Below are 57,671 nucleotides of genomic sequence, written 5' to 3'. Positions count from 1 at the left end.
TGATGGTCAGAATAATGCCTTAATTACTACCTTCTTCAATGGTTCTCAATCACAAATCAAACTCAATAACATTAATCCCAACCTACTACAAGCTAGTGATTTCATCTTCAACACTAACACTGTTAACAACAACGAAACTATCGAGGGTACTAACTTCGCAGATCAGTTATTCGGTGGTTTAGGTAATGATACCCTCAGAGGATTTAATGGTAATGATGTCTTGTTTGGTGAACAGGGTGACGACCGTTTTGAGGGTGGTGCTGGTAATGATACATTCTACGGTGGGGCTGGTAATGATATCGCTGTTTATTTAGGTACTCGTTCTCAATATCAAGTAACTAGTAGTGGGGGTGTTTTTACAGTTACCGATACAGTGGCTAATCGTGATGGCGTAGATACATTACGTGAAGTTGAACAAATACAATTTTCAGATCAAACTATAACCATTGGTAATACCTCACCAACTATCACCCTAGCTGTATCTCCCGCTAGCGTTACCGAAGACGGAACCCCCAATCTAATCTATACCTTTACCCGCACTGGCAGCACAACCAACGCTTTAACTGTTAACTATAACGTTGCTGGGACAGCTACCCTCAACACCGACTACGCTCAAACTGGTGCTGCTAGTTTCACTGCTACCACAGGTACAATTACCTTTGCTGCGGGTGCGAGTACAGCCATCTTAACGATTAATCCCACCGCAGACACCACCGTCGAAAGTAACGAAACCGTTGCTTTAACTTTAGCAAGCGGCACAGGTTATACAGTCGGTACAACAACAGCCGTCACTGGAACCATTACTAATGATGATACCTCACCTACTGGCATTACTATCAATCTCAGTGGTAGCCAAACCATAGTCGAAGGTAATAGCAGTCCTCAAAACGTTACATATACCGTTACTCTTTCCCAAGCCAGCAGTCAAATTATCACCGTCCAATATGCCACCGCTAATGGTACAGCTACAGCAGGTTCGGACTATACAAGCACAACAGGAACTCTGACTTTCAATCCAGGGGAAACCAGTAAAGTCATCAATATCCCTATTCTCAATGATTCAGTTAATGAGGCAAATGAAACCTTTACACTCAGGCTGACTTCTCCCACCAATGCTACTCTTGGGACAACCAATACTGTTACCACAACTATTACCGATACCCTCAGTGCTTCTGTGACTACCACTTTGACAACCAATGTGGAAAACCTCACCCTCACAGGAACAGCAGCAATTAACGGTACAGGTAATGCGGGAAATAATATCCTCACAGGTAATAGTGGCAATAATATTCTTTCTGGTGGCGCGGGAAATGATACTTATGCCTTTGTAGCTAATGCTGCCTTGGGAACGGACACGATTACAGAAACCGCTACAGGTGGTATTGATACTATTGACTTCAGTGGTAGTACGGCTACTGTCAGGGTGAATCTGGGCGTGAATACATCACAAACAGTGAATAGCAACCTCAAACTGATTCTCTCTGCTAATAACGTCATCGAAAATGCTACAGGTGGTACAGGTAATGACAGGCTCACTGGTAATGCTTTAAATAATATCCTAAGTGGTGGTAACGGAAACGACCAACTGCAAGGATTAGCTGGAAATGATACCCTCTGGGGTGGATTGGGGGATGATATTTTGACTGGTGGCACGGGTCAGGATAAATATCTATTCCAAAGTAGTGGTGTTTTTAGTTCCAGCTTAGGGGTTGATTACATTAGCCAGTTTGATGTGGGACAAGACCAAATTGTGTTGAGTAAAGCTACATTTAATGCTGTTACTAATAGCGCAGGACAGGCTTTAACTGATTTTGCCGTTGTCAGTGATGATGAATTTGTTAACGCTAGTAGTGCGCGGATTGTCTATAGCCAAGGTAGTGGTAGCTTATTCTACAATCGAGACGGTAATGTTTTGGGTACGGGTACAGTGTTTGAGTTTGCTCGTTTAGGTAATCCTGATATTACTTTAAGTAGCAGCGATTTTAGTTTAATTGCCTAGCCATCATAGATACCCGACTTTTCAAAAAAGTCGGGTATCTTGTTTTTCATTAAGAAAAGGCGATCGCTCCCATCATCCAAGTAAGATTCTATTGTGCAGGTTTAGCAATATCGCCTACTTTGAATTTACCGCCAGTGGTGATTTTCCCAACGCTAGATGTAGCATCCACGTCAACTAGTTGAATCATGCCTAATGGTTGAGTAACACTGCGGATAACTTTACCTGTGGTCGGGTCTTTCACTTGTTTTGTCACTCGCTCAATGGAAAGTTTCATCCCGACTCGATAACCGTCTGATTTACCTTTGTTTAAAATCACAGTATTTCCTGTGACATCGGCTACAGTGGCGTTAACACTGGGTAAGGCTTTTGGTAAAGCGGCTAAATTGGTGGATTTTGTATTCAATTCAGTGATGACTTGATCGATCGCTTTTTCCGTGGCTTTGGTGAGTAATTTGCCTTCGTTGCTGGTAGAGGAACCTCCACCAATACCCAATACACTGACTTGAGTATCGGACTGGCTCTCATTCCCATTACCTTCAGCGACAAATAATATTTCGGCTGTAGTTGTATTGACTACACGAATATTCAACTTGACCAAAGCATCCGTATCGGTACTCGCTGCACCAAATCCTAAAAAGCCACCTCCAGAGCGCCGTTGTTGAACGTCAAATTGAGTCACTGAGCCGATGACAACCGCCTCAACGCCTAAAATGCGGCCAATTTTTGCTGCTGTACTAGCATCAACTCGTCCAGAATCACCTAAATCTTGTTCTTTTAAAATAGCTTCTAATTGGCTACGTTCTACGACAACAAAATTACCGCTTTTCACTAACCGATTGACGAGGATGTCACTGACACCCTTACTACCTGCGGGAAAAAGTGATAAGTAACTGGGATTACTGACGCTACTAAAATCAAAATCAAGAACGGCAATTCTGACTTTTTCTGATGGGGAACTGCTTTGTTGTGCTAGTTGGAAAGATTGTGTTTCTTTGGCATTAGCTGATTGTAGAGAAAAGGTTCCTGTATTTAGGGTGAAATATGCAGCGATCGCAGGTAAACATAAGCCCAAAATTATAGGCTTATTTTGACATAATTTGCTTTGATTCATCTGTTGAGCCTAATTAAGTAAATGTTATGCTATTCCGCTTTTCTGTTTGAAATTACTTGCATAAATAGGGAACAAAAAAAGTCTCGTCTATTTGGAATTTTTCAGCGTCAACACAGACTACGCCAGTAAAAATCCAATAGGAGTTGTATATATGCGGAAAGATGAAAAATTCTAATATGTGAATTTTTCATGAAGTTGATTATCTTTATCGCTACAGCACCCAAACACATATTATAAATTATCATTAATCATGATTTTGCACTTTTATGCCAATATTTTGGCATTGTTAGCAACTATCTTGATGATCAATATTCCTAAACTAAAAACTGGCAACTGACACGCACAGCACCATAAAAAAAGGGTAGGCATCATGCCTACCCAATGATTAATGTAAGAGAATATTCTGTTGCTATTAACCCAACAATTGTTTAGCTTTAGCTAATACATTATCAACGCTAAAACCAAATTTCTCCAAACAAACGCCGCCAGGAGCAGAAGCACCGAAGCGATCGATAGTTACAGCATCACCTTCACTACCAATATATTTGTGCCAGCCGAAGCTGCTAGCCGCTTCTACGGCTAAACGCTTGGTGACAGCTTTTGGTAGCACTGATTCTTTGTAAGCTGCATCTTGTGCATCAAACAAATCCCAAGCAGCCAAGGAGACTACACGAACTTTCTTGCCTTCAGCTTTGAGTTTCTCGGCTGCGGTGACACAGAGGCTCAATTCTGAACCTGTACCAATCAGGATTAAATCTGGTGTGCCATCGGTATCTACAACTATGTATCCGCCCTTAGCTACGTTATCAATCGATGTACCTGCCAAGTTGGGAACATTTTGACGAGTAAACGCCAACAAAGTGGGAGCGTTGTTCTTAGCTCTCTCAATTGCTACTTTGTAAGCGCCGGAGGTTTCATTACCGTCGGCGGGACGAATTACTGTCAGGTTAGGAATAGCACGGAGTGAGGCCAGAGTTTCAATTGGTTGGTGGGTGGGGCCGTCTTCACCTTGACCGATAGAGTCGTGGGTCATGACCCAAATTGCACCGGCTTGAGACAGGGCAGATAAACGGATGGGAGCGCGCATATAATCACTGAAGATTAAGAAGGTAGCGCCGTAGGGAATTAATCCCGAACCATGCAGGGCAATACCGTTACAGATTGCGCCCATACCATGCTCCCGGACACCAAAGTGGATGTTGGGGTTTTGGTATTGTCCTTTTTGGAAGTCGCCTTTGCCCTTGATTTCGGTGAGGTTGGAATGGGTCAAGTCAGCCGAACCACCAATGAGTTCAGGTAGAACCGCCGCCAACTTGTTGAGGCAGGTTTCTGAATGCTTACGAGTGGGAAGTCCTTTATCTTCGGGGGTGTAGGATGGTAGTACCTTATCCCAACCATCAGCCAGTTTGCCGCTTAAGTAACGCTCAAATTCAGCCGCTTCTTGGGGATATTTAGCTTTGTAATCTGCGTAGGTTTTGTTCCAGTCAGATTCGTAGCCTGCACCGCGCTCTACTGCTTTACGGGTATAGTTGAGGACATCTTCGGGAACAACAAATGGGTCGTGTGGCCAACCCAGATTTTGACGAGTTAAGGCTACTTCGTCTCCACCCAATGCTGCACCGTGAACCCCCGCAGTATTAGATTTGTTAGGGGAACCGTAACCGATAATGGTTGTCACCTTAATCATGGTGGGCTTATCGGTGACAGCTTTTGCCTCTTCAATAGCTTTGTGAATTGCTTCTAAATCGGTGTTGCCATCTTTAACATGGATGACGTGCCAGCCATAGGATTCAAAACGCTTGGAAACATCTTCGGTAAAGGCTACATCTGTAGAACCATCGATGGAAATGTGGTTGTCGTCGTACAGGGCGATCAGTTTACCTAATCCCAAGTGTCCAGCAAAAGAGGCTGCTTCACCAGAAACGCCTTCCATGTTGCAACCATCGCCTAAAATTACATAGGTATAATGGTCAACAATTTTGGCATCAGGTTTGTTGAACTTAGCTGCGAGGTGAGCTTCTGCGATCGCTAAACCAACACCATTGGCAATACCTTGGCCTAGTGGCCCGGTGGTGACTTCTACCCCTGCGGTCATGAAGTTTTCTGGGTGTCCGGGGGTTTTGGATTCCCACTGGCGGAATTGCTTGATATCTTCGATGCTGACGCTATCGTAGCCTGTCAGGTAGAGCAGGGCATACTGCAACATGGAACCATGACCAGCAGACAAAACAAAGCGATCGCGGTTAAACCATTTGGGATTTTTCGGGTTGTACCGCATAAAGCGGTTCCACAGCACAAAAGCCATTGGAGCCGCGCCCATCGGTAGTCCGGGGTGTCCCGATTTTGCCTTTTCTATGGCATCAACAGCCAAGAAACGAATCGCATTAATAGAAAGTTCTTCGAGGGATTGGGTTGCAACAGCCATAATCTCTTGTTCTTAACGACGGGTTAGCACTCTTCAAGCTACTTTTACTGGGGTTATTTTTCTCAGCTAGCAGTTAACAGTTAACAGTTATCAAGATAGGATTTACTACTGATGACTGATACTGAATAAATGACAACTGATTTTCATTCCCCTACGTTATCCTCATCATCCCATTCCCGATTGTCGATGGACAAGCGGGATCTCCTGAGGTTGTGGTAATTTATCAAGCCAAGAATCCGGTCACGCTGAACCCTTGGCTGGGTCGGGAATGATATCTATGATACTTTTAGCTGGTTGATTTCAGGAGAGCCGACAAGTGGTAAGCGGGTTGTGCTGAGTAGTGAGCAGTGAGTACTAAGTAAGAATTGTCTCCCCCTGCTCCCTGCCTTCTTCACACGTACTTTTTGAAAGCTAATGTGACATTATGACCACCAAATCCAAAAGAATTAGACAATGCCACCTGGACTTTGTGAGCGCGACTAGAGTCAGGCACGTAATCTAAGTCACAATCTGGGTCAAGGTTTTCAATATTAATTGTAGGTGGAATTTGGTCATGAGCAGTTGCCAACACTGTGGCTACAGCTTCAATACCTCCAGAACCTCCCAAAAGATGACCTGTCATCGATTTGGTGGAGCTGACTGCTATTTTATAAGCATGGTCTCCTAGCGCTCGTTTAATCGCTGCGGTTTCAGTGGTATCGTTTGCTGAGGTGCTGGTACCGTGAGCATTAATGTAGCTAACTTGTTCTGGGGTGATGTTTGCGTCTTTGAGTGCCAGTTGGATGGCTCTGGAGGCTCCTTCGCCGCCAGGAACTGGGGATGTCATGTGGTAGGCATCACAGGTCATACCATAACCAACGATTTCGGCATAAATGCGAGCGCCGCGACTTATGGCGTGTTGCAGCTCTTCCAGAATCAGAACTCCCGCACCTTCACCCATGACAAATCCATCGCGATCGCGGTCAAAGGGACGGCAAGCATGAGCCGGGTCATCATTACGAGTTGATAACGCCCGTGCAGCAGCAAACCCAGCCACACCTAAGGGTGTAATTGCTGCCTCAGCCCCACCGCAAATCATGGCTTGGGCATAACCGCTTTGAACTAGGCGGAAAGCATCGCCGATCGCATTAGAGCCTGCGGCGCAAGCAGTGACGGTACAGTTATTTGGCCCTTTGGCACCAGTGTGAATTGCCGTCAGTCCAGCCGCCATGTTGGCGATCATCATGGGAATCATGAACGGACTACAGCGATCAGGGCCACGGTTGAGATAGATGGTTTGCTGGTCTTCCATAACCTTGAGTCCGCCTACCCCAGAACCAATAATAACCCCCACCTGTTCGGCGTTCAGTTCATTAATGACTAACTGGGAATCCACAAGTGCTTGTTTGGCTGCTGCAACTGCAAATTGGGAAAACCGATCCATGCGCTTGGCTTCTTTGCGCTCCAAGTACTCATGGGGGTCGAAGTTTTTCACTTCACCAGCAATCCGACAATCATGGCTAGACGCATCAAAGTGGGTGATGTAGTCAATGCCATTGCGTCCGCTTAACAATCCTTCCCAATATTCAGAGGCTGTGTTACCAATAGGTGTAATCGCGCCAACACCCGTGACAACAACGCGTTTACGATTATAATCTGTCATGACTCAGTTAAAGGTGGCGAGAAAGCTGCAAAAATTAGGGACTAAAGACTAGGGATGAGGAAGAGGCAGGGGGCAGAAGGCAGGGGGGCAGGGAGCAGGAGGCAGGGGGCAGGGGGCAGAGGAAGGAGAAAGAAATCTTGACTTCCCAATACCCAGTCCCCAGTCCCCAATGCCCAGTCCCCAGTCCCCAATGCCCAGTCCCCAGTCCCCAATGCCCAATGCCCAATCCCCAATAGCTGCTTAAGCTGATGCGGCAACTTGGTTACTGATGTAATCCACCGCTTCTTGGACGGTGGTGATTTTCTCTGCGGCTTCATCGGGAATTTCGATGTCAAACTCTTCTTCCAAAGCCATTACTAGTTCTACTGTATCGAGGGAGTCAGCCTGTAAATCGTTGGCAAAACTAGCTTGTGGAGTTACTATTTCAGGGTCTTCCACGCTTAGTTGTTCGACAACAATGCTTTTGACTTTTTCAAAAATTTCTGATTGGCTCATAGATAAACGTCCTTAACCAGTTGCTATTGTCCGCGCTTTGTGGGCAACATTTTGAGCATATACATCTTATCGGAAAGCGCGATCGTCCGCATAGCGTCCCAGTTCCAAATATAGAATAGGGTGGGAGCAGTGCTGAGTTTCTAGTTCTAAGTGCTGAGTCAGGGTTTTGACCCAGCCCCTTTTTCTTGCTACTTAGCTCTATTGATATAAGCTCGTGCTATGAGCGATTTTTTTACTAGTCCAGATAAGACGTTGTGCTTTGGGTTTTGACCGAGAATCGGTCATCACGCCTAAGTTCTTTAAATGCTGTTGCTTACCAATTTTTACTAAATTTTTGGCAAATGTCCAAAAAAAATTACCATTCCTCTTAAGTATGGCCTGTGAGGGCTGATAGAAAAGTTATCATCGGGGCAGTTGCCCTAATATAAACCTACTTTTATGCTATCTCAGACACTAAAATATGCTTACTTTCCTGGTTGTGTTGCCCAAGGTGCTTGTCGGGAGCTGTATCAGTCTACTCAAGCTCTTACCCAAGCTTTAGGTATTCAATTAATTGAATTGAAAAAAGCTGCCTGCTGTGGTTCTGGCACATTTAAGGAAGACTCTCAACTGCTAGAAGATACAGTCAATGCTCGCAATATTGCCTTAGCAGAAGAATTAAATCTACCTTTGCTAACTCATTGCAGTACTTGTCAGGGTGTGATTGGTCATGTTAATGAGCGTTTGCAAGAATCTCAGACAAGTAACCCTGCTTATCTAGAACAGGTGAATGGTCTATTACACAAAGAAGGTTGTTCACCTTATCAGGGTACTACCGACGTGAAACACCTGCTTTATGCTTTAGTCACAGACTACGGTTTAGAGGAAATTACCAAACGTGTGACCCGTAAGCTATCCGGTTTGAAGTGTGCGGCTTTTTATGGCTGTTATCTACTCCGCGCCCAAAAGTTGATGCCTTACGATGATCCTTACAACCCACAAGCAATGGAAAATGTTTTTCAATCTGTGGGGGCAGAGCCAATTTATTATCGTGGACGGACACAATGTTGTGGTTGGCCTCTGGCTAGTTATGCCACCACCGAATCTTTTAAGATGGCGGGGATGCACATTCAAGATGCTTTAACCGCAGGGGCTGATTGTTTAGTTACCCCTTGTCCTTTATGTCATCTCAATTTAGATTCTCGTCAGCCAGAGGTGGAAAAAGTTATCGGTCGGAAACTGGGTTTACCAGTACTACACCTACCACAGTTAATTGCTTTGGCACTAGGCGTTAGTCCCGAAGAATTAGGATTAGACCGCCACATTGTTTCGACAAAGCCAGTGTTAGAGAAATTAGGTTTTTAATTGCGCTGTGGGTGTCAGTTGTCAGTAGGGGCGGATTTATGAAGATCATCGTTCAAGAGTGAGGATATCTGTAAACCCGCCCGTACAGTTGTCAGTTGTTAAAGAAAATACCACTGACTACTGGCATAATCTACCAAGAATTATACCTATCTGGATGCTGATGACTCCGAAGATGGCACTCCCAACCCAGTAAAATGCTGCGGCTGCTAAATTACGAGTTCCCAAAAGAGTAAATGTGTCTAAGGCATAAGTAGAAAATGTGGTGTATGCACCGAGAAAGCCAACTGCTACAAGTAGTCGGATTTCGGGAGAAATTAGGGATACTCGTTCTAAAGCTAGGGCATAAAAGAAACCCATAGCTAAACAGCCGGTAATGTTAATAAATAATGTGCCGTAGGGAAAACTAATGCCGAAGCGTTGGGCAAACCACAAACTGAGATAATAGCGACTGAGTGCGCCGGCGATCGCACCTAAACTTACAGCGATGGGATGACGAATTGTCGGTTGTTGCAAAATTTCTGGTATCCATCTGGGTACAACAGTTAACAATCGGATACTCTGCTCAATCAAAGTCTTGAATTCAAATCCCATCCTTACACCCAGGTTTGTATGACTCGACCTCGTAATTCTTGCCCTAACCAAGATGTGTTACTAGAAAGTGTGTGCAGATTGTTCTTCTCAACTTTCCAGGTTTTGTGAGGGTCAAATAAAGTTAGTTCTGCTTGGTGATGGGGGGCAAAAGCACTCACTTTTTGTTGAATACATTGGGCTGGACGAGTACTCAAGGCTTGCCACAATTCTAACGCTGTCAATTCTCCAGTTTCTACCAAATTTTGCCAAAGTAGGGGTAATGCTAACTCGAAACCGATCGCCCCTGGTGGCGCTTCGGCGAAGGCTTGGACTTTTTCTTCGTAGGTGTATGGCGCATGATCAATGGCGATCGCATCTATTACCCCTGTACGCACTCCTTGACGCAAGGCTTTGACATCACTAGCATTACCTAAAGGCGGGTCTAAATGCAGGCTGGTATTATAACCTTTAACTGCTTTGGTGTCTAGTAACAAATGTAGCCAAGTGGTGCTGGCGGTGATGGGTAAACCCTTGGCTTTGGCGGCGGCAATTAGTTCTACACTACGGGCGGTGGAAACCCGCATAATGTGTACTTGAGTATTACCAGTAGCGGCAACCAACTCTAATAAGGATGCGATCGCTGTTGTTTCTGCACTGGCTGGTATGGGAGGTAAACCAAAGCGGAGGGCATCTGCACCTTCCCGCATCACTCCATTAGCCGAGAGTTGGCGATCGCACGGCCAAAATGCTACAGGTTTCCCCAATGGTTGAACATATTCCAGCAAGCGCCTCACCAGGCTCAAATTGTCTAAAGGCAACCCATCAGTAAAACCAACCACCCCCGCCGCCGCTAAATCAGCCAATTCTGTCATCTGCTTCCCAGCCACATCCAGAGTCATAGCACCCCAAAGATGGAGTAGGGGTGCAGGGGTGCAGGGGTGCAGGGGTGCAGAATTGCTTCCCTGCTCCCTGCCCCCTGCCCCCTGCCTCCTCTTCTGCAACTGTGCCACCAGTGCGGGGTTATCAATAGCCGGAGATGTATCGGGTAAAATACTGACTTTGGTAAAACCACCAGCCGCCGCCGCTTGTAAGAAAGATGCCAGCGTTTCCCGTTCTTCAAATCCTGGTTCTCCAGAGTGGCTGTATAAATCCACTAAACCAGGGCCAAGAACTAATCCTCGACAATCTCTAATTTGAGTATCAGGACTAGTATTAGGAATATTTGGGGCAATGGCTTGAATTACACCATCAGCAATTAACACATCTGTGATATTGTCAATACCCGAAACCGGGTCGATTACCCTTACTTGTTGCAGAAGTTCAGTTGTCATGTAACCTATCAGTGCTGGGACTGCTTGTCTATTGTGATCTATATTTTGCCTATAATGCTCCAGCTGCGGTTTTATCTAATACACCACCCAAATGAGTAGTAATATTCATGGCTTGCAGTACTGGTACACCATTTAATCCAGAGGGGTAATCAATTACACTAACAGCACCATTACCTTGGCGAAAATTCCAGAAATTGTCTGTGGGTAAACCGAGAATATGACACAGTAAGGTTTTATTTGTGGCATCGTGAGCCACGATTAACCCTGTTTGGCGTTGATTATCTAAGGCTGTTTGCACAATATTTTGCCAGGCTTCCGTGCTACGTTCCCACACTTGCTGTAAATTCTCACCTTCCGGCATTTGTACCTGGCCTGGTATAGTCCGCCAACGCTCTAATTCACCAGGAAATTCCTCTTCTATTTCGGCTTCTAGTTTTCCTTCCCAAAGTCCGTGACTGATTTCTCTTAAACCGTCTTGCAACTCCAAATTGATACTTGGATGGTGGCGCAAGATAATCTCGGCTGTTTCTTTGGGACGCAGCATAGAACTACTTACAGCAAAGTCAATTGCTACATTTTGCAGAAACACCCCGGCTTTTTGCGCTTGTTGCCTACCGTTATCGTTGAGGGGAACGTCAATTTGCCCCTGAAACCTAGTTTGGCGATTCCATTCAGTTTCGCCGTGACGCACCAATAACAATCTCACTCCCTGATGACCAGGACGCAAAGAAGGTAGAGTCTCGCCTGTGTGTTGGGTTTGATTCATCGACTCTAGTTGCACTGGGTCACCCAGCCCCCCAGCAAAATTTAATACACTGATTCCACAGTTAGATTGCTGTATGGAGTGGTAACGGCTGGGGTGAATGCCCAAGGCTGTGCTGATGAGGGCGCGATTAATGCCGTTGTGTCCAACGATGAGAATGGTTTCACCGCGATGATTGGGCAAAATTTCTTGCCAAAACTGCCGTGCCTGTTCGTATAAAGATGGAACTGGAAAATGTTCTCTTGTCACCCCATTGTCGTTCACTAACATTTGTAGTTCCTGGGGGTTTTCGTGCCAAATGCGGTAATCTTCGGGAAACTTTTCCTTGACCTCGGATGTCAGCAGTTTTTCCCACAAAGGCAAGTCTATTTCTCTTAACAATTCAGAAATCTGCACATCAGCAGACTGAACTGCCTCATTTGCTAGTTCACCATGAATAATCTCTGCTGTTTGTTTTGCTCTCTGGAGCGGGCTGCTGTAAATTGCATTAAAGGAAATGTTAGTGAGGGCTTTGCCTACCTTACTAGCATCACTACGACCTCGATCCGTTAATCTTGATACGTCAGCACGTCCTTGAATGCGCCGTTCGATATTATAAGTACTTTGGCCGTGACGCACAATAATGACACGAGTCATCCGTCTTGCCCTCCTCTATCTAAAGGACTAATTTTACTGCAAACTGCTTGCAGAATTATTCTTTAGATTGGTTTTTGGCAATTTAATTAAGGGTTTAGGGGTACAAGGGTGTAGAGGTGTAGGGGTGTAAGAGAGAATTGCTATTGACTATTGACTACTAACTATTGACTACTAACTGTTGACAACTAACAATTTTTCACTGATTTCCTAAATCTAACTGTACCTGCACTCCATCATTACCACTAACTGACTCTTGTGCTGGCTGTAATAAAACTGGAGTATCTAATGAGGTTGATCGATTCGACCTCCATCCAGTAACGTTCTGATTATCTTTTTTACCATTAGTGGGAATACTGGTGTTAAAGAATTGTGAGAAGTCATCCTGTGCTGATCTATTACCAATCCCTTCTAGAGAGTCACCAGTTAACTTATAGTCTTGGGTATTTGGAATTTGGCGTTGCTGGGGTCTGGGCGCGAACCGGGCTTTCTAAGCTGGCAATAGATAGGGCGATCGCCAAAACAGCAATAATTCTAGCTTTCATTAGTTTGTTCCCCATTCTTGGTTATTGCTCGTAGCTATTTTTTCAAAAAATTACCTTTCTAACTTCTGCTATCAGTTAGATTTGACAAACAAAGATTTGCATCAAAACTAACATTGAGAAAAGTAATATTTTCGTCAAATAAACCGGATGGTATGTTATTTCAAGTGATTACCTAGTAATTTTAAGGATTGCTTCATATTTTCGAGAAAAATCAATGAATGGATGTAAAGGCGATCGCCTACCCTAGCATTCTGAATCAAAGAACAACCACATATCTCATACCATTTCACTAAAATTCTGATACAAATCCGAACCCAGAAACCTTTGCAAAATATAGGTTTCTTAATTTTGAATTTTGAATTTTGAATTGGTATCACTAGTCGCCCCCTACCTTCTTGAGCAATGCCTCTAATTCTGACTTGATGGATAGAGGTTGATAACCTAAGGCAAACGCCTGAGAACTATCTAAGGAAACATCTGCTGGTCTGGGTGCTGCCATCTTTACATCTTGTTGAAGACAGGCTTTAATTCCTGATGTTGGTAATTGAAAGACTGCGGCTAATATATGTCCAAAATCATAACGGGAAATCCGTTCTTTGCCTCCTAAATGAATTAGTCCTTTAACTTTTCCTAATGCTAATAAAATTCCTTTAGCTGCCGTTTTACCACTGACAGGAGTACGAAACTCATCTATAAATAAATTTAATTCTTTACCAGATTGTAAGGTTTGAATAAATGGCTGAATAAAGCTTTTAGCTGTAGGTGTAGCATTACCAAACATCAAAGGCATTCGACACACTGTTGCTATGGGATAACGTTCTAATATACCCACTTCAGCCAAGACTTTTTGCTCACCATAAATATTTACAGGACATACGGTGTCAGTTTCTTTATAAGGAGAATTTACGCCATCAAAAACTAGTTCGCTGGATGTAAACGCATAAGGGATAGAAGATTCTGCACAAAGTTCGGCAAGATTACAAGAGGCAGTGACGTTAATTGCGTATGATTCATCAGGATGGATTTGACAAAAATTTGGTTGTGATTGTGCAGCTGTATGTATGACTGCATCTGGTTTAATTTCATTAAATATTTGTTTAAGTTCTAAAAAATCTGTTAAATTGACATTGAGTAATTTTATACCGGGAATATATAAAGCATGAGAATAATAAGTTCCATAAACTTCCCATTCTTGTTGGGCTACTTGGCAAAGGTGCCATCCTAAAAAACCGCTAGCACCAGTAATTAAAAGCTTCTTCATATCGAATCTAGTACGTATATTGAGATGATGGACGCAAAAATTATACTCTTAATGGTTTCAACAACTTGAATATTTTTAATTACTGAATCATTACTTCTTGAGGCTATAAATAAATGTACTCACAAGCTAGGTATAAAAATTTTATCCAGCGAATAGCAATAGTATCTTACCAAAGGCTAATGCAGGTATTTCCTTCTATATTTGGCATTTGTATTTTTTTGATATCCTGGCATTTTTTAAGCTTGCGTCCTGATACATCTTTGCCGTCGCCGCTTGCAGTTATCAACAATACTTGGGATTTGATTAAAGACCCGTTTTTTTATAAAGGTGGTAATAATAAAGGTTTTTTCTGGCTAATTCTCGCTAGTCTCAAGCGAGTAGTTGTTGGTTACTTGCTGGCTACATTAATAGGTATTCCCATCGGGTTCATTATTAGCTTAAATAGCTTTTGTAGAAAAGCCATCGACCCACTCATACAATTACTGCGTCCTGTTGCTCCTTTGGCTTGGCTACCATTAGCACAAGCGGTATTTCTCAAACCTAATCCCTCAGCTATTTTTGTAATTTGTATCACTGCTATTTGGCCGATTATTTTGAATACCGCATTAGGTGTCAAGCTTGTCCCCAAAGATTATAGAAATGTTTCTAAGTTGTTGGGTTTATCACCGTTAGAAAATTTTTACAAAATCCTTTTACCCGCAACTTTACCCTATATATTTACCGGGTTGAGAATTGCCATTGGTCTATCGTGGTTAGCAGTTGTCGCCGCCGAAATGTTGCTATCTGATGATGGAATTGGCTTTTTCATTGTGGATGCTTACAACAATGCGAATATTCATGAAATGATTTTGGCAATTGTTTATTTGGGTGCTGTGGGTTTGGTGTTAGACAAAATCATGTCCTATATTTCCGAAAAAGTGACTCCTCAAGAGTAAGTTATAAACGGGTATTAGTCAGCACTTTTTCTAGTAATTAAAAGTAAATACTATGTCTAGTTTTGTAAACATCAAAGATATAAAAAAGGAATTTGTTCAGGATGGTAATAAGAATATTGTTCTCAAAGATATCAACTTAGAAATTCAGCAGGGAAATTTTGTATCTTTGATTGGGCATTCTGGTTGTGGTAAATCGACCCTTTTAAATATCGTAGCTGGTTTAGAAAAACCGACTCAAGGACAGATACAAGTCGATGGTCAAATAGTAAAAAGACCATTCCGCGATCGCATGGTAGTATTCCAGAATTATTCCTTATTACCCTGGCTCACCGCTTGGGAAAATGTGGCTTTGTTCGTCGATAAAGCCATGCCTCGGAAATCCAAAAATGAACGCCGTGAGATTATCGCCTCTCACCTAGAGATGGTTGGTTTAAAAGACGCAGCCCAGAAAAAACCAGCGCAACTATCGGGAGGGATGAAACAACGTGTGGCCTTAGCCCGTGCTTTGGCTGTACAACCCAAGTTACTCTTACTCGACGAACCATTTGGCGCATTAGATGCCCTCACCCGTGGTTCCTTGCAAGTAGAATTAATGCGTATCTGTGACATTTACCACATCACAACCATCATGGTGACGCATGATGTAGATGAAGCATTATTACTCTCAGATCAAGTAGTGATGTTGAAAAATGGCCCAGCCGCAACCATCGGTCAAATCTTGGATATCCCCTTTGAACATCCCCGTTCTCTAGAAATTAGAGATAGTCCCGAATATCATCACCTACGCCAACAATTAATGCAATTTTTACAAGGTCAAGAACAAGCTAAACGCTTACAAGTATAGTAGGACTTACGTACCCAGACTTTCTGTTGAGACCGGGTGTAAGGGTTTCAAGTATTCATACCCCCATACCCTTATCTAAACCCTTAATCTTGTGTTTTCGTGCGTAAGCCCTATTTATAGATACTTCATTTCTTGTGAACTAACTTTAGCAAAACTCTGCGTACCTTTGAGTTGAAAAATTATCATTTAAATTCCCTCAGAGTTAATATGCCAAAGTTTAACAGGCGACAATTTATCACAACTGTCGGTGCAGCTGCACTGACTCATGCCACTATTGCCAAAACTCAGTTAAATTCTGGTGTTTATGCTGGCTATAGTGACACCCCAGAAGTAACCACAGCCACACTAGGATTTTTACCTGTTACTAGCTGCTGTCCTTTAATTATTGCCAAAGCCAAAGGCTTTTTTGCTAAACATGGAATGCCCGATATTAATGTTGTCAAACAACCTTCCTGGGCAGTCATGCGCGACAAACTCATGTTAGGTGCAGCCGATGAGGGGTTAGATGGTGGGCATTTGCTGTTTCCGATGGTGTACCTCATGGCTACTGGGGAAATTAGCTATGGGCGAAAAATCCCCATGTATATCTTGGCCAGAATGAATGTGAACGGACAAGGGATATCAGTTGCTAATAGCTACAAAAATTTAAACCTGAGTATAGATAGTTCTCCCTTAAAATCAGCCTTTGCCCAAAAAACGAAAACTGGGGAAACTGTGCGTTGTGCAGTGCCTTATCGCCGGGTAACAGGTGATTTTTTTATGCGTTGGTGGTTAGCTTATGGTGGAATAGACCCAGACCGTGATTTATCAGTAATTGTCATTGCCCCTCCACAGATGGTTGCAAGTATGCGTAGTGGTAGTATGGAAGCATTCTGTGTAGTTGACCCTTGGCATCACCGATTAATTAAACAAGGGCTTGGTTACTCAACTGTGACAACTGGGGAGTTGTGGCCTAATCACCCAGAGAAAGCTTTAGGAGTACGGGCTGAGTGGGTTGATAAATATCCGAAGGCGGCAAAAGCTATGCTGGCGGCATTTTTAGAGGCGCAAATCTGGTGTGATAAGCCAGAAAATAAAGAGGAACTGTTCCAAATAGTGTCACAACGGCAATGGATTGGCGTGAAAAGTGACTTGACACGCGATCGCCTCTTAGGTAAGTTTGATTATGGTAATGGGCGGATAGTGGAAAATAGCCCCCATGGCATCAAATACTGGCGGGAAAATGCTTCCTATCCTTTCAAAAGCCATGATTTATGGTTTCTCATTGAAGATATGCGCTGGGGTTATCGTTCCCCCGATTTTGACACCAAACCCCTAATTGATGCCGTCAATCGTGAAGATTTGTGGCGAGAAGCTGCTAAGTTCATCGGTCAACAGTCAGCGATTCCCGCCAGTACATCACGGGGGGTAGAGAAATTCTTTAATGGCTTAGAATTTAATCCGGAAAATCCCCAAGCTTATCTCAATGCGCCCAAGATCAGGATAATGTGATGAAGGAGGGTTCGCCATTGGGTAAAAGTATCATGAAATCGAAATTAAGTAAATTAAGCGATCGTATATCGTATTACCTAGCCGACTTAACCACAACTCTACTCGGTCTAGACCAGAAACAATTTCAACAACTCAGCCTCAGCATACTTAGCTTATTACTTTGGGGACTATTTGGCATAATCACAATTGTCGGTTGCACACCCCCAGCTTTTGCACTGGAGTACAACAAAGAAATTTTAGTGGAAGCAGATTTTTCAGGACGAGATTTAACAGACTCTAGTTTTACCAAAGCTAACTTGCGCCAGAGTAACTTTAGTAAATCTAATTTAACTGGTGTTAGCTTCTTCGCCGCTAACTTAGAGTCAGCTAATTTAGAAGGAAGCAACCTCACAAACGCCACCTTAGACTCAGCTCGTCTCATCAAAGCCAACTTAACAAATGCAATACTCGAAGGAGCCTTCGCCGCCAGCACCAAATTCGATGGAGCAATCATTGACGGTGCAGACTTCACCGACGTACTCTTACGTCCAGACGAGCAGAAAAAATTATGTAAAGTTGCCAAAGGCACTAATCCCACCACAGGAAGAGAAACCCGCGATACATTATTCTGTCCCTAACTTATAAGTTCATAGCAATGATTTTCGGTCAGTTCCCCGACTTCTTGAAGAAGTCGGGGAGCTAGCAACTCCACAAATTACCAATTACCAATTACCCTTCTCATTTCATCCATATCCAAATAGTCATAAGCAAAAGCTTTTCGCAACAGTGGATGAGGAATAAACTCATCATACTTTCGCATCTCTGGTGCTTCTGCCGAACTTATCAAATCTTCGCTCATAATTCTTTGCTCACACAAAGAGACAATCTCTGGCTGAAGATATTTAAATTTTCCCTTACCTAACTTAATTGTCAAATAATAGGGATTGACCCCACCAATACTACTAATTTCCAAAGATTCTCGACAAAAATTATTCAGTAACCTTTCCAAAGTGCGATAAGCCACAGTACCCATCCAAGGAAAGATACAACATCTACCTTTTTCTAACTGCAAAATATGCTGCTTATCCAATCCAACTTCTTTTACCAATTCCCGAACTTTTCGTAAACGTTGGAGGGCATTTTTTTGCAAATAGCTATATTCTATATCTTCTAATAACACACGGCGCATCCGTTGCAAAACCTTCGTGTGAATCGTACCACTACCGCCACGCCAATAACTTGTAGCCTTACCTTCCACTTGCTTAACTATAACTACTCTTTTTTTAAAGTCAATTTCTGTAACTTCCCATGTTACCCCTGCTAAAGCAAACTGTTTACCAACAACTGGCGGTGTAGCGATACTACCAATTTCCTTTGTACCTTGTTTAACGGTATATTCTTTATTCTCTGCAAACACAGCATAAAATTGAAACTTACCAACTATTCTTTCCCCTGCTAAACCCAGAATTAATTTATTTTGTTCAGTATGTTGAATATGACCAATATCAATTAAATAACGCAACAGTAACTTAAAATCTTCCTGAGAAATAGCCGCAAATGGGGGCAAACTTAAAACCTGTTTAGCTAAAGCAGCAGGGGAAATTTCCCCCACTGCAACTAAAATACTCATTGTTTGGTGATATAACAAACTCAAAGGATATTTAATTGGCTTAATAGGTTCAATCCAACGTTCTTCTAAATAAAGTTGAATAATCGCTATACACTGTAACAGTTGCCAAGGAATTTGCTCTGGTAAAGGTGCTTCTGCTAAAATTTCATCCTCAGCACAAATAAAGCGCATATCAGCAGCCTCACCCCTTCTACCCGCACGCCCCAAACGTTGTAAAAAACTCGCTACAGAAAGGGGCGATTCTAATTGAATCACTCGTTCCAAATGACCTATATCTATACCTAACTCTAAAGTCAGAGTAGCCGCAGTCACCGCCGGATTATGGGGTTTGCGCATAGCATTTTCTGCTACTTGTCGTAAGCTAGCAGATATACTCCCATGATGTACATGATATATATCTGGCTGTGCTTGTTGACTGGCAATTTGTCGCAAAGAAGCAATTATTGATTCAGTTTGTGTACGATTGTTTGCGAAAATTAAACATTTGCGAGATTGACTCAGATTAAAAATATATTGTTCATAGGCTGTGGCTTCTGCTTCATCTACATCATGCGCTATATAAAAGTGTTCTAACGCTAATTTAATCTGGCGTTTTCCTGCTTCTACTTTTGGTGTAATTACTTGTTTATCAGTTCCCAAACGCAGCCAATCTTCCGCCATTGAATAATCACCTAAAGTTGCTGATAAACCAATGCGGCGGGGTTGAGTTTTGGTTAAATTGGCCAAACGCTGCAATTGACAAATAATTTGACAACCGCGTTCCGAACCCATAAAGGCATGAATTTCATCGATAATTACAAATCTTAAATCGCCAAATAAACGTAATATTTCTTTATGTTTATTGACTAATAAACTTTCTAAAGATTCTGGTGTAATTTGGAGAATCCCTTGGGGATTTTGTAAAAGTTTATTTTTGCGACTTTGCGCCACATCACCATGCCAATGGTAAACCGGGATGTCCGCTAATCTTAATAAATCATTGAGGCGTGCAAATTGGTCATTAATTAAAGCTTTGATAGGGCCTATGTATAGTGCGCCTATGGTGCTGGCGGGATTGTTGTACAACAGAGTTAAAACTGGTAAAAAAGCCGCCTCTGTTTTCCCCGCAGCTGTGGCGGCGGCAATTAATAAATGGGCATCGGTGTCAAATACCACCTCACAAGCTGCCGTTTGAACTGGTCTTAATTCAGTCCATTGATGATGATAAATATATTCTTGAATAAAAGGCGCAAGTCTGTTGAAGGCATTAGTCATTAGTTGGAGACGCGATAAATCGCGTCTGTACAATTGTCAGTTGTTAGAGACGCGATTTATCGCGTCTGTCCGAAATATTCATCGCGTCTGTTGTCTCCAATCCCAAATATAGACATGAAAAAACCCGGCTTGACCGGGCAGATGTACTGTTTGTCGAATTTGTGGTGAGAAACTTAAATTTTGATGTCACAAGTAAGAGGGCAGGAAGCATAGATTGTGCTTTCCATTTGTTCTTCTTCTCCGTGCAACCAGCTTAACCATTTAATGTCTGTGGGATGTACACCTTTAAATGTCAACACACCAGCAGCAATCAAAACTGCCATTACATTAAACATAATTAAGCTACCTGCTACGAATAAAACCGCACTGACAGGCATTACAGATTGCAACACAATTGACAACAGACATCCGACCGTAGCCATCAAAACCACTAATGGAAAACCCACAACCAACAAGCACACTGCCAGCGTAAAAGTCCATATCAAAAAGCTTTTGACAACCAACAAGGAGTAGGTCTTACCGAGATTAGAGCTCTGAGCCGAAACCATGACTTTTCCTCCTAAATACACAGTGAGTTTGGTATTCAGTAATATTTCGATTTGATGAAATAAACTGATTACTTTAATGAAGTTTCAGTATATAAAACCCATCTGAGAAAATGAGCATTTATTTATTAAACTTTACAATTAATTTTTTTCAATGATGAATGTAAAGCCGGATTTACATTTCAGGATTAATCTAGTTTTCAGTATCTGTCTTGAGGAGTAGAACACAAAAGCCATGACTGAAAAAGTCCACTACAAACTCTTGACTTAGATTTTGCTTAACATTTCTTATGCAAAATCGATTTGTCTCTCATAATTCTTTTGTGGTGCTAGACAAATTATCTACAGATGATTTTGCTGTGAATTGCTAGTAAGTTATGGCTAACTCAGCCGTAGCTTTCTCATTTACGTTGATTAAACTATTTATCAAACCCTATTTGTCTTAAAAAACACTAATGACTGTAAGCGTATTCGCTGATGTTGTTATGGAAATTCTTAGGTTAAACCAGTTTATATAGATGTAGTGTAGAATTTCTGTTTTTATTTTATGGTTATAAAAAATACAAATTATAAATGGCTTTGTAACGAAGTGTTATTTACGGGTTTTTAGCAATCAGGTATCTGTAATGCCGCTTTCCAAAGCTATAAGAACCTTGTCGAGAGTTTTTTGCTGTTTCTAGTTGATAACTACAAAATCATAAAGATATATGACGGAATCCCAGTCCCCATCAAATTCCCATCCTGTTGCTTCACGTAATATACCGCCTGTACCACCGCCACCATTACCACCGCCACCACCATCGTTAATTACCCAACGCCAACATACACAAACCTTGGATTTATCATCAGTTAATAGGAGTGCAAATCAACCTTCGCCGCCTCCACCACCTAGTGCGGCTCATCGTCCTGGGACACCACCACCAATTTCAACCCCAGCGAATGATTCGCCTTTAACTTTGGCACAGATTATTAGAGAAGCTTTTGATAATGGCTATTCGGATATTCACTTGGGTGTCGGTGAAGTTCCCCGCTATCGCAACCGAGGTGAAATTAACCCGACCGAATATCCCGAAACCGATAAAGCGACTTTTATGAGTTGGTTGCGGGAAATTATGACTGAGCCAGAAATTCAACGCTTCCAAGAGCATTTGGAATTTGATGGTGCAACTCAGTACGAATTTGCCCGTGTACGGATTAATGTCTTTGATTCTCTCAAAGGCTATTCGATGGTTTTGCGGTTGATTCCATTGAAGATACTCTCTATTGACCAGTTGAGATTACCACCGGTATTTCGGGATGTTTGTCACACTCACAAAGGTTTAATTTTGGTGACAGGCCCGACTGGTTCTGGTAAATCTACAACAATGGCGGCAATGATTGATTACATCAATCGAGAAATGCCTAAGCACATTATTACTATTGAAGACCCTGTGGAATTTGTTCACCAAAGCCGCAAGTCCTTGATTAAGCAACGGGAAGTGGGAATGCACACCCGTAAATTTGATAATGCTTTAAAAGCGGCTTTGCGGGAAGATCCAGATTTGATTCTGGTGGGGGAAATGCGGGATAAAGAAACTGTCAATACAGCACTGAAAGCGGCTCAAACTGGTCACTTGGTAATGGGAACCCTACACACCAATAGTGCAGTAAAAACTATTGAACGGATTCTCAATTTATATTCAGGTGAAGAACAGGATGCTATGCGAATAGCCATAGCAGAGTCTTTGGTAGCGGTGATTGCTCAAGGGTTGTGTCGGACAACTGATGGTAAACGGGCAGCTTTCCACGATATTTTGATCAACACTGAAGCTATCAAGGAATGGATTAAGGATGGTAAATATGATGAAATTAGCGAACTGATGAAGCAAGCTAGTTTTGATGGGATGGTGACGATGAATCAGTCTTTGCTCAATCTCTATCAAGAAGGCCGCATCACTGAAGAAACTGCGTTGGAAATGTCACCAACTCCTAACGAAATGGCTCAGTTCCTGCGAGGAAGAGTGTAGATACGGTAAAAGGTAGAGGGCGAAGACTTACGCAACTGGTAAACTCAATGTCATTAGTCATTAGTTGAGGTTTTTGACTTTGGACTATTGACAGCCTTGATGAGAAATCTATGACATTTGTGTAAGTCTTAACCTAATTACCGTTCAGTTTTGGGAGCTTGTGACTAAATCGACTCCAGATAACTTACCTATACCTCGGTTATACAAGGGTATTGCCTTGTTTACACCGGGAGGCGATTTAATTTATTGCATCGACCCTCATAAGCAAGGTCGATGGCATTCCCATTTGTGTGCTGCATTGCAGGAAATTTTAGACTTACCGGAACCGCCTCATTTTTTAGTTCCTTGCTATACAGCGACGGTTGACCATTGGTTAGACCCTCAGACGCAGCAGGTAAAAACGTTTGCCGAAGCTTCCCCTGGAGTACTGAAACATCAAGCTGTGTTGAATGCTATTTTTAGCACGGGAGATTTGGTTTGGCAACCATCTCCTTGGCAAGAGGGTTTGTGCGATCGCCTGGTATTATCAACTTATCGCTCCTCATTCCCCCAACTATGGGAAGACCATGATTTAATTGTCAACTTAGACTTGTCTGAACAGGCTCCCAAATATTATCCACCGGCTATCACAGTCCAAAAAGCGCCACTCAAAACCTATGTTTTGCGGTTGTTCGTGGCTGGACATAGTGCGAATACAGAACGGATTTTGAAAAATCTGCATGAACTATTGGAGCGATCGCTAGGATATCCTTACACTATGAAGGTGATTGATGTCTTAACTAATCCTGAACAGGCTGAAATTGATCAGGTTTCCGCCACTCCCACCTTAGTGAAAGTTTGGCCTTTGCCGATTCGGCGCATGGTTGGCGACTTGGACAACGCCGACAAAATATTACAAATGTTAGGTGCTATGGATAAGGGCTAAAGTTTTCGACAATACTACCAAAGAATTACCGTTCTTCAGTACATTTGATGGAACTCTCGATAAATTTTTCCCATCAGCTGACAGAAACGTTGTGGATGTGTAAAGTAATTGAGGAATGCTTAATATATTTAACCTTTGACACATCCATCTATGGATAGGAAAACCAAACGCCTCTTGCTGCTCGTGGCTTCTTGTAGTGTAACGGGTGTAATTTTAGGGGGAACTACTAGTTGGGCAGAGAGTACTCTTTGCTTGCAAGCTGATAAAGTTACAAATGAGTGCCTGACTCAAAGCCCAACCCAAAAGACGGTAGAAGGGATGAGTACAGGCTTATTAGCCGGAGCCGGAGCAGCTTTCGGTGTAGCATGGAATGTGCGTCATCACGAAGACTAAAAACGATAATTGCGATCGCGCACCCATAGACTCATCGGTACAGCATTACCCTGGGGGTCTACCTTGACTTTGACTGCTAGTGGTCGCAACTGTCCGTTTCTAGTTTGACGAGCAGCGCGGAAAATGTCGTTATTTAACTGCTGGCGTTGCTCGTCAGGCACGTTGTATGATTCCACACCATAGTTAATAAAGCCATTCTGATAAACCCCTCTCAACGCTACTTGATTATCTCGGAGGGACATAGGTAAATTGCTGCTCACGCGCACAGGTCGCCAAGCTCTAGGAGTACCGCGACCAAAAGATTGTTGCTCTTGCAAAATGACATATAAGTTGGTTCCCTCAACTAGTTGTCTACCCCTACCCCGATTTCTTCTCAATAACTCTTCCCAACCAGGAAGCCGCCGTAAATTGGAAATACGAGATATGTTGTAATCCAGATTGAGGGTGTAACCTCGTAACACATTATCAGGGTCAGCAGGTAAAGTTTGTAATATTACCTCTCTACCTGTGATATTGGTGTACATGGCTTGAGTAGGTACTGACAAAATTAGCCCTGTTTGCAAAATTAAGGGCAACAATAACCGCCAAAAAGGTAAAGGCTGGTTGCTTTTTTGTTCAGTAGCAGCCAAATAATCACGAAAAGTCAGCTTTTTAGAAAATTCTGCTTCGGGAGACAAAGTTTTACTTTTGCCCGATTCGGAGGATTCACTTGCCATAAGCCTAGTCCTAGAAGTAATGGTGTTTTGGGAAAGCGGACATAGGACTTACGCAGACTGGGGAGTAGTCAATTCAAAATTCGTCTTGAAAAGTTTCCTACGGCGGGAAACCCGCCTACAGAACTTTTCGCAAAATTCAAAATTCAAAATTCTTGAATTTTTGCTCCCTCATTTCCTGGCGATTCAATCAACTGGACTTCTTGTTAGAAGAACCGGTGAGGCGGTTTTCAAACCACATTCCGGTACTGATTAAGATGGAACCGCACATCAAGAAAACCATTGACCTAAACAGTAAATCGGTGTCGTACTCTAACATCCGACTAATTACTAGTAAAGTTAACAATAGCATACCGCCCCAAAAGGAGCGCCGATCACTTAACTTCAGCCCCTCCTGAATGAATCCCCAGGACAGCACGGCTAAAAGCACGTTGAAAATAAAACTGCCGAGGTCGCCAATGCGGTTGATGGCTTGATGCCAGAATGGTACTACGACGATAAAGCCCAAGAAAGTGGCAATCCAAGTAGTATTAAAAACAACTTCCCGACGGGGAGGGTTACTTCTTTGACGTAAGAGAAATAACCATTGTAATACTGCAAGACCACTGAGAATCCCCAAATCAATGACGGAGACAGAAGAAAAGTTGCTGTTACTCATTGACCCAAAGGAATTGTAAGACAATCCTTGCCATTGCCAACGAAAGGAAAGGGCATAAAAGACTAAGCCAAAAGCGATTAAGGCTAAGTTACGCGCTAGGGGTTGAAATAGTCGATAATTTATGGTGGGAAATAACAGATCGTCATAACTCCAGAATATGGCAGGAGGCAGTGCTAATGCAAAGGATGCCACCCAAGGAGCTACGTCAGAAAAGTTCAGCAATGGTAGAGGGTTGAGGTTGAATTGCAGGGAACTAGCAAAGAAGATGGCTGCTAAGAAGAAAATCCACCGCGAACGGCAAAAGTAAGCCAAGGGGACAAACAATAGCCATGATATCAATGGCATATGGCGGACTGCTAGCCGCGCCCAACCCCATTCGCCGGAAGAGTACCATAAATCTCCCAGTCCAGCCCAGTAGCCAATCTGTACTAGGACGATGGCCATAATTCCCAAGGAATTGAGGGATAGGCTGTAAGCCATGAAGGAAACCCCAAATCCCCAGGCGATAAATAGTTCCGGAGTAGAACCAGTGATATTAAAAATCTGCGCCATGAGGATGAGGTTTGCACCCAGGATAAAAGCCGCAAAAATTAATAACGCTTCGCCTAAGAAACGCTTACTCTGCTGGGGCTTTTTTCCTTCTTTGTTCTTCAGTGTCGGCTCTCTCCAGGTGTAAAAACCTGTGATACTCACAAAGAAAAATAAACTCATCATCAAGATGAATTTGACTTCTCGTGACCAAGAAAACCAGTTAGCGGCCGCGAAGGTAAAGACACCCACAACCAACAAAACACCGCCAATAGCGATCGCTATCATCATAAAGCGATCGCGTGCAGCAATCTCTAGATTCTTAAATTTATAGCGATCGGCAATTTGTTGATACTGCGAAGCACTAATTATTCCTTCATCACGCCACAATTCCGCATCTCGTCGCAATCTTCGCTGAAAATTGTCAAAAATCATAACCCTCTCCACTGCGCTAGGGTAATTTGCCCATCATTTCGGATTTACGCATGGAGTCATTAGTCAACAGTCAACAGTCAACAGTCATCAGTCATCAGTCAACAGTTCTCTTCTCCCCTACCTCTTCCCATTCCCCATTCCCTAGTATTATGAAGCCAAGCCACTTCTAAGCGTTGTTCTCCTGTTACCGTTTTACTAATGGAAAAACCATCGAACTTACTGCTTAAACTCGCACGACGTTTGTTTGAAAATCCTGATAAACAAGAAAAATTTATCGATGCGTTAGTTGCTCCTCAGCCTTTTAATCCCTGTATTCTGTGGTGTCAAAATCAGCCTGATATTTCACCTTTTTCCGTAGAATCTCCATTAAGTTGGCAACCAAAATTTGTTGACCGTCTGCACCTGGGAGAAAAACCCGGACAGCATACCTTACATCATCAAGGATATTTCTATTGTTTAGATTTTTCATCTGTATTTGCAGCGTCTATTTTATTAACAATCCCTCAATCAGTAAGCTTAGTTTTTGATATGTGCGCTGCTCCTGGTGGTAAAAGTGTTTTTGCATGGCAAGCTTTACAGCCAGAATTAATCATTTGTAATGAGGTGATTGGTAAACGTTTAGGAATGTTAATTTCTAATTTAAAACGTTGTCAGATTAGCCCTTCTATTATATTTAATAGAGATTCTAGTATTTTTGCGGAAAATATTCCCTTATCTAGTAATTTAGTTATAGTTGATGCCCCCTGTACTGGACAATCTCTCTTAGCAAAAGGAGAGAAAGCACCAGGATGTTTTCATCCTACGGCTATTAACAAGAGTGCAAATCGCCAAAAAAGAATCATCGCTAATTCTGCACAAATTGTTGCTCCACAAGGTTATCTTGCTTATATGACTTGTACTTACTCCCCTGAAGAAAATGAGCAGGTGTGTGAATGGTTTTTGTCACGTTTTCCCCAGTTTCAAGCAGTGACGATTAATCATTTACAAGAGTATCAGTCTCATTTAGCAAATATTCCTTGTTATCGGTTGTTCCCACAAGATAGATTAGGTGCTGGTGCGTTTACGGCGCTTTTTAAAAATACTGAAATAGGAGCAGTTAAAGAATTAGATCCACAGATTTTAGATGATTTAGGTATTATTCAAAAATTCTAAATCTTTGTACCGTAGTTAAGTCGCAATGATTAATCAATATACAAATTATAAAAGGACACAAACATTGTGTCCCTTGAGGTTGTATTAGAGGTATTATTCGCTTATCGGTTATTATCTTGTAAGTCCTCAGCGCTTCTCTTAGCGGTGTCTGGATAGACAGAACCGAATTGTTTTACTGCTTCTCCAGATTCTTTGGCAATTCTTTTAGCTCTCTCACCAGGAGCATCTTCTGTTTGACGCGCTTCTCTATTCCATTCTCCAGTGGTTTTGGGTCTATCAGCGTCATCCTGATGTACAACTCTGTCAAGCCTTCTAGTTACCGCATCACTGCTACGTCCAGAGTCAATGCTAGAGTTGAGGCTGGTGGTTAATACTAAAAAACCAACTAAGGCGATCGCAAAAAAACGCTTTACTTGAAACTCTTGAAATAGAAACTTGATATGAGTGATTACCTTAGAAAATAAATTTGCCATCATCATACTCCATTAATTTGGTGTCAATATTCCTCACACTGGCGGTACTTCCTTGTTTGTACCTACAGTCTGAGTTAGCAGTGAAATTTAATGAAAGCTCTCACCACAGTTTTAAGTTAACGATAAAAAACTACTAATTCATCTGACACAAGTTATAAATTATTTCTAGAGCAAGGAAGTTTTTTAAATTCCTGCTATGTATTATTGGAAGTCTATTTTGATGTTTGAATGTACTGATTGAGTAAGAGACAAGGGTTAGGGTTATGAGTGGTCACATCCCCGACTTGTTGAAGAAGCCAGGGAGCTAGCAACCGCTAACTCAGCAGATAGCAAATTTAAATACCTAAAGACCCCTTAAATTATCGACAGATATGGCTCAACAGGCTACCATATCAAACTGTATATTGAGCAGGGTTTTTGTTTTATGGCTAGTGTAGAACGCGACGAAACCAGGGAGCATCGGATTGAAACAGAAATTGTTGTCGATGCTGAAGATAAAGAAGAAAGAGCAATGGGTTGGTACTACTACCTGGACGATACTTTAGAGTTTCCCTTTATGGGTAAGTGGAAGAAGAAGTCTCGCAAAACCTCAGCTATTGAAGAGAAAGCTGTTGAGGTATTGGGTATGGCTCCAGAGGATGATTGTTTGAAAGATATGTATGTGGAAGTTGCTTATATCGGCGGTAAGGAAGATGATGTATATTCTGCGAAGCTTTCGGATATAGAGGCTATTGATGTGGATGACGACACTCAAGAAGCGATCGCCGATTGGTTATATTGGTTAGCTAGGGGATATAAATTTTAGGCTAAATTGCGAATTATCCGACAAGGATTCCCAACCGCTACAACGTTAGCAGGGATATCTTTTACAACTACGCTCCCAGCACCAATAGTGGTATTGTCCCCAATTGTTACCCCTGGACAAATAATTGCACCACCACCAATCCAGACGTTATTACCAATTTTGATGGGAGCGGCTAATTCTCTTCCAGATAGACGAATTTCCGGTTCTGTCGGATGGTAGGCAGTATAAATCTGCACGTAGGGAGCGAACAAGACATTATCCCCGATTTCTACCTTATTGCAGTCTAAAATTACACAACCGTAGTTCATATATACTCCATTGCCTACGTAGATATTGCTACCGTAATCACAATGAAGCGGCGGTACTATGGTGATTTTTTCGCCTATTTGAGCAAATAATTCTTTTAAAATTTGCCTGCGTTGTTCTGGTTGTTCTTCGGTTGTGGCGTTATACATTCGCAACAGACGACTAGCTCGTTTACTCTCGGCTGCTAATTCTGGATCATCTGCTAGGTATAATTCACCTGCGAGCATTTTTTGTTTTTCGGTTTTTTCCATATATATAATTATTACCAATCACCTATTACCACTCTCACATAAAACTAACAATTAGCAGCTTTATTAAATACGCCATAACGAGCTTTACCTTGTTGTTTAGCGCGGTACATAGCCTGGTCTGCATCTTTTAATAGGCTTTCTGGTTCGTCATAACTACCACCATTTAAAGTGATACCGATGCTGGCTGTGGTAAATATTTGATGTCCATTTAGGTTTAATGGTAATCCTAATGTATCTTGGATGCGTTTGGCTACGTTGATAGCGTCGTTAACGTCTCTAATATCTTCTAACAACACGGCAAATTCATCCCCACCAAATCGCCCTACAGTATCTCCACTACGTACACAGGATTCTAATCTATGAGCGATCGCTACTAAAAAATCATCTCCTATTCCGTGTCCAAAGCGATCGTTAATTCCTTTAAAACCATCTAAATCTAAAAACAACACAGCGAAACGATAATCACTGCGGCGTTTGCTACGTTCAATTGCTTGTTTGAGGCGGTCTAAAAATAAAATTCGATTGGGTAGCGTCGTCAGTCCATCATAAAAAGCATTGCGGAGTAATTGCACTTCTGACTGCTTGCGTTGAGTGATGTCTTGAAAAACTAATACTGCCCCAGTAATATTACCCATCTTATCTCGGATAGGTGCAATGTTATCTCCTATAGGTATCTCTCTACCATCCTTAGAAATGAGAGTACAGTTTTCTGGTAAATTGACAATCTCGCCAGTCTGCATCGCCTGTGTAGCCAAATTATCAATTACCTCGTCCATATCCTTATCAACTAGATTCACAACCTCGGCTAAATCTTTCCCAAAAGCTTCATGCTGCACCCAACCTGTAAGTCTTTCCGCCATTGGATTCATCATTTGAATCTGACCATTAGTAAAGGTAACAATTACCCCACAACCCATACTATTAATAATGGCTGCTTTTTTTTCTGCTGCTTCCTGTAATCTTTCGTGAATTTGATACTGCTTTAAAGCCATTTCTACAGCAAAGTGTAAATCTTTTTCTGCAAATGGCTTTAACAGATAAGCAAAAGACTCATCTAGTTGTTTATTTTGCCAGTCTAAATATTGTGAATACTCGGCTAAATATAATACTGGTATGTGAAAATTACCTTGAATAATATTTGCTACTTGAATCCCGTTAATTTCTCTAGATAAACAGATATCAAATAATACTAAGTTTGGGTGTTTCTCCTCTACATTTTTAATTGCTTCTTCAGCAGAATTTGTAACCTCTATAACATTATATCCCAATTTTTGTAAACTATTTTTAATATTTAACGCCAGGGCTGCTTCATCCTCAACAACTAGGATTTTGCGGGAGACCATGTTAAAACTACCTGTTTGCAAATGTTCAGATATTGTTGTTAGCATCAACTCAATCTGAAAGTTATTTATTCTATGATAATCAATCTCTAAAATATCGGTATACTTGCTTGAATAAACTCTTGATTTAAGATTAAAGATTGTGTTAATTGCTGGCAAGTTTTCCTGATGTTCATCAAATAAAAAATATTTGCAATCACCCGATGATGATAAAATTTTCATGTTCAAGAAAATTATTTTTTGTATCTTATTTGTTACAAAAAATATGAGCAACAAGCATATTTGACACCATAATATTTGCATATATTTAAATAAGTATTGTGGTAGTTTAAATAACAAAATATTGGTTACTATAAGTAAAGACTAAAAGAAATATAGGGGAGAAATTTGTTCTTGTTACGTAGCCTTTACTTGTACTTAAAAACTTTATCATCCTCTCTATTCTCTGATTATTCTTTACTTCCAGAATTAAGGTCTTCGTAAATCCAACTATATTTATGATTCCCCGTGTAAGAGCGCCAGAACTACCGCAAAATTATCCTTGGTTGAATACTGAACAACCTTTGTCTATTAAGCAACTTAAAGGTAGAGTTGTAATTTTAGATTTTTGGACTTACTGTTGTATAAACTGTCTCCACGTTCTGCCAGACTTGAAATATCTGGAACAAAAATACAAAGACAGCCTGACAGTTATTGGTGTCCATTCTGCCAAATTCGACAACGAACAGGAAACCGAAAACATCCGCCAGGCTATATTGCGTTACGATATTGAACACCCAGTATTAGTAGACAAAGGTTTTCGTGTATGGCAAGAGTATGCGGTGCGTGCTTGGCCTACTTTAATGGTTATCGACCCCAAAGGTTATGTAATTGGCTACGTTTCTGGTGAAGGAAATCGAGATAAGTTAGACCAATTAATTACACAAGTCATTCAGGAACATCAAGGCGCAATTAATTTCCAACAACTCAGCCTAACTCTAGAAAAACAGCATCAACCATTAATTACACCTCTAGCCTTTCCCGGTAAAGTCCTAGCCACCCCAGCAGGGTTATTCGTCGCTGACTCTGGACATCACCGCATAGTTGTGAGTGATTTCGACGGCGAGATTCTGCATTTAATCGGTAACGGGAAATCAGGCTTAACTGATGGTACTTTTCAGGAAGCGCAGTTTTCTGCACCCCAGGGAATGGCGTTTGATGTCGAAAATCAAATTCTCTACGTCGCTGATACAGATAATCATGCTTTGCGGCAGATTGATATCAATCAGCAAATAGTAAAAACCATTGCAGGGACAGGTGAACAAAGCCGCAATATACAACCGCATGGGGGTGCTGGTTTAGAAACTACCTTAAACTCCCCTTGGGATTTGGCGAAAGTCGGGAATAGTTTATACATTGCGATGGCAGGAATCCATCAAATTTGGCAAATGGATTTAGCAAGCGGCTTTGTCAAAACCTATGCAGGTACTGGTGCGGAAGGTTGTCTTGATGGTTCCCTTACAGAATCAGTTTTTGCCCAACCTAGTGGAATCACTAATAATGAACAAGAATTATACATTGCTGATAGTGAAATCAGTTCCATTCGTGGTGTAGGACTGGTGGAACCTCAGGAAGTCAGAACCGTTTGTGGTAGTGGTGGTTTATTCGGTTTTGGTGATGTCGATGGACAGGGTGAAGATGTCAGTTTACAGCATTGTTTAGGGGTGGAATATTTTCAAAATTATTTGTGGGTAGCAGATACATATAACCACAAAATTAAATTAGTTAGTCCTCATACTGGTAATTGTCAAACTGTCCTGGGAGATGGTTCGGCTGGGTTACAAAATGGTCAAGGGAAAAACACTCGCTTTTTTGAACCTTCCGGATTGAGTGCGATGGATTCATATCTGTATATTAGTGATACGAATAATCATGTAATTCGCCGTGTGGATTTACAGACTTTGGAGGTGATGACGATGCAATTTAATGGTTTATGTGCGCCTGATGTTTGTATTCCCAATAACTTTTAAGTTCGCGCATTCGACAAAGCCGTTTCCGCAGGGTAGACGCAAAGTCACAAAGTTTTCTCTGTGCTTCTGCGTCTCTGCGTGAGATAAGAAATAATGGAACTATTATTTCCGTATTCTTACTAGATATTTCTTACAAACAAGAGATTAAAATGAACATGAAGATTGATAATTGACTTAGATTCCTAAATCTAAATAACCTGGATAAATTGGTATGAATAATAAAATTATTCTATTAGATAGCGATGATGTTATCTTGATTGGAACTGATACATTTCAAGTAAGAAAGTTAAAACAGGTAATCGAAGGTGATATCAAAACTAAATGGAATAAAGGAACTTACAATCAGGTGACTAAAAAACCTGATAGTTATGTCTGTGATTTATTGAGAAATATCTCTCTTGGAGATAATCAGTATATTCCAATTAAAGAAATAGAATATAAATTGAGCATACAGTGTCAAGTTCTTAAAATAGGTAGTAAAGGTTGGGAAACAGGACAAATTAAGATCAATATTTCTGTCAATCCTGATTTAAAAAAACCAGAATATAACGTAAATCTCGAATTTTTCTTAAATGAAAATATCGAACCTCCATCACCTCTAGATGACCTTCGCCAAATAATTCAGTCTCAGTAGGGTGGGCATTGCCCACCAAAAATATTATGTAAAAATACACACTAAAAATTGTTCCAAAACCTATAATTTAACTCACCAATATGCCTGAATATCGTCGTGCATATTTGCCAGGTGGGACTTTCTTTTTAACATTGGTGACATACCAACGCTACCCAATATTTTCAAACATAGAAAATATCTCTCACTTGCGTTCTGCTCTAGCAAAAGTACGTTCCGAAATGCCTTTTGAAATAGAGGGCGCAGTTGTTTTGCCAGATCATATCCATTTTCTCTGGACTTTACCTACTGAAGACAAAAATTATTCCCAACGAATTGGCAGATTAAAAGTTTTATTTACCCGTTCACTAGGTAGTAAAACAATATTACCTGAAAATTTATCTAATTCACGCCGTAAACACCGGGAAAGTAATGTATGGCAACGTCGTTTTTGGGAACATACCATACGTGATGAAGCTGATTTTGAAAAGCATTTGAACTATATCCATTACAATCCAGTTAAGCATGGTTTAGTTTCTTGTCCTCACTTATGGGATTATTCTAGTTTCCATAAATTTGTGAGAAAAGGTATTTATTCTAGCAATTGGTATTGTTCATGTTCTGGGGAGAGAATACAAATACCTGATTTTGATAAAATTTTAGAAAAAGCTGGAGAATGAGTTTGGTTACTAAATAATGAGATAATTGGTGGGCAATGCCCACCCTACTCAATATTCAAGACTTTAATAAATCAAATATGAAGACTATTCTCCACATTACCAAACGTCAACAATGGGAACAAGCAAAAAATGTCGGCAGCTACCGTGCAGATTCGCTGGATACTGAAGGATTTATTCACTCTTCTCAAGCAACACAAATACTCAAGGTTGCTAATAGATTTTTTCATCACCAAACGGAATTAGTGTTACTTTTTATCAATGCTGATCAAGTTAAACCAGAAATTCGTTATGAGACGGCTGATGGTGAGTTATTTCCGCATATTTATGGCGAGTTGAATCTTGATGCTGTGTATCAGGTGATTGATTTTGAGCTTGGGGAAAATGGGTTGTTTGAGTTGCCGCCAGAGGTTGTAAGTTTAGGGTAGATAAGTATGGAGATGAAAGATCAAGCGTTGGGTGTGTATGTTGAACAAACGGCGTTGCTATTGGATTTGCCGATAAAAAATGAGTATCGGGATGGAGTGGTGGCAAATTTTGAGAGAATAAAAGCGATCGCTCAACTTGTTAACTCATTCCCACTACCAGAAGCAATAGAACCTGCGCCTGTCTTTAAACCATGAATGATGCTGTCTCCATCGCTAAAGCTATACGTGAGGGTAAAGTTACCGCCGTAGAGGTGACGCAGGCTGCTTTAGCGCGGATAGCAGCACAGGATGTAGAACTGAATTGTTTTACTGCTGTAACTAGGGAAACGGCTTTGGCGGATGCAGCACTTATTGATAGGGAAATAGCCGCAGGTAATTATCCTGGGTTACTGGCTGGTGTGCCTTTTGCTGTAAAAAACTTATTTGATATTGCTGGTTTGACGACTCTGGCGGGTGCAAAAATCAATGCCGAAAATCCGCCAGCTAGGCGAGATGCAACCGCAGTCGCCAAGCTGAAACAAGCTGGTGCGGTGTTGGTAGGCGCTTTAAATATGGATGAGTACGCCTACGGATTTGTTACAGAAAATTTCCATTATGGTGCTACTCGTAACCCCCATGATTTACAGCGAGTGGCTGGGGGTTCCTCTGGTGGTTCGGCGGCGGCGGTGGCGGCTGGGTTGGTTCCTTTTACCTTGGGTTCTGATACTAATGGTTCCATTCGTGTCCCGGCGGCTTTGTGTGGTGTGTTTGGTTTTAAGCCGACTTACGGGCGTTTGTCCCGTGGTGGGGTGGCTTTATTTTCTATTAGTTTTGACCACATTGGCCCCTTTGCCCGTTCCGTTGCGGATATCGCCACAATATTTGATATTTTGCAAGGAGAAGACGATCGCGATCCTATCTGCACTCAACGACCTGCAAACCCCACTTTACAGCAACTCCATCAAGATATCTCTCATATTAAAATAGCGATCGCTGATGATTATTTCCAAAAAGGGGCAACATCGGCAGCATTAGCAGCCGTGCAGGAAGTAGCCAATGCTTTAAACGTAACCAATTACGTAACTTTACCAGAAGCCCACCGCGCCAGGGCAGCCGCATTTGTAATTACCGCCAGCGAAGGCGCAAATTTACACTTAGATAAATTAAGAACACGTCCCCAAGATTTTGACCCCGCAACACGCGATCGCTTTTTGGCAGGGGCATTAATTCCCAGTAATTGGTATATACAAGCACAACGCTTTCGGCAATGGTACCGCGATCGCATCCGTGAAGTTTTTCAGAATGTCGATGTAATTCTCGCCCCTACTACACCTATTACAGCACCGCTAATCGGTCAACAGACAATGATTTTAGATGGGGAAGAAATTCTAGTACGTCCCCATTTAGGATTGTTCACTCAACCCCTATCTTTTATTGGCTTACCTGTTTTATCAGTACCAATTCAGCGTCCCAATACTTTACCTTTAGGTGTGCAGTTAATAGCCGCCCCATACAATGAAGCTTTGATTTTACAGGTAGCGGCTGTATTAGAAGCCCAAGGTGTAGTTTCAGCTGTGAGTCAGGTAAATTTAGGACTTACGTGCTGAACTAAAAAACTCTTCGGTGGTTAATAGTCCACAGTCCAAAAACCTTGATTTTGAATATTGACTATGGACTATTGACAAATTAATCATTGGCTGAGGAAGACGCGATGAATCGCGTCTCTACAAGTGGTTTGTGTGTCCTATTCTTTTTTAAACCTTTGTGCGATCGGTTAAAATTTCGTAACCGGTTTCTGTGACTAAAACTGTATGCTCAAATTGGGCTGATAGAGAATTATCTACTGTTACAGCCGTCCAGCGATCGGATAAAGTCCGGGTGTGTTTAGAACCTGCATTTAAAATGGGTTCAATTGCCAATGTCATCCCTGCACGCAGTTTCACATTGGGCATTTCTCTGGTGCGGTAGTTAAATACAGACGGTTCTTCATGTAGGTTACGTCCCACACCGTGTCCTGTGAATTCTTCTACCACAGTAAAGCCATTCATTTTTACATGATCCTCAATTGCCCCAGCTAAATCAAGGAGGTATGCACCTGCTTTGACTTGTTCAATGCCCTTATATAGCGCCTCTTCAGCTACGCGAATCAGTTTAGCGGCATCTGGAGTTACTTCACCAACAGCGATCGTAATACAGGAATCACCATGAAAGCCTTGAAAATAAGCACCTGTGTCTACTTTTAAGACATCTCCAGTCCGAATGACTTTCTTATGACTGGGAATACCATGTACAACTTCGTTATTAATACTAGAGCAAATAGAACCAGTAAAGCCGTGATAGCCCTTAAAACTTGGTGTTGCACCCATTTCGCGGATACGCTTTTCCGCATAAGCATCCAAGTCAGCTGTCGTCATACCTGGTTTTACCAGCCCGGAAATCTCTTTAAGTACAGTGGCGACAATTTTCGCCGACTCTCGCATAATATCAATTTCGCGGGGTGATTTAATTTCAATACCCCGGCGTTGTTTTTTGGCAGGTGATGGCTTAGGTGTTTGAGAAAGCAAGTTGGTGAGAATATTCATGGGAAATCAATTATTACTTGCGCCTTGCCGCTAAGGTTGCAGGTTATTTCTAAACAATTGAGAAATAATATCTATACTTAAGTTAACTTATTTTTCGCTGCTAGATACGTATATAGATGATGGCTGACTGCTGACTAGGGACTGATCACGATTTCTCCTGTCATCCCTGCTTCAGTATGTCCTGGGATGGGACAGCGTAAGCCATATTTTCCTGGTTTGATGGCTAGGAGAACCCATTCAGCTTCAGCACCGGGCTTAAGTTCCAGTTCATGAATCGCCCCTTTAATTTCCACTTTGCCTGCTTCCACTTTTTGCGTCCAAATCCCATCGGCAAAGTCTTTGGCAGTAAAATAATGTTTCAATTGGCTGGGGTTATTGAGGTGTAGTAGATAACGTTTCCCAGCGACTAATTCCAAGTTATTTGGTTCAAACTTGAGTTCGTTAGCAGAATTACCCAAAGATACTGTAATTTCCGCAACAGGTTGTTTAAGTAAATCACTAGATTCTTTTGCCGCCAATGCAGAATTAGTGTTAGTAAAAGTAAAATATAACAGCAGGGTAAAAAACACGCAAATTTGACGAGCTATTGGTAATAAAAATGAAATCATGGCGTATACAATTTTGCGAATTTCCGGGAATAAGTTATATCAATTTGAAAAAAAGAATGCGACAAATAAACCATCTGTAGAGACGCGATGAATCGCGTCTTCTTCTTTAGCCAATGATTTGTGGCAATGATGAATTGAATTGGTATTAGTCCATAGGGGCAGTATTTAAACCCACCCCTACAACCGTAAACCGTCAACAGTTATCACTATTTACCTTACACCTTGTCTTGCAACCATAGAAGGCCCAGCCGTTACTACTACTACTTGATCTGGGTGGAGTAATTCACTAGCTGCTTGATTAACTTCGGTTAAGGTAACTTGCTGAATTTTTTGATTATAAGAATGTAGTTCGCCCGATTCTAGTCCATAAACTTGATTCATCAGGACTTTATTGGTTAACTCCTCTGGGTCTGCCAAAGAAACGTTATAGTTACCAATCAAGGTACGTTTAGCTGTGTCTACTTCTGATGCTGTCACACCTTGTTGGTGAATTTGCTCAAGTACTTGCTGGGTGCTAGCGATCGCCTTATTCGCATCTTCAGGACTGGTTTGCATTTCAATCCAGAAAGTTCCAAAATCTTTTTCGGCTTGGAAGTCGCTATAAATGCCATAAGTTAAACCTTGGCGATCGCGCACTTGGGCCCCTAATCTACTAGATAAGGTATCCCCGCCCAAAATTTGGTTTAACACTAGCGCCGCATAAAATCTCGGATCTTGACGCTTAATACCTGCATAACCAAGGTAAGTAATAGCTTGGGTCTTACCAGGTAATACTGGATTCTCTCGCGTGGTAGTTTTTGGTAGTCCAACCTGGGGATAGTTTATACTTGGGGGTTCTCCACTAGCTTGCCAATCACCAAATTCTGCTTGAATGAGCGATCGCACTTGCTGAGGTTCAAAATCCCCCATTAGCACCAACACAGTAGTATCTGGACGATAATATTTCTGACTAAAGGCAATCACATCCTGACGGCGAATCTTCCGCAGACTTTCCACTGTAGGAAAGGTATGTAGGGGATGTTTCTTGGGGTATACCGATTGCAGAAAAATTCTTCTAGCAACTTCACCGGGATCATCTAATTCCATTTTCAGAGAAGTTACAGCTTGTTGCAGATTTAATTCCAGTTCTTTTTTAGGAAATGTACTATTTTTCAGTCCGTCGGCTAATGTCCGAATCAGCACCGGAAAATCTTCAGCTAAACTATCGGCTTGGATACGCATACCGTTGCGATACGCGGCAAAATCTAAAGTCACACCCCTATCATCTAACGCTTGAGCTAAAGTCGAAGCACTTTTAGTTTTAGTCCCACTCATCAAGCTATCTGCTACTAATGAGGCTAAACCAGCTTGTCCATCTGGATCAAATTCCGTACCTGCTTTCACATAACCACTCAAGGTGACGGTAGGCGTACTTTTATCAGGTAGCAAAAATACTTGCAAACCATTAGCTAAAGTAAACTGCTGTGGTAAACGTGTTTGAGACTTCTGTGGAATATTATCTGTTGTGGTATCTAGAGATGGTAGATACTTCATCACCTCGGATGATGTGACAGATGAGTCGCCAGCGAGATTTTCTTGTGTGCGTTGTGTTGACTTTTTGTTGCCAACTTCTTTGGTGTTGGTAGATGTCGTTGGTTGAAAAATACCTACTTTCCGGTGAGATTTTGGTAAATACTGATTAATTACCCGCGCTACATCTGCTGAAGTTACTTGCCTAATTGCTGATAAATAATAATCTGTAAAGCGATAATCACCAACAGTCGTCTCATCATTGCCTAACTGCATGGCTTGATCAGTAATAGTCCGGTTACTCAAAATTATGGCAGCCTCTAACTGTCTTTTAGCTCTAGCTAATTCTTCTGTTTTTACACCTGTGCGGGCAAGATTAGCGATCGCCTTATTCAATACCGAGTCAATTTTACCTATATCTTGGTCTGGATCTGCCGTCACCAACAATTCATACCAACCAGCCTGTTGCAAACCACCAACAGAAGCTTCTACTTCACTGGCTAAACCCGATTCTATCAATGCTTTATATAGTCGAGAATTGCGCCCTTCAGTCAAGATATAATCTACTACCTCTAGGGCTGGCATATCCGCATGACTCGCTGGCGGTAGGGGGTAAATCACTTGTAACAGTCCCGCCGCACCTGGTTCTCTTAGAACTATGGGATTTTTGACTATTGACTCTTGACTCTTGACTCTTGACTCTTGACTCTTGACTTTTGACTTTTGACGCTGAGGAATACCGCCAAATATCTCTTTTACTGTTGCCAAGGTTTCTTCTGCTTGGCAATCGCCGACAATGACTAACACGGCATTATCGGGGCTGTAAAAGTCTTGATAGTATTTTTGTACTTTTTCAACTGGAAATTTTTCTACATCCGCCTTAGTACCACCTACAGGTAAACCATAAGGATGATTGGGAAATACCGCCTGCATGACTGCGCGATTGAGGCGGTATTCTGGGCTATTTTCATAGCCCTGTAATTCGGAAATGACTACGCGCTTTTCACTAGCTAATTTGTCAGCATCAATGAGGGCGTTTTGCATTCTGTCTGCTTCCAAGACTAGCATGGCCTTGAGCTTATCCCGTTCTACTGTGCCGTAATATGCTGTTTGGTCATAACTGGTGAAGGCGTTAGAGTCACTACCTAAAGCACTAAATAAACTTCCAAATTGAATAGGACGGCTTTTTGTGCCTTTAAACATCATGTGTTCTAATTGATGGGCGATGCCGTTGACACCTGATTCTTCATGGCGTGAACCAAACTTGTACCATACCTGTACACTGACAACCGGTACAGTCGGTACTTCCTTGATGAATACGGTCAAACCATTGTTCAAAACGGTTTTGTGGACGTTTTCTGTGACTCGGAATTGATGGGGATTGTTCGCCACTAATGTTGCTGGGGAATTGACTCGACTCAATGTAGTTTTGTATTGGCTTTCAGCAGGGTTATTACTGAAAAATAATACTGTAACTAAAGAAACACTCAACAATAACACATAAAAACGGTAGCGACACCAGATAGATAATGCAGACATTTATTTGGTAGATGCGTTGAGTTTATATATTTTTATGTACAAAACCAGTTTAATCCTTTTGTGCGTATATTATGTGAGCCACATCACTTTGTATATAAAAGTACACTATAAACTCAGTTAAGTTTCGGTAAAAGTCGAATAAATTCCAGTGGCAATCCATCAGTATCAGCGATAAAGGCCACTTCAAAAATGCGATCGCCTATTTGCTGTTGTGTCGGTTCTAAAAGTATCTTCAATGGTGATAGTTCTGTTATCTGTAAAACACGTTCTTGTAAATTTGTCAACCAGCTAGGTAAATCTGGGGTAGTCTCGGTTAAATCAAATGACAAATGATAATAACCTACATAATGCTCATCTGCAAAAGCATCTGGGGCTGGTTTTGGTTCAGGAATTTGGATCAGTTCAATTCTGCCGCCTAGTCCTTCCATCCAGCAAGCGAGGGTATAGCCTGTAGTGAAGCGTTCACAGACCGTAAATCCTAGTATTTCATAAAAGGCGATCGCGCGATGGATATTCGCAGTCCGAATAGAAGCGTGGTGCATGAATCAATTCAAAATTCAAAATTCAAAATTCAAAATTAAATACAGTCATCCACAAGGTGTCGTGGTCAGTTGTCAGTTGTCAGTTGTCAGTTGTTGATAACCACTGACTACTAACTACTGACTACTGACTCTTATTCAAATAATCTGAAATAAGGGTAGCGCACAGGAACACCCGGTTCTTTATCCAAATCAAAATTAATCACTTCCCAACAAGGATCATCTGTTGATTCGGGGCTAAATTCCACAGGTAAGCCGTAGAGTCTCGCCGATGAGGTTTCCGGCTGTCCAGAACGCCAAGGTGTGCTGCGTTCTAAATAACCACTCATCAATTCCTGATAACGCTTGGCGATAACTACCCTTGTAGCTCTGTAGCCTTGGGTATATAGCTTATCTAAAGCTTCGTGGATTTCAAACCGAATACCATCGGGATGAGTATGCTGTCGATACCATTCGTTGTTCCATCTCCGCCAATGGCGACCAGACTGTAGATGAACTAGCTCTCCCGTTTTGGGATTAGCTTCAAAAGCGCCATGACGAGGACACAAATAGGTATCAGTCAGTGTCAGCGCCGGAATCGTCTGGCGACAATGGGGACACTGAATATCAGGGCCAAATATAGGGTACTGCAAGGCTGGATTCATCATGAAGTGCGTACAAACATAATTTCGTATTCACCAGCACCAGTGGGTTGGATTTTACACTTCGGTTCCACCATACTGGGGGAATTGTTCGTTGCTGCAAGTATACGGTATCGCAGCCAGAACAACTTTCACCGTTGTCTTCCTCAATTTGGAGGTGAGACTCTGTGATATTCTGGTTTTGCAACCAGCCTCCAAGGATGGAGTTATTCCAGTGTTCCTGGGTACCATATTTATATTCTATCGTGTCTACCACTTCTTACTGGCCTTCTCCCGATTTTTCTCAAGCCGCCTTTATCGCCGCCAATGCTGTTGTTATGGGTTCAGTCAAAATAGCAGCAGGAGCAAGCATTTGGTACGGAGCAGTAGTGAGGGCAGATGTAGAAAGCATTGAAATTGGTGAATGCACAAATATTCAAGATGGAGCTATTTTACACGGTGATCCTGGTTTGCCAACAGTACTAGAAGACCATGTTACCGTCGGACATCGGGCTGTCATTCATTCTGCCCACATTGAACGTGGCTGTTTGATTGGCATTGGCGCAGTAATTTTAGATGGAGTCCGCGTAGGTGCTGGTAGCATCATAGGTGCTGGATCGATAGTAACTAAAAATATACCCCCCTTATCTCTGGTTGTGGGTGTTCCAGGTAAAGTTTTACGTCCCATCACTCCAGAAGAAGCCGCAGACCTGATTCAACACGCCGAACGTTACAAAAAGTTAGCGTTAGTTCACGCTGGTAAGGGTAGTGATATTGGCTTTTATCCGCAAGAGTGAAGTAGGGGAGCAGGGGAGCAGGGGAGCAAAAGAAGTAAACAAGAATGGCTATGGACTATTGACCAATGACTATGGACTACTGACTATTGACAAATTTAACCTTTCTTTACAAATTTATGTAGAAAAATTGCCCACTTCAGCTAAAAATAAAAATGAGGACAGTTGACAAAAATTTAATTTCTACGTGATAGAGGGGTTTAGATATGGATATTGATTTTCGTGTAGCGATCGTTTTAGCGCCAATTGCCGTTGCTGCTGGCTGGGCTGCGTTTAATATTGGTGCTGCTGCCATAAGACAAGTTCAAAACTTTTTGAACAGAGAAGCTTAAATCTCAGTTAAAAATCGTAACTCTGAACCGACTGTTCTCTTTACTGAGATAGTCGGTTTTAATTTGGGGGTTGGGGATTGGCAGGACTTACGCAGTGTTACTAATTTTCTGACTTTTTTGGCAAAATCAAGGTTTTTGGACTACTGACTACTGACTATTGATTTCTTGACTGAATTAGCTGTACCAATTCAGTGATACAATTTGAAAAAATGCCAAAATCTTGCTTATGGTAGCCCAAATCACGCCACTAGATATTTGTTGGCAACCATTGCCCGATGATTTCCAGCTAGAGGATGAACCGGTGGAAAATACAGGTCAGCCAATCCTGGCTGGTGCTTTGCGTGAAAGCTTAGAAATTAGTGGGTTCATCCAAGAGCAAATGTTAATCGCCTCGAATTTTGCGATATGTGCCACAGTCAATGGGCAATTTATTGCTAAAGCAGCAGATTGGGTATATATACCCCGTGTAAATCAAATTGTGGGCGATCGCACCAGCTATACTCCTCATTTAGAAGGGGAAATTCCAGCGATAGTCATGGAATTTTTATCCCAGACAGAAGGAGAAGAGTATTCATCAAAGCGCACCTACCCGCCGGGGAAGTGGTTTTTCTACGAACAAATTTTACAAGTTCCCATCTACATCATTTTTGACCCAGATGGTGGATTGTTGGAGTTTCATCAACTAGAAAATGGTCACTATGAGTTAAAGCAACCAGATGAAAATGGTCGCCATTGGATAGCGACTATAGGATTACATTTAGGAACTTGGCGCGGGACAAAAGAAGGGAGAACTGGCTATTGGTTGCGGTGGTGGGATGAATCGGGTAATTTGTTACCTTGGGCTGTAGAGATGGTGGAACAAGAACGCCAACGGGCTGAACAGGAAAAACAACGGGCTGAACAAGAAGCTCAACGTGCTGAACAGGAACGCCGACAAAAAGAACGCTTAATCGCCTACCTACAATCTCAAGGGATTGATCCCGATAGTTTGCTGACAGACGGAACAGAAGGTTAGGCTGTTGTTACTTATACCAAGAGTAGTTAACAATGCCAAAGTAGTTTCAGCCAATCCCCTAATCGTGAATATAGATTCTCTACTGCAACCATTTCATCATTTTGGCGTTAATTTGGGACTGGCTCGGATTAATAGCCTGTTAGCTAATTTGGGTAATCCTCATCACCATGTTCCGGTGATTCATGTGGCTGGTACAAATGGTAAGGGTTCGGTTTGTGCTTATTTGTCATCTGTGCTGACTGAAGCTGGTTATCGTACAGGACGCTATACCTCGCCGCATTTAGTAGATTGGCCAGAGCGTATTTGCCTGAATGAACATCAGATTTCTGCTGAGGGGTTGTGCCAATTATTACTACAGGTTAAGTCCGCTATTAACTCGGATGAGTACCCGACTTTATTTGAAGTAATTACCGCCGCCGCTTGGTTATATTTTGCCCAGCAACAAGTTGATGTGGCGGTGGTAGAAGTAGGATTGGGTGGACGGTTGGATGCTACTAATGTAATTGCTGATCCTTTGGTGACAGTGATAACTTCTATCAGTCGGGAACATTGGCAACAATTGGGGCCGACTGTAGCTGATATTGCTGGGGAAAAAGCGGGTATTCTTAAGCCTGGTTGTCCGGCTGTGGTGGGGATGTTGCCACCGGATGCAGAAAAAGTAGTGCGATCGCGCGCTCAAGAATTACAATGTCCTTTAATTCTGCCTCAACCTGCTCGTCAAATTTCTCCCCAATTAGCAGAATATCAAAGTATTCAAGATACAAAAACAATTAAATATCCTCTGCCTTTACAAGGACAAATTCAACTCAATAATTCTGCTTTGGCACTAGCAGCTTTAGAAATTTTGCAACAAAAAGGCTGGCAGATTTCTGAAGCAGAAATTATTAATGGCATGGCAAAAACTAAATGGCCAGGGCGAATGCAATGGATTAACTGGAATAGCCACAAATTACTAATTGATGGCGCTCATAATCCGGCGGCGGCTCAAGTGTTACGCAACTATGTAGATACCCTAAATACTCAATCAGTCACTTGGGTTATGGGGATGTTATCTACGAAAGACCACGCCGATATTTTTCAAGCTTTATTAAGACCAAATGACCAATTATATTTAGTTCCAGTACCAGATAATAATTCAGCTAATCTAGAGGTTTTATCCAAGTTAGCTAGTGATATTTGTCCAAAATTAAGCACTTGTCAAACTTTTCTAAATTTACTATTAGCCCTAGAAACCGCATTCAACTCAACAGATAATTTAGTAGTCTTATGTGGTTCATTATATTTAATTGGTCATTTTTTAGGGTCTAGAGATTAGAGATTAGAGAATGGAAACTAGGAAATAGATAACAATTAGCAGTAAGGGACTTCCAGATAAAAAAATATCCACGATGTAGGGTGCGTCAGTGCGAAAAAACTTATGTGTACCAAGAAATTATTCATACTGACGCACCCTACTAACTGACAACTGACAACTGACTAATTCCGATTATTCCACTCCTGCGCCGCATCTTCTACAGCTTTATCGACTGTTTTTTCCCCTAACATTGCAGCTTGTAAGTTTTCATAAATCGCCTTTTGCAGCTTCTTAATATCCTTTAAAGCAGGGGTAAGAATTTCGGCTTGTTGTAGTTGTTGCGCGCTGACAACTCGCGCTTTTTCTACTGTGGAAGCATCAGCCGGAATATCTTTAAAATAACTATCAGCTAGTGCTTTGGTTGTGGATGGTAAAACATTTGCAGCTTTAGCAAAAGCTAACTGATTTTCATCATTGGTGACAAATAGAGCAAATTTCACCGCCGCATCTGGTTGTTTTGTGTCGCGGGGAACGACGATATTCATCACAGCTACATTTTTCTTACCTGTATCGCCAGTGAGTTGGGGAGCGATCGCCGAAGCTTGAGCAATTTTTGGGGCGTTGGTGGCGATCGTTTTCAGAAATTCAGGCCCAGACGCAAGAAAGGCTGTTTCGCCAGATTGATATAAATCAATTGCGTGGCGATGTCCTTGAGTTAGTGCTTCTTTTGGTAATAAGCCTTTTTTGTAAAGGTCTACCCAATACTGAAACGCAGCTTTTCCTTGGGGTGAATTAAAAGCAGCTTTGCCTTCAGTATCTACTAGGGTTGCTCCCATCTGAACAAAAGACTGTAAGACTTCACCGGAATCTTGCGGTACAAATGTCACAAAAAACGCGTATTTCCCTGTCTTATCTTTAATTTGTTGCGCCGCTTGTGCTAATTCTGCGTAAGTAGCAGGTGGTTTACTGATACCTGCCTGTTTTAATAAATCAGTGTTATAAATGGTTAGCCTCGTTGTGAGGTACCAAGGAACGCCAAAACTTTTGCCATTCAGAGTACTGGCTTTCCAAATGTTCGGAAGATAGGAGGAACGTGCTTCCTGCGGGACTTTTGTATCTAAATCTAACCAGGCATTTCGTCCTGCTAGTTGAGAAGCAAAATCGGGATTGAGGTTAACAACATCAGGTGGCGTTTTTGCGGAGACAGCTGTTAAAATTTTGTTCTCCATTGCCGCCCAGGGTACATCTACCCAGTTCACCTTTATACCTGGATTTTGGGTTTCAAAATTCGCAATCAGACTTTGGAAGTAGTTAGTAAATTGAGGTTGGAGTTGCATAGTCCAAAACTCAATATTTGCTGTTCCCGAAGCAGTTTGCTGTGTGTTTGTATTCACGTTTCCTGTGCTGCAACTGACCATCCAACTGGTGATTAAACCCAGCATTGCACAAGCAATAAATTTTTTTAATTTTTGCAATTGAATCATCTTACCAGTATTTTTACGCTTGATCAGGGACAAAAGCTTATGCAGAATTGTCGAGATTATAGGCTAAATAAAACCGCGTTGCGGAGTCATTAGTCCTTAGTCATTAGTCATTAGTAAACCATATCAACTTAGGCATTAGCCCTAAAGCAATATATATACTCAAAAAACTCATAACTAATGACCACTTAAGTCAATTTTAAATTTTCACTTTAGCAGTTTGGCGGGCATAAATGTGGTGAAAAGTTTCAGTAGTCTGTTTGGCAAATCTCATAGAGGGGTGGGTGTAGAAATTGCACCAGAACGGGTGAATGTAGTTCAAATACGCAAGCAGCGCCAAGGCTTGAAACTTGAATCTTTAACATCAGTTCCAGTTCCAGAGGGGATTGTCACTGATGGTCAAATCACCGATCCCCCAGCAATGGCTCAATTAATTCAGCAGGCGCTAGCTGAAAGCAAAATCAAAGTATCTCGTGTGGCTACTGGTGTACCGGGACGAGATTCGATTGTCCGCATCATACCCGTACCATCAGAGTTGGATGACAAAGAATTACGGGATATGGTGTTAAACCACGAAGCAGGGTTGTATTTACCCTATCCCCGTGAAGAAGCTGATGTAGATTATCAGAAACTTGGGTACTTTGTGGATGAGGATGGCATTGAAAAGGTACGGGTTTTGTTAGTTGCTACCCGCAAGGAGGTAACAGATACATATATTAGTACTTTTGAGCAGGCAGGCTTACAAATTAGTGTTTTAGAAATTAATAGTTTTGCACTAATTCGGACAATTCGTGATCAACTGCGGCAATTTGGGCCAGAAGAAGCAACGGTACTAGTTGATATAGAGTTCGACAGTACAGAAATTGCGATCATCATTAATGGCGTACCACAATTTTCCCGCACTGTCCCCATTGGCACTTATCAAATGCAAATGGCATTTGCTAGAGCTATGAGTTTGCCCACTTCCAGAGATATGGAAATGTTACAGGGATTGGTGATTCCTGTAAATTCCGTAGAGAGCGATAAAACGGGGATGACAGAAACCGACCCTGGTATTGCTGGCGTATTGCGAATCCTGGGAGAACTAACAGATGAGCTACGCCGTTCTATTGATTTTTACTTAAATCAGAGTGAAAACGTAGAAATAGCCCAGATTTTATTGGGTGGGCCTGGTGGCGGACTAGAACAACTTCATGAGTTTTTTACTCAGCGTTTAAGTATTCCTACCAGTCAAATCGATCCTATAGGGTCTTTGTCCTTGCAAGTTGATGAAGAAAAATATCCCTCTACACAACGTTCTGGCTTAGGAATAGTCCTTGGTTTAGGAATGAGGGAGGTATGATACCAATTCAAAATTAGATCGGATTCCTATATACAAAGTCAGGTTTGATGAGGATTTCCGGTTTTCAGTCTGTGTCCCTGTTTTGGAGAATTGGTATAAGAGAATGTATGGATTAGATATTAATTTTCTCAAAGACCGCCCAGCTTATCAGTCTAATAACAAGTCCGAGAAAAAACCAGGTATTAAATTGCCATCTGGCAGCTTATTACCCATGTATTTGGGCGTTGGCGTAGGTCTTTGTTTTCCGATATTTGTCGGTGGTGGGTTGTTATTTTTACAGGCGAAAACTGCGGAATTAGAGCAGGCGATCGCTCTACTGGATGAAGAAAGTAAGAAACTGGATGCAGAAATCGCCAGCATTACCAAAATCAAGGAACAGACTGGCGCTGTCAAAGCCGACACTCAAAGTTTGGTGATGGTGTTTGACCAGATTCGTCCTTGGTCAGCAATGTTAGAAGATTTGCGCGATCGCATTCCTGCAAGTGTACAAATTGAAACCGTTAGACAAACGCCACCTACACCCCCAGCCGCAGGACAGCCCCCTGGTAATCCAGCCGGTGGGATAGAAATTACTGGCTTGGCTCGCTCTTTTAACGATGTCAACGACTTCTTATTACTTTTACAACAATCTCGTTTTTTGAAGTCTGGTGACACCAAAATTATCACAGCCAGCCTAGCAGATGCACCAGTACAAGCTGGTAGCGGCAACAGTGCGGGAATTAAACCACCCCAAGTAGTTAAATACACTATTCAATCCAGCCTCAGTGATGTTCCAGCCTCTGAATTAATTCGGGAGTTAGAACAAAAAGGCACTGTCGGACTGGTGACTCGGATTCGAGCTATGCAACAAACAGGAGTCATTACAAGATGACGCTGAGTGAAGATTTAAATTTTGCCGAACAGGCTGCTGATGTAGATGCAGCCGCATCAAATTATCCCGTTGTCTTTGGTATTAGCTTCACACCTAAAATCATTGGCATTCTCGTAGGTGTACTGGGTCTAGCTGGTGCTTTGTATATCCTCCTGAATATGGTGATGCCAGCTTGGGATACCTATCAGCAGAAGCAAACTCAAAGTGCCGAATTAGAAGGTCAAGTATTGCAAAAGAAAACCACCGTTAAACAAAAGGGCAAAATCACAGAAGAACTCGCCCAAGCCCAACAGCAAAGAAAACAGGTGCTAGCTTTATTTGCTGATGAAAAAACCTTAGATACCATGCTGTTGGATCTGAATCGGTTAGTAGAAGCCGGCAACGCTAAAACTCCTCTCAATGCGGTGAGAGCTAAACTACAAAAATTTGTGCCAGCTATCCAAAAACCAGAGCCTGTTAATGATGGGTCGCTAGGAACAGCAGTTGACGGTAAGCTGAAACGCTCTAGCGTTAATGTGGAAATTATCGGCACTTATGAACAAACACAATCGATTATTCGTAATATAGAACGTTTACAGCCTTTATTAATAGTTAAAGACTATCAATCAACATTAGCTAACGTACAGGCTACTGATAGGTCAGACAAACCCACACGCAGGTTAGGCCCAGCACCAATTACCACATCTTTTCAACTGCAAGCATTAATGCCCTTAAGTCCTGAAGAGGCTGCGGCTGCTCAGGCTGCGCCTAAGAAGTAGGGGGGAATCAATTCAAAATTCAAAATACCCTTCGGGAACGCCAAGGGCGAACAAAATTCAAAAATAATAGCTCCCCACTCAGCACTCTCTACTCTTTTTAGTTGACATACACGATTTTATTAGGTGAGGAATGAACTGTGAAACACGTTCATGGTAATGGATTAGTTTTAGGTGCTGCTGCTTTTGTATTTTTGGCAGCACAGCCTGTGTGGGCGCAAACCACACAAATTACAGAAGTCAAGCTAAATCCAGGCAATGGTGGACTTAGCGTTGTTTTAAAAACTTCTGCCGGTTCTCGTCCACAAGTTTTTACAACAAAAAGAGGCAAAGCTTTAGTTGCAGATGTTATTAATACGCAACTACGGCTTCCACAAGGTAATAACTTCCGTCAAGATAAACCTGCGGCGGGAATTGCTTCCGTTGAGGTGGTGCAACTAGATGCTAATAGTATCCGCGTCATCGTGACTGGTGATACTGATGCACCAACTAGTCAACCTGTCACCCGTCAACAAGATGGCATCACCCTCAGCTTAACGCCATCAACAGGCACTACAGCATCAGCACCAGTCGCCCCCAGACCACCAGTATCTACAACACCACCAGCTGCTACCCCAGCACAAACAGGAGCCGTCCCCAATGTGCTTGTACCTAACCCGCAAGTAACAATTGATGGCAAACCAGCCCAGCCTGCTGGCCCCGGACAGCCATTAAGTCAAGCGCCGCCGTTCTTACCTAGAGCAGTTGCACCTCCTGTGGGTGATATTGCCATTTCTGCGACCGATGCCTCCCCCAGTACGATAGATTTAGGTACTCAGGAACGTGTACCTCGTCTGGTGTTGCGCGATGCACCAGTTAGGGAAGTTCTATCATTATTGGCTCGTGCTGCTAATTTAAACTTGGCTTATATCAGTGATGGAGCTGGTGGAACACCTGCGGCTGGAGGTCAAGCCATTTCTCAAACAATTTCGCTAGATATAGAAAATGAGCCAGTACAAGATGTGTTTAACTATGTCTTGCGTCTGAGTGGTTTAGAAGCTAACCGCAGTAATAGAACAATTTTCGTCGGGCCAAAATTACCTAACTCCACCCGTGATGTGGTGATGCGTAATCTGCGGCTTAATCAGGTAACTGTAGGGGTTGCTTTAAATTTCTTGGTTGGGTTGGGGGCTGAAAGCGCCATTAGCCGCGAACGACTTGTTACGAGCGTAAATGCTGTACCTGTAGGCGGTGCAGCTAATGCCGCAGTCACACAAACTCAAACTACTACAGAAAGCAGAATAGAGACTCAAAGAGTTGATTTTCAAGATTCCAAGCCTTTATTAAGAGGTTTACAAGCATTGGGGGATGAGCGCACTAATTCTGTGACTTTAATTGGCCCTCCCAAGCAAATAGAGATGGCAATAGCTCAACTCACCCAACTTGATATTCGCCGCCGCCAAGTAGTAGTGAACGTCAAAATTGTTGATGTGAACCTTTTGAATCTTCAAGACACCAACGCGAGTTTTTCTTTTGGACTTGGTAATAACTACTTCACGAGTGATGGCGGTGCAGCAACTCTAAATTTTGGTGGTTCTAGACCAGCGACCAGTTCTGAAGTTGCAAACAGTGTGACCGCTACACCAACTATAGACAATCCTATTACAGGAACGACTTTCGTTGACCCCAACAATACTGTATCTATTCCAGGAACTACCCCAGGTACAGTAGTGGTAGACGCAAACGGCAACATTACTAGAATTGCAAATCCCGGAAGCGGCTCTTTCTATCAACCTATTGCACCTAGTAGTACAAACCCCCTACAACCAGGTTTCTCTGAAATTACCCCCGCAACCGATAACATCATTACAAGAAATGCAGATGGTACAACAACCATCACACGAGGTGAGCTTGGTACAGCCACTACATCTTTACCAACTATATACCAATTCCCTAAACGTCTTCTTGCTAGTTTGCAGGCTCAGGTACAAAATGGCAATGCCAAAGTTTTGACTGATCCGACTTTGATTGTACAGGAAGGTCAACAGGCTGTAGTCAAATTAACCTCAGAAGTTTTTGGAGGGATCAAAATAGGAGCAAATTCTTCAAATGGCACCACAAGAGAACCTATTATCAAAGAAGCTGGTCTAACCCTTAATGTGAAGGTTGAGCGTATTGATGATAATGGTTTTGTTTCCTTGTCGGTCGCACCCACTGTGTCTGCACCTGGTGGCACAACATCTAGTCCTGATGGTGTAATTACTCTGTTATCCGCCAGAAGTCTTCAATCTGGCGTAGTTCGCTTAAGAGATGGTCAAACATTAATTCTCAGTGGCATTATTCAAGAATCAGATAGATCAACTGTATCCAAGCTTCCTATCTTAGGTGATCTTCCGTTGATTGGTTCACTATTTAGAAAAACCAACAGAACCAATGAGCGTAGAGAGGTGATTGTACTTCTGACACCTCAAGTTATGGATGACTCTCAAAACTCTTCTTACGGCTACAACTACAGTCCTAGCCCAGAAGTACGTCAATTGCTTGAGCGTCGTGGTTTAAATACTCCCAGGCGGTAAGATAGTTTACTGACCAATTCGTAATTTCCGGTACTAGCTGGGGCTTTGGTAAATTGGTATTTGTAATATAATTTCATTTTCTAGACTAGCCACAAGCTTTTGAGCTTTGTGGTATCTTTTTTTGTCTATAGGTTGCTAAATACCCGACTTTTTGAAAAAGTCGGGTATCTAAACAGAAAAGTTTAGGCAGTAAATGAGTTCATCGGTTGGTTTTCCTTTGATCAACTCTGCGTTTTTGTTGACTTTTTGCAACTTAAAACCAAGCTTTTCTAGGACTTTACGGGAAGCAATATTATATTCGTTGACTGATGCGTGTAGCGAGGGAAGGGAAAAGCGTTTTTGGGTTTGAGCGATCGCCTCTAAACAATAAAGGGTAGCATATCCTTGTCTCTGGAAATCGACGAAGGTCATAAAGCCGATTTCTGCATAGAGGTCATCAAAAATACCTATTTCTACAAGACCTACATACTGATTTTGGGGGTTTACAGCCGCCCATTTCAGCCAAATCATGGTTTCATTATCGGGTGATTTTTCTAAGGCAGCAAACCGGAAATTGTGCTGCACTTCCGCCTGTGTGGGAATTTGCTCCTCTAGATATTCATACATCCGTGGATTACTGATGTACTGGTAGAGGATTGCGGCGTGTTGTTCTGTAACTTTTTCTAAACGCAAGATGACTTGTTTCTCTTCAAGAACCCAATCTTGACATATTAACGTTTTCGTTCAGTCCGCGAATTAGGCGAGATAGTTCACGGATAATATTTACGGCGATTTCGGGAGTTTCTTCAATGGCATCATATAGTTGCTCTTGGGTTAATTCCAAAAATTCGCAGGGTTCTATGGTCGTTACAGAGGCGGAACGGGGTTGGGTATCAAATACTGCCATTTCCCCAAAGTATTTTCCCTGGTCTACTTCTGCTAGTTGTTTATTGCCAATATGAACTTTGACTCTACCAGACACAATAATATATAGCGATCGCCCCTCTTCCCCTTGTCTAAAAATTGTATGATTGGCGGGAAATTGCAATTCGTGCATCACTGAGGTTAGCCGCACAATAAAATCATCCCGCAATTCTTTAAAAATCGGGACTCGTCGCACAAATAATAAACGGTCAACGCTACTGAGCATAGTTAATGGTCATTGGTCAGTTGTCAGTTGTCAGTCGTCAGTAGTTATTAATTGCTTTGCCTCTGTCTTTTGCCTAAGTCAGTATAAGCTAAAGATTAATTTAAGCCAGCAGCATAATTACCAGGGAAATTCATAATAAAGAGGAAGGTAAAGGAAAATTTTCTCATTACCTACGCCCACAGTAATTAATTTAGCTGCCCAAGAATGTTTTGGAAATGGTGCTTTCGACTCTCAATAGTCTTTGTAGGACTTTGGCTACTCTTGGATTTGAGTTCCCGCTTGGGGGCAGAGATTTTTTGGTTTCAAGAGGTTGGCTATCTGCAAGTATTTCTCCTGCGGCTGTTGAGTCGTGGGGGTTTATGGGTGGTTGCTGTGGGTGTAACTGCTGTTTATCTGTGGGGAAATTTAACTTTGGCGCAACGGCTAAAGTATCCCCAGTTTTTGAAGATTGAGGAAGTTAGGCGAGAAGAAGCAGAGTTGAGTGTGGGACTGAAAAATTTTCTCAGTCCTGCATATTCTAGGTTAAATGCACCTAAGATTCATGATGCTGGCCACTTAAAACCTTTGAGGTTGCGTTGGCTGCTACCCTTGGCTGTGGTTTTCAGTTTATTGGCAGGGTTAATTTTAGTTCACTATGGAAAAATAGCTCTGGCTTACTGGTATCCGGCTTTTAACAAGCATAGTTTACCCATAATTACCCCATTTCGTTTAGAAACTATCTGGGAAATGGGCAAGCAAGTTTTTTCCCAAGTTTTATATCTGGGTTTAATTGTCGGTGTAGCGATCGCTATTCTTATTTACTCACATTTTTTCCTCAGGGCGATCGCTGTTATTCTCAGTGTTGTGTTTGGGACAATTATTTTTCACAACTGGGCTAAGGTTTTACAGTATTTCGCTCCTACACCTTTCAACAGTACTGAGCCTTTATTCGGGAAAGATATCAGCTTTTATATATTTTCGCTGCCATTGTGGGAATTGCTAGAACTGTGGTTGATGGGGATGTTTTTGTATGGCTTTATCGCCGTGACTCTTACCTATCTCCTCTCCGCAGACAGCCTCAGTCAGGGAATTTTTCCCGGTTTTTCACCCCAACAGCAACGCCATCTCTACGGTATGGGTGGTTTATTAATGTTGATGGTGGCTTTCAGTTACTGGCTGAGTCGTTATGAGTTGGTTTATTCGCCTCGCGGGGTGAGTTATGGCGCTAGTTACACGGATGTGGTCGTACAGTTACCCATTTATAACATCTTGTGTGTTCTGGGATTAGCGATCGCATTTTACCTGTTGTGGCGGACAATGTTTTGGCGCGCTAAATCTCAGTATCGCCAATTTGTCTTTTACGGATTGGGTGTTTATTTATTTGTGGTCGTAGCGGCTGGCTCTGTTTTACCTACAATAGTCCAGTATTTGATTGTTCAACCCAACGAATTACAACGGGAACAACCATACATTCAACGTACAATTGCCTTGACTAGGCAAGCATTTAGTTTAGAAACAATTGATGCTAGAACTTTCAACCCCCAAGGAAATTTAACTACAGCCGCTATCCAAGCTAATGATTTGACGATTCGTAACATTCGTCTGTGGGATCAGCGACCACTGTTAGAAACTAATCGCCAACTGCAACAATTTCGCCCTTACTATCGCTTCCCTGACGCAGATATCGACCGCTACACCTTAGAAGCGGAAGCAGGCGCAATTAGACCAGCAAACCCTAACCAGTCGCCAGCACCAGCAGGAATTGCACCAACGGAACGACGACAAGTATTAATTGCACCCAGGGAACTAGATTACAGTGCAGTCCCAGAGCAGGCGCAAACATGGATCAACCAGCATTTAATTTATACCCACGGTTACGGATTTACCATGAGTCCAGTTAATACGGCTGGGACTGGTGGACTACCGGAATATTTTGTCAAAGATATTGCTGGAAGTAATGAGGGCGCACTTTCTACTTCCAGTGAAGCAGTTCGTGACAGCATTCCTATTGGGCAACCCCGAATTTATTATGGTGAAATTACCAATACTTATGTAATGACTGGTACAAATGTGAGGGAGTTAGATTATCCCAGTGGTAGTGATAATGCTTACAATGCTTATGATGGTTTGGGTGGTGTCACTATAGGCAATGGTTGGCGACGGGGACTATTTGCCATGTATTTAAAAGATTGGCAAATGTTGTTCACGCAGGACTTTTTACCAGAAACAAAGGTATTATTTCGCCGGAATGTCAAGAGCAGAATCCAGGCGATCGCACCTTTTTTAAAATTTGACAGCGACCCCTATTTAGTTGCGGCTGATGGTAATCCAGCCTTTCCAGGGCAGAATAATTACTTGTATTGGATTGTTGATGCTTACACAACAAGCGATCGCTACCCTTACTCAGACCCCAACAGTAACGGCATCAATTACATTCGCAATTCTGTCAAAGTAGTTATTGATGCTTACAATGGCAGTGTAAAATTTTACATTGCAGATGCGAAAGATCCTATTATTGCTACTTGGTCAGCCATATTTCCTGGTATGTTCCAGCCCCTAAGCGATATGCCAGTTACTCTCCGCAGCCATATCCGCTATCCCTTAGATTACTTTGCCATCCAGTCCGAGCGGTTAATGACCTATCACATGACTGATACCCAAGTATTTTACAACCGAGAAGACCAATGGCAAATCCCCAATGAAATCTATGGCAGTGAAAGCCGTCCAGTAGAACCTTATTATTTGATTACCAGTCTACCTACTGTCCCTTTTGAAGAATTTCTCCTCCTGCTACCCTATACCCCCAAACAACGGACTAACTTAATTGCTTGGTTAGCCGCGCGATCGGATGGTGAGAACTACGGTAAATTGTTACTGTATAACTTTCCTAAGGAACGCCTTGTATACGGGACAGAGCAAATAGAAGCACGTATTAACCAAGACCCAGTAATTTCTCAGCAAATTTCCTTATGGAATCGTCAGGGTTCGAGGGCAATTCAAGGGAATTTGTTAGTGATTCCCATCGAACAATCTCTGCTATATGTAGAGCCAATTTACTTGGAAGCAACACAAAATAGCTTACCAACTCTAGTGCGGGTAGTCGTAGCTTACGAAAACCGCATCGTCATGGCACAGACTTTGGAACAAGCTTTACAGGCTATCTTTCAGCCAGAAGTCACACCAGCACCAGCAATTATTCGTCCTTTTGAGGAAGTTACTCCACCTAGTTAAGATAAGGTGGGTTTAGGGGTGATTAGCCCCAAAAAAAAGGATACAAGCCCCTGTTTGTAAACATGGAAAAAAGAAAATGTGTTTTTCGTGCCGTGCATCTCAAAATATTGCGTCATATCAAGCCCCTCAATTTATCGAGGGGGTCTCCTACACACGCCAGTTTGCTCAAGTCGGGAGACCCTTTCGGCAGTTCCTCCTGGGGGAAACCCCCAAGACCGGACTGCCTCACCACGTAACTGGCTCCCCTACACCCCTGATTCGTGACTATCAAAATGTCAATTATAAAGAAAACATTAAGTATATGTACTCATATATCTTTTGAGAGAAGTTAAATAATCTTAACATCTGCAAAAATAAGAATTATCAGCCTATTTTTACCTAAATTTGCAAAACTAGCTCTTTAGAGCCTTCAAGCTCATGTCAGGTAAGTTTTTTATGTCACAGGAAGAAAAGGAGAAGCTATTTCATACCCAATTAGTCAAGTACGGTGTGAGATATGAAAAAGCTGCAAGAGCAGCGAGTATTTTAGCTTCTGGGAAATCTGAGGAAGTTTTTTCTGAAGAAGAAAAACAACTTGTAACTGAAGTTTGTCAACAGTGGCTAATAGGACACAAACGCCACAAGCAGATTGTTTCTTCATGGACAAGAATCAAAAGCTAGTTATGGAAAAATTAGATTTAAAATCCCGTCCTTCCAGGATCTCATAGAGAATATGGGACTGCCTGACCAACCCTGTAGCTCTCCTACGTATATTCCAGAAATCAAGTATCAATCCTATATGTATAGCTACACTACCACTCGTGAGGGGTTAGATTAAAGTGTATTTTGTCAATGAGCTAAAATACTTAAACTTATCTAAATAAAAATGATAATCATGTGGTGGGGAGGGGGAGGAGGCGAGCGACGCTCGCCTCCTCCCCCCTCTTTTCGATTATCATTATCATTAAAATTTTTAGCAGATAAAATATGGAACGAAAAAGCATTGTAACAACACAATAACTTGGGAAGAAT

Annotated in this window: 51 protein-coding genes (1 of these 51 running past the window's edge); 28 read left to right on the top strand and 23 right to left on the bottom strand. The window is 42.0% G+C overall.

What is annotated here, in order from left to right; translation table 11 throughout:
• Nucleotides 1-1,999, top strand: the 3' portion of a protein-coding gene (locus tag H6G14_RS09990; RefSeq protein WP_242053396.1) for a M10 family metallopeptidase C-terminal domain-containing protein. 1,124 nt of this gene lie to the left of the window's left edge; 1,999 of the gene's 3,123 nt are visible here — the last part of the coding sequence; the start codon falls outside the window, past its left edge; the stop codon is at nt 1,997-1,999.
• An 88-nt stretch (nt 2,000-2,087) separates the two neighbouring features.
• On the opposite strand, the gene H6G14_RS09985 is transcribed toward H6G14_RS09990, so the two are convergent.
• The 4 genes from H6G14_RS09985 to acpP form a co-directional block, all read right to left on the bottom strand.
• A complete protein-coding gene (locus H6G14_RS09985; protein ID WP_190567296.1) occupies nt 2,088-3,110 on the bottom strand; it encodes a CsgG/HfaB family protein in 1,023 nt (340 codons plus the stop codon).
• 412 nt (nt 3,111-3,522) lie between these two features.
• Entirely contained in the window at nt 3,523-5,535 is a 2,013-nt protein-coding gene (tkt, locus tag H6G14_RS09980) for a transketolase (RefSeq protein ID WP_190567295.1), read from the bottom strand.
• A gap of 391 nt (nt 5,536-5,926) precedes the next feature.
• Nucleotides 5,927-7,177 carry a beta-ketoacyl-ACP synthase II gene (gene fabF / locus H6G14_RS09975; protein WP_190567294.1) on the bottom strand — a complete coding sequence of 417 codons (1,251 nt, stop codon included), beginning with the start codon at nt 7,175-7,177 and terminating at the stop codon, nt 5,927-5,929.
• Nucleotides 7,178-7,417: 240 nt separating this feature from the next.
• Nucleotides 7,418-7,672 (bottom strand): acyl carrier protein, encoded by a 255-nt coding sequence (gene acpP, locus H6G14_RS09970; RefSeq protein ID WP_190567293.1) that lies wholly within the window; start codon nt 7,670-7,672, stop codon nt 7,418-7,420.
• A gap of 438 nt (nt 7,673-8,110) precedes the next feature.
• On the opposite strand from acpP, the gene H6G14_RS09965 reads away from it, so the two are divergent.
• Complete coding sequence (locus H6G14_RS09965) at nt 8,111-9,016, top strand: CoB--CoM heterodisulfide reductase iron-sulfur subunit B family protein (RefSeq protein WP_190567292.1); 906 nt, start codon at nt 8,111-8,113, stop codon at nt 9,014-9,016.
• A gap of 117 nt (nt 9,017-9,133) precedes the next feature.
• On the opposite strand, the gene crcB is transcribed toward H6G14_RS09965, so the two are convergent.
• From crcB to H6G14_RS09940, 4 genes are all read right to left on the bottom strand, one after another.
• Nucleotides 9,134-9,607 carry a fluoride efflux transporter CrcB gene (gene crcB, locus H6G14_RS09960; protein WP_190567291.1) on the bottom strand — a complete coding sequence of 158 codons (474 nt, stop codon included), beginning with the start codon at nt 9,605-9,607 and terminating at the stop codon, nt 9,134-9,136.
• A 2-nt stretch (nt 9,608-9,609) separates the two neighbouring features.
• The gene (locus H6G14_RS09955) at nt 9,610-10,917 is read right to left on the bottom strand and encodes a dihydroorotase (RefSeq protein ID WP_190567290.1); all 1,308 of its coding nucleotides are present in this window, start codon (nt 10,915-10,917) and stop codon (nt 9,610-9,612) included.
• Nucleotides 10,918-10,966: 49 nt separating this feature from the next.
• Nucleotides 10,967-12,316 carry a histidine phosphatase family protein gene (locus H6G14_RS09950; RefSeq protein ID WP_190567289.1) on the bottom strand — a complete coding sequence of 450 codons (1,350 nt, stop codon included), beginning with the start codon at nt 12,314-12,316 and terminating at the stop codon, nt 10,967-10,969.
• A gap of 918 nt (nt 12,317-13,234) precedes the next feature.
• Nucleotides 13,235-14,119: an SDR family oxidoreductase gene (locus tag H6G14_RS09940; protein ID WP_190567288.1), complete on the bottom strand. Its 885-nt coding sequence runs from the start codon at nt 14,117-14,119 to the stop codon at nt 13,235-13,237.
• A gap of 113 nt (nt 14,120-14,232) precedes the next feature.
• Here H6G14_RS09940 and ntrB point away from each other — a divergent pair, with 113 nt between their 5' ends.
• The 4 genes from ntrB (at nt 14,233) to H6G14_RS09920 (ending at nt 18,006) form a co-directional block, all read left to right on the top strand.
• Nucleotides 14,233-15,054 carry a nitrate ABC transporter permease gene (gene ntrB / locus H6G14_RS09935; protein WP_190567287.1) on the top strand — a complete coding sequence of 274 codons (822 nt, stop codon included), beginning with the start codon at nt 14,233-14,235 and terminating at the stop codon, nt 15,052-15,054.
• Between the two features lie 52 nt (nt 15,055-15,106).
• Entirely contained in the window at nt 15,107-15,898 is a 792-nt protein-coding gene (locus H6G14_RS09930) for an ABC transporter ATP-binding protein (protein WP_190567286.1), read from the top strand.
• 207 nt (nt 15,899-16,105) lie between these two features.
• Nucleotides 16,106-17,389: a CmpA/NrtA family ABC transporter substrate-binding protein gene (locus H6G14_RS09925; RefSeq protein WP_190567285.1), complete on the top strand. Its 1,284-nt coding sequence runs from the start codon at nt 16,106-16,108 to the stop codon at nt 17,387-17,389.
• 32 nt (nt 17,390-17,421) lie between these two features.
• A complete protein-coding gene (locus tag H6G14_RS09920; RefSeq protein ID WP_199326113.1) occupies nt 17,422-18,006 on the top strand; it encodes a pentapeptide repeat-containing protein in 585 nt (194 codons plus the stop codon).
• A 77-nt stretch (nt 18,007-18,083) separates the two neighbouring features.
• Here H6G14_RS09920 and H6G14_RS09915 read toward each other — a convergent pair whose 3' ends face one another.
• Nucleotides 18,084-20,252 carry a DEAD/DEAH box helicase gene (locus H6G14_RS09915; RefSeq protein ID WP_190567284.1) on the bottom strand — a complete coding sequence of 723 codons (2,169 nt, stop codon included), beginning with the start codon at nt 20,250-20,252 and terminating at the stop codon, nt 18,084-18,086.
• 173 nt (nt 20,253-20,425) lie between these two features.
• On the bottom strand, nt 20,426-20,800 hold the full coding sequence (locus H6G14_RS09910; RefSeq protein ID WP_190567283.1) for a hypothetical protein: 375 nt from the start codon (nt 20,798-20,800) through the stop codon (nt 20,426-20,428).
• Between the two features lie 704 nt (nt 20,801-21,504).
• Between H6G14_RS09910 and H6G14_RS09905 the strand changes: the two genes are divergently transcribed.
• The 3 genes from H6G14_RS09905 to H6G14_RS09895 all read left to right on the top strand — a co-directional run bounded on the left by H6G14_RS09905 (nt 21,505) and on the right by H6G14_RS09895 (nt 24,121).
• Nucleotides 21,505-22,803: a type IV pilus twitching motility protein PilT gene (locus tag H6G14_RS09905; RefSeq protein ID WP_190567282.1), complete on the top strand. Its 1,299-nt coding sequence runs from the start codon at nt 21,505-21,507 to the stop codon at nt 22,801-22,803.
• 160 nt (nt 22,804-22,963) lie between these two features.
• Nucleotides 22,964-23,728, top strand: a complete 765-nt coding sequence (locus H6G14_RS09900; protein WP_190567281.1) for a circadian clock KaiB family protein — start codon at nt 22,964-22,966, stop codon at nt 23,726-23,728.
• Nucleotides 23,729-23,878: 150 nt separating this feature from the next.
• On the top strand, nt 23,879-24,121 hold the full coding sequence (locus tag H6G14_RS09895) for a hypothetical protein (protein WP_190567280.1): 243 nt from the start codon (nt 23,879-23,881) through the stop codon (nt 24,119-24,121).
• Here the strand turns inward: H6G14_RS09895 and H6G14_RS09890 are convergent.
• Both H6G14_RS09890 and H6G14_RS09885 read right to left on the bottom strand, forming a co-directional pair.
• Entirely contained in the window at nt 24,118-24,837 is a 720-nt protein-coding gene (locus tag H6G14_RS09890) for a GDYXXLXY domain-containing protein (protein ID WP_190567279.1), read from the bottom strand. The two genes, H6G14_RS09895 and H6G14_RS09890, sit on opposite strands and share 4 nt — an antisense overlap.
• 187 nt (nt 24,838-25,024) lie before the next feature.
• Nucleotides 25,025-26,455 carry a DUF2157 domain-containing protein gene (locus H6G14_RS09885; RefSeq protein WP_190567278.1) on the bottom strand — a complete coding sequence of 477 codons (1,431 nt, stop codon included), beginning with the start codon at nt 26,453-26,455 and terminating at the stop codon, nt 25,025-25,027.
• 198 nt (nt 26,456-26,653) lie between these two features.
• On the opposite strand from H6G14_RS09885, the gene H6G14_RS09880 reads away from it, so the two are divergent.
• Nucleotides 26,654-27,607, top strand: a complete 954-nt coding sequence (locus H6G14_RS09880) for an RsmB/NOP family class I SAM-dependent RNA methyltransferase (RefSeq protein WP_190567276.1) — start codon at nt 26,654-26,656, stop codon at nt 27,605-27,607.
• A 101-nt stretch (nt 27,608-27,708) separates the two neighbouring features.
• On the opposite strand, the gene H6G14_RS09875 is transcribed toward H6G14_RS09880, so the two are convergent.
• On the bottom strand, nt 27,709-28,080 hold the full coding sequence (locus H6G14_RS09875; RefSeq protein ID WP_190567366.1) for a hypothetical protein: 372 nt from the start codon (nt 28,078-28,080) through the stop codon (nt 27,709-27,711).
• 424 nt (nt 28,081-28,504) lie between these two features.
• Between H6G14_RS09875 and H6G14_RS09870 the strand changes: the two genes are divergently transcribed.
• A complete protein-coding gene (locus tag H6G14_RS09870) occupies nt 28,505-28,885 on the top strand; it encodes a calcium-binding protein (protein ID WP_190567274.1) in 381 nt (126 codons plus the stop codon).
• Here the strand turns inward: H6G14_RS09870 and H6G14_RS09865 are convergent.
• A complete protein-coding gene (locus H6G14_RS09865) occupies nt 28,882-29,442 on the bottom strand; it encodes a sugar O-acetyltransferase (protein ID WP_190567272.1) in 561 nt (186 codons plus the stop codon). The two genes, H6G14_RS09870 and H6G14_RS09865, sit on opposite strands and share 4 nt — an antisense overlap.
• A gap of 44 nt (nt 29,443-29,486) precedes the next feature.
• Entirely contained in the window at nt 29,487-30,785 is a 1,299-nt protein-coding gene (locus H6G14_RS09860) for a diguanylate cyclase domain-containing protein (RefSeq protein ID WP_190567365.1), read from the bottom strand.
• Between the two features lie 494 nt (nt 30,786-31,279).
• On the opposite strand from H6G14_RS09860, the gene H6G14_RS09855 reads away from it, so the two are divergent.
• The 6 genes from H6G14_RS09855 to H6G14_RS09830 all read left to right on the top strand — a co-directional run bounded on the left by H6G14_RS09855 (nt 31,280) and on the right by H6G14_RS09830 (nt 36,092).
• Complete coding sequence (locus tag H6G14_RS09855) at nt 31,280-32,791, top strand: thioredoxin-like domain-containing protein (RefSeq protein ID WP_190567270.1); 1,512 nt, start codon at nt 31,280-31,282, stop codon at nt 32,789-32,791.
• Between the two features lie 211 nt (nt 32,792-33,002).
• The gene (locus tag H6G14_RS09850) at nt 33,003-33,425 is read left to right on the top strand and encodes a KGK domain-containing protein (protein WP_190567268.1); all 423 of its coding nucleotides are present in this window, start codon (nt 33,003-33,005) and stop codon (nt 33,423-33,425) included.
• 80 nt (nt 33,426-33,505) lie between these two features.
• Entirely contained in the window at nt 33,506-34,081 is a 576-nt protein-coding gene (locus H6G14_RS09845; protein ID WP_190567266.1) for an REP-associated tyrosine transposase, read from the top strand.
• A gap of 77 nt (nt 34,082-34,158) precedes the next feature.
• A complete protein-coding gene (locus H6G14_RS09840) occupies nt 34,159-34,506 on the top strand; it encodes a DUF952 domain-containing protein (protein WP_190567265.1) in 348 nt (115 codons plus the stop codon).
• Between the two features lie 6 nt (nt 34,507-34,512).
• Nucleotides 34,513-34,701 (top strand): DUF4089 domain-containing protein, encoded by a 189-nt coding sequence (locus tag H6G14_RS09835; RefSeq protein WP_190567263.1) that lies wholly within the window; start codon nt 34,513-34,515, stop codon nt 34,699-34,701.
• Nucleotides 34,698-36,092: an AtzE family amidohydrolase gene (locus tag H6G14_RS09830; protein ID WP_190567261.1), complete on the top strand. Its 1,395-nt coding sequence runs from the start codon at nt 34,698-34,700 to the stop codon at nt 36,090-36,092. The genes H6G14_RS09835 and H6G14_RS09830 overlap by 4 nt, the downstream gene beginning before the upstream one ends.
• Before the next feature lie 147 nt (nt 36,093-36,239).
• Here the strand turns inward: H6G14_RS09830 and map are convergent, their stop codons facing one another.
• From map to H6G14_RS09805, 5 genes are all read right to left on the bottom strand, one after another.
• Nucleotides 36,240-37,067: a type I methionyl aminopeptidase gene (gene map, locus H6G14_RS09825; RefSeq protein WP_190567259.1), complete on the bottom strand. Its 828-nt coding sequence runs from the start codon at nt 37,065-37,067 to the stop codon at nt 36,240-36,242.
• A 134-nt stretch (nt 37,068-37,201) separates the two neighbouring features.
• Nucleotides 37,202-37,675, bottom strand: coding sequence for a cupredoxin domain-containing protein (locus tag H6G14_RS09820; protein WP_190567257.1), 474 nt, complete (start codon nt 37,673-37,675; stop codon nt 37,202-37,204).
• A gap of 210 nt (nt 37,676-37,885) precedes the next feature.
• The gene (locus tag H6G14_RS09815) at nt 37,886-40,723 is read right to left on the bottom strand and encodes a M16 family metallopeptidase (RefSeq protein ID WP_190567255.1); all 2,838 of its coding nucleotides are present in this window, start codon (nt 40,721-40,723) and stop codon (nt 37,886-37,888) included.
• A gap of 113 nt (nt 40,724-40,836) precedes the next feature.
• On the bottom strand, nt 40,837-41,265 hold the full coding sequence (locus H6G14_RS09810) for a VOC family protein (protein WP_190567253.1): 429 nt from the start codon (nt 41,263-41,265) through the stop codon (nt 40,837-40,839).
• 131 nt (nt 41,266-41,396) lie between these two features.
• Nucleotides 41,397-41,906 (bottom strand): TIGR02652 family protein, encoded by a 510-nt coding sequence (locus tag H6G14_RS09805; protein WP_430382016.1) that lies wholly within the window; start codon nt 41,904-41,906, stop codon nt 41,397-41,399.
• Between the two features lie 242 nt (nt 41,907-42,148).
• Between H6G14_RS09805 and H6G14_RS09800 the strand changes: the two genes are divergently transcribed.
• The 5 genes from H6G14_RS09800 (at nt 42,149) to H6G14_RS09780 (ending at nt 45,338) form a co-directional block, all read left to right on the top strand.
• Nucleotides 42,149-42,679: a gamma carbonic anhydrase family protein gene (locus H6G14_RS09800; RefSeq protein WP_190567251.1), complete on the top strand. Its 531-nt coding sequence runs from the start codon at nt 42,149-42,151 to the stop codon at nt 42,677-42,679.
• Entirely contained in the window at nt 42,657-42,845 is a 189-nt protein-coding gene (locus H6G14_RS09795) for a hypothetical protein (RefSeq protein WP_190567249.1), read from the top strand. Before H6G14_RS09800 ends, H6G14_RS09795 begins: the two co-directional genes overlap by 23 nt.
• A 37-nt stretch (nt 42,846-42,882) precedes the next feature.
• Nucleotides 42,883-43,008: a photosystem II protein Y gene (locus H6G14_RS09790; protein ID WP_010995199.1), complete on the top strand. Its 126-nt coding sequence runs from the start codon at nt 42,883-42,885 to the stop codon at nt 43,006-43,008.
• 226 nt (nt 43,009-43,234) lie between these two features.
• Complete coding sequence (locus H6G14_RS09785) at nt 43,235-44,023, top strand: Uma2 family endonuclease (RefSeq protein WP_190567247.1); 789 nt, start codon at nt 43,235-43,237, stop codon at nt 44,021-44,023.
• A gap of 64 nt (nt 44,024-44,087) precedes the next feature.
• Complete coding sequence (locus tag H6G14_RS09780) at nt 44,088-45,338, top strand: Mur ligase family protein (RefSeq protein WP_190567364.1); 1,251 nt, start codon at nt 44,088-44,090, stop codon at nt 45,336-45,338.
• Nucleotides 45,339-45,499: 161 nt separating this feature from the next.
• Here the strand turns inward: H6G14_RS09780 and H6G14_RS09775 are convergent, their stop codons facing one another.
• Nucleotides 45,500-46,801, bottom strand: a complete 1,302-nt coding sequence (locus tag H6G14_RS09775; RefSeq protein WP_190567363.1) for an ABC transporter substrate-binding protein — start codon at nt 46,799-46,801, stop codon at nt 45,500-45,502.
• Between the two features lie 232 nt (nt 46,802-47,033).
• Between H6G14_RS09775 and pilM the strand changes: the two genes are divergently transcribed.
• The 4 genes from pilM (at nt 47,034) to H6G14_RS09755 (ending at nt 52,321) form a co-directional block, all read left to right on the top strand.
• Nucleotides 47,034-48,140 carry a type IV pilus assembly protein PilM gene (gene pilM / locus H6G14_RS09770; protein WP_190567245.1) on the top strand — a complete coding sequence of 369 codons (1,107 nt, stop codon included), beginning with the start codon at nt 47,034-47,036 and terminating at the stop codon, nt 48,138-48,140.
• A 103-nt stretch (nt 48,141-48,243) separates the two neighbouring features.
• The gene (locus tag H6G14_RS09765; protein ID WP_190567243.1) at nt 48,244-49,011 is read left to right on the top strand and encodes a PilN domain-containing protein; all 768 of its coding nucleotides are present in this window, start codon (nt 48,244-48,246) and stop codon (nt 49,009-49,011) included.
• Nucleotides 49,008-49,769, top strand: coding sequence for a pilus assembly protein PilO (locus H6G14_RS09760; protein WP_190567241.1), 762 nt, complete (start codon nt 49,008-49,010; stop codon nt 49,767-49,769). The genes H6G14_RS09765 and H6G14_RS09760 overlap by 4 nt, the downstream gene beginning before the upstream one ends.
• 137 nt (nt 49,770-49,906) lie before the next feature.
• On the top strand, nt 49,907-52,321 hold the full coding sequence (locus H6G14_RS09755) for an AMIN domain-containing protein (RefSeq protein ID WP_190567239.1): 2,415 nt from the start codon (nt 49,907-49,909) through the stop codon (nt 52,319-52,321).
• Between the two features lie 168 nt (nt 52,322-52,489).
• Here H6G14_RS09755 and H6G14_RS09750 read toward each other — a convergent pair whose 3' ends face one another.
• Together H6G14_RS09750 and H6G14_RS09745 are read right to left on the bottom strand one after the other, a co-directional pair.
• A complete protein-coding gene (locus H6G14_RS09750; RefSeq protein ID WP_199326110.1) occupies nt 52,490-52,993 on the bottom strand; it encodes a GNAT family N-acetyltransferase in 504 nt (167 codons plus the stop codon).
• Nucleotides 52,994-53,009: 16 nt separating this feature from the next.
• Complete coding sequence (locus H6G14_RS09745; protein WP_190567237.1) at nt 53,010-53,450, bottom strand: cyclic nucleotide-binding domain-containing protein; 441 nt, start codon at nt 53,448-53,450, stop codon at nt 53,010-53,012.
• Nucleotides 53,451-53,654: 204 nt separating this feature from the next.
• Here H6G14_RS09745 and H6G14_RS09740 point away from each other — a divergent pair, with 204 nt between their 5' ends.
• Together H6G14_RS09740 and H6G14_RS09735 are read left to right on the top strand one after the other, a co-directional pair.
• On the top strand, nt 53,655-56,660 hold the full coding sequence (locus H6G14_RS09740; protein ID WP_190567235.1) for a UPF0182 family protein: 3,006 nt from the start codon (nt 53,655-53,657) through the stop codon (nt 56,658-56,660).
• Nucleotides 56,661-57,095: 435 nt separating this feature from the next.
• Complete coding sequence (locus H6G14_RS09735; protein WP_242053395.1) at nt 57,096-57,320, top strand: hypothetical protein; 225 nt, start codon at nt 57,096-57,098, stop codon at nt 57,318-57,320.
• Nucleotides 57,321-57,671: the final 351 nt, after the last annotated feature.

The sequence above is a fragment of the Nostoc parmelioides FACHB-3921 genome (assembly GCF_014696625.1).
Classification (GTDB): domain Bacteria; phylum Cyanobacteriota; class Cyanobacteriia; order Cyanobacteriales; family Nostocaceae; genus Trichormus; species Trichormus parmelioides.
This window is presented reverse-complemented; position numbering and strand designations above follow the sequence as displayed.

Bases quoted from the DNA above. Each gene is read 5' to 3' on its own strand.
- H6G14_RS09985 (WP_190567296.1), bottom strand. From the start codon at position 3,110: ATGAATCAAAGCAAATTATGTCAAAATAAGCCTATAATTTTGGGCTTA.
- tkt (WP_190567295.1), bottom strand. From the start codon at position 5,535: ATGGCTGTTGCAACCCAATCCCTCGAAGAACTTTCTATTAATGCGATT.
- fabF (WP_190567294.1), bottom strand. From the start codon at position 7,177: ATGACAGATTATAATCGTAAACGCGTTGTTGTCACGGGTGTTGGCGCG.
- acpP (WP_190567293.1), bottom strand. From the start codon at position 7,672: ATGAGCCAATCAGAAATTTTTGAAAAAGTCAAAAGCATTGTTGTCGAA.
- H6G14_RS09965 (WP_190567292.1), top strand. From the start codon at position 8,111: ATGCTATCTCAGACACTAAAATATGCTTACTTTCCTGGTTGTGTTGCC.
- crcB (WP_190567291.1), bottom strand. From the start codon at position 9,607: ATGGGATTTGAATTCAAGACTTTGATTGAGCAGAGTATCCGATTGTTA.
- H6G14_RS09955 (WP_190567290.1), bottom strand. From the start codon at position 10,917: ATGACAACTGAACTTCTGCAACAAGTAAGGGTAATCGACCCGGTTTCG.
- H6G14_RS09950 (WP_190567289.1), bottom strand. From the start codon at position 12,316: ATGACTCGTGTCATTATTGTGCGTCACGGCCAAAGTACTTATAATATC.
- H6G14_RS09940 (WP_190567288.1), bottom strand. From the start codon at position 14,119: ATGAAGAAGCTTTTAATTACTGGTGCTAGCGGTTTTTTAGGATGGCAC.
- ntrB (WP_190567287.1), top strand. From the start codon at position 14,233: ATGTACTCACAAGCTAGGTATAAAAATTTTATCCAGCGAATAGCAATA.
- H6G14_RS09930 (WP_190567286.1), top strand. From the start codon at position 15,107: ATGTCTAGTTTTGTAAACATCAAAGATATAAAAAAGGAATTTGTTCAG.
- H6G14_RS09925 (WP_190567285.1), top strand. From the start codon at position 16,106: ATGCCAAAGTTTAACAGGCGACAATTTATCACAACTGTCGGTGCAGCT.
- H6G14_RS09920 (WP_199326113.1), top strand. From the start codon at position 17,422: ATGAAATCGAAATTAAGTAAATTAAGCGATCGTATATCGTATTACCTA.
- H6G14_RS09915 (WP_190567284.1), bottom strand. From the start codon at position 20,252: ATGACTAATGCCTTCAACAGACTTGCGCCTTTTATTCAAGAATATATT.
- H6G14_RS09910 (WP_190567283.1), bottom strand. From the start codon at position 20,800: ATGGTTTCGGCTCAGAGCTCTAATCTCGGTAAGACCTACTCCTTGTTG.
- H6G14_RS09905 (WP_190567282.1), top strand. From the start codon at position 21,505: ATGACGGAATCCCAGTCCCCATCAAATTCCCATCCTGTTGCTTCACGT.
- H6G14_RS09895 (WP_190567280.1), top strand. From the start codon at position 23,879: ATGGATAGGAAAACCAAACGCCTCTTGCTGCTCGTGGCTTCTTGTAGT.
- H6G14_RS09890 (WP_190567279.1), bottom strand. From the start codon at position 24,837: ATGGCAAGTGAATCCTCCGAATCGGGCAAAAGTAAAACTTTGTCTCCC.
- H6G14_RS09885 (WP_190567278.1), bottom strand. From the start codon at position 26,455: ATGATTTTTGACAATTTTCAGCGAAGATTGCGACGAGATGCGGAATTG.
- H6G14_RS09880 (WP_190567276.1), top strand. From the start codon at position 26,654: ATGGAAAAACCATCGAACTTACTGCTTAAACTCGCACGACGTTTGTTT.
- H6G14_RS09875 (WP_190567366.1), bottom strand. From the start codon at position 28,080: ATGGCAAATTTATTTTCTAAGGTAATCACTCATATCAAGTTTCTATTT.
- H6G14_RS09870 (WP_190567274.1), top strand. From the start codon at position 28,505: ATGGCTAGTGTAGAACGCGACGAAACCAGGGAGCATCGGATTGAAACA.
- H6G14_RS09865 (WP_190567272.1), bottom strand. From the start codon at position 29,442: ATGGAAAAAACCGAAAAACAAAAAATGCTCGCAGGTGAATTATACCTA.
- H6G14_RS09860 (WP_190567365.1), bottom strand. From the start codon at position 30,785: ATGGTCTCCCGCAAAATCCTAGTTGTTGAGGATGAAGCAGCCCTGGCG.
- H6G14_RS09855 (WP_190567270.1), top strand. From the start codon at position 31,280: ATGATTCCCCGTGTAAGAGCGCCAGAACTACCGCAAAATTATCCTTGG.
- H6G14_RS09850 (WP_190567268.1), top strand. From the start codon at position 33,003: ATGAATAATAAAATTATTCTATTAGATAGCGATGATGTTATCTTGATT.
- H6G14_RS09845 (WP_190567266.1), top strand. From the start codon at position 33,506: ATGCCTGAATATCGTCGTGCATATTTGCCAGGTGGGACTTTCTTTTTA.
- H6G14_RS09840 (WP_190567265.1), top strand. From the start codon at position 34,159: ATGAAGACTATTCTCCACATTACCAAACGTCAACAATGGGAACAAGCA.
- H6G14_RS09835 (WP_190567263.1), top strand. From the start codon at position 34,513: ATGGAGATGAAAGATCAAGCGTTGGGTGTGTATGTTGAACAAACGGCG.
- H6G14_RS09830 (WP_190567261.1), top strand. From the start codon at position 34,698: ATGAATGATGCTGTCTCCATCGCTAAAGCTATACGTGAGGGTAAAGTT.
- map (WP_190567259.1), bottom strand. From the start codon at position 37,067: ATGAATATTCTCACCAACTTGCTTTCTCAAACACCTAAGCCATCACCT.
- H6G14_RS09820 (WP_190567257.1), bottom strand. From the start codon at position 37,675: ATGATTTCATTTTTATTACCAATAGCTCGTCAAATTTGCGTGTTTTTT.
- H6G14_RS09815 (WP_190567255.1), bottom strand. From the start codon at position 40,723: ATGTCTGCATTATCTATCTGGTGTCGCTACCGTTTTTATGTGTTATTG.
- H6G14_RS09810 (WP_190567253.1), bottom strand. From the start codon at position 41,265: ATGCACCACGCTTCTATTCGGACTGCGAATATCCATCGCGCGATCGCC.
- H6G14_RS09805 (WP_430382016.1), bottom strand. From the start codon at position 41,906: ATGAATCCAGCCTTGCAGTACCCTATATTTGGCCCTGATATTCAGTGT.
- H6G14_RS09790 (WP_010995199.1), top strand. From the start codon at position 42,883: ATGGATATTGATTTTCGTGTAGCGATCGTTTTAGCGCCAATTGCCGTT.
- H6G14_RS09785 (WP_190567247.1), top strand. From the start codon at position 43,235: ATGGTAGCCCAAATCACGCCACTAGATATTTGTTGGCAACCATTGCCC.
- H6G14_RS09775 (WP_190567363.1), bottom strand. From the start codon at position 46,801: ATGATTCAATTGCAAAAATTAAAAAAATTTATTGCTTGTGCAATGCTG.
- H6G14_RS09765 (WP_190567243.1), top strand. From the start codon at position 48,244: ATGTATGGATTAGATATTAATTTTCTCAAAGACCGCCCAGCTTATCAG.
- H6G14_RS09760 (WP_190567241.1), top strand. From the start codon at position 49,008: ATGACGCTGAGTGAAGATTTAAATTTTGCCGAACAGGCTGCTGATGTA.
- H6G14_RS09745 (WP_190567237.1), bottom strand. From the start codon at position 53,450: ATGCTCAGTAGCGTTGACCGTTTATTATTTGTGCGACGAGTCCCGATT.
- H6G14_RS09740 (WP_190567235.1), top strand. From the start codon at position 53,655: ATGTTTTGGAAATGGTGCTTTCGACTCTCAATAGTCTTTGTAGGACTT.
- H6G14_RS09735 (WP_242053395.1), top strand. From the start codon at position 57,096: ATGTCACAGGAAGAAAAGGAGAAGCTATTTCATACCCAATTAGTCAAG.